Here is a 57,411-nt window from a genome sequence, read left to right as displayed (position 1 = left end):
TTATATGAGTTGAACTTATAAATCTTAATAGATTCTTTTTTTCAAGCCATTCGATGACCTTATTTGTACTTTTTCGATCTACATCTTTTCCTCTTAGCAAGTTTGATAATCTTTGTCTTTTATTGCTGAAGGATAATTCAGTAAATCGAATTACCGATATATAGGTTAAAATCGAAATGATTGTTAATCCAACTACTGTAATTAGCATTATTTTATTCATTTTATGTTCACCTCTCTTTATCGAACCATTGAAACTTTATACGGAGATAGATCTTCAAGTTCTTCAAGATCCTCATGTTCTTCTAATAATCTTTTCCATAAAGCTTCTGAAAGGGTTCCTTTTTTGATATGGCGCTTTGCGACTGAATCATATTCAAATAATACATTCGCCTTCACTTCTCCCTCTTCATAACCTATATATTCGACTATTTCATTAAGAACACGTTTATTTTTATAGCGTTTTATGTGTAGGCCAATAGAAAAACTACGTGTAATCCTTTTTCCGTAATATGAATCTGGATGATGCTGCGCTTCCTGGCATAAATCAATCATTCTATAAACAGCATCAATCCCAGAAAATGCATGTAGAGTTGTATTTACTACGTGACCTGTTTCGTTTGCTTTTAAAATTTCAGCAGACTCAGCCCCCCGGCTTTCTTGAATAAAGATATAAAAAGGATTCTGTCGCATAGCATTCCGAATATGATAGGTGTAACCAAAATCCTTTTGATTTTCATTATTTGCCTGACGGTTACGCCACATATTGATCGGTTTTTCAGGATAAATTTCATCTAAGTATGTTTCTGGTGTATCCTCAATCATTATGATATTTTTTCTATTCTTAGTGTCTTTAGTTGCATATCTCAATAGTTCTGTTTTACCTGTACCTGTTGCTCCGGAAATTAGATGGCTTTCCGTTGCAAATGTATATTTTAGTAAGTTCATCATCAATGGTGTTGCATAGCCAGATTCTTGAATGTACTCGTCTGATAGTCTTAATTCTTTTGAGATTAAACGAATCGAAAGACTAATCTTAGGTGATAAATCTTGTCCAACAAAATTAACACGCATATAAGGGAAAATAGCATCTACAGATGGCTCTGCATGTGAAAATGATTTACTAGATGCCTGGGCAAAACGAATACATAATTCTACATAATCCTCTTCACTTTCAAATGTTACATCCGTTTTGTACATCCCTTTTTCAATATCATCCACCCATATATTATTCCAATCTAAACACTTAATATCAGTAACGGATTCAATTTCTGCTAATTGTTGCAAAACATCAATTCCAGCAATTTTTTCAACCCAAAATTCGGTTAAATCTACTAATTCAAATTCAGATAATTGAGGGCCGTACTTCGCCAAAAAGTCTTTACTTGAAATAAAAGAGTGAATAATATTTTTTAATGACTCCTGTTTAACTCGATTTCCAAAAGAGTCCATTATAATTTTTCGATATTCTTCGTTAGCAAGATAGTCTTTTACTTTCTTTGTAATTTCAGCGCTGATCTTATTGGAAGCATATTTTAAGTTACCGCCCTTTTTAGAAGTTTGTTGCTTAAAAAAGAGTAATCGCTCTATATTAATTTCATTCTTCATTGGTGGTAACAATTCGTAATTAATAAGATTTCTCATTGATTCCCCCCCTTACTTTTTGAAGAATGATTTTTTATTTCTCTTGTTTTGGATTGTTAGTTCGGCATCAAGCCTGTCAGCTAATATATGCAATGACTCTTCTATCAAACTCGAACCAAATTTCATTTCAAATTCTTGTTGCTGCCTATGCGTATCATATGGAACAATAACCGGATCTTCTAATAGATCCCAATACTCTTCATTCGGAACTTCTTTAGAAGCAAGATTAATAACATTAATCAACTTATCCTCAATTCCAAATATATTATTATTTAAAAACTTCGTGACCTGTTTACCTTCGTTAATTCGATTTGCACTTGGCGTAACAATATGAACAACGTGATCACTTGCAGCAATCATTTCAAAACCGAAAATGGATCTTAATTCTACAGGTAGTTTCAAAATGACATAATCATAGTTACTTGTGTTTAATGTATACATGAATTTTTCAATAAACTCATGGGCTTTCTTCTCTGATTCTTTTTCACCGTTAATTATTTCAGGGAATTCACGTAAATTAAAATCAATTGGTAATACTAAAAAGTCAAGTTTATCCGGCAAGTGACTATACAATTGCTTAGATTTTGCTTTGGCATTCAGTAAGTAAGCTCTATTAAGTACGTAAGGATCTATAGACCAAACATTTTTATCTATTACATTTTGAAAATAGACATTTGTATTTCTCAATTCATCAGTAATTTGAGTAGCAATTGCAACCGATGGCTTGTATAGATCCAGCTCTACATAGAGTGTTTTATAGTCACTTTCCGCCAGCATTTTTGCCATTGTAAGTGATAGTGTTCTGTTCCCTTGTGAATGTGATGCCCCATAAAAACTGACAACTTTAGTCATTAGATTCCCTCACTTTCACTGTCTTTTGAAGCTGTTGCTTTTTCTACATCTTTTTCAGAGAAACTATTTTTGTAAGAAGAAGTATAGATATAAGCTTTTACATCATTTAAATCGTCTGTTAAATCTTTTTTAGATTGTTTTCCTGTGGCAATCGGAACGATTTCACCAAGTAGCTTCGCTTTATTTAATAGTTCATTCAAACTAGAAGGAACTGCAAAAATATAAATCTTAGCCATTGAGTTTTCTTCTGTTTGGAAATTTGCTTTATTGCTGCCATCTGCTTCTTTTGAAGTTCCTTTACTGTATTCATCCGGATCAAATACATTAGCTGCATCGGCATTTTTCACCGATACCACTCTTACTTGGGATGCTAATTTTCCATAAAGAGCCTTGTCTGAATCTTCATCTTTTAATAGAGATCTAAAATATAAATCTACTTTTGTATCAGGAATGATACTATTTCCTAAAGATGTTTCTAAATCTACCAATAACGGGAAAGCCACTTCTCCCTCTTTTAATTCAAGAATCCCGGCATCAGGCATTTTATCTTGTACAGTCACCTTGTTATCATAAATATAACTATGTGCTGGAATTCCGTAACCCGCCTTTGTCCAGGTTCCAATAATGTCTTTTGCTTCACTTGCTGCGTTACTTGGAACACTTTTAGTAGGTACAACAATTGTTTCAAGCATATCCTCAGTAATCTCGGTTCTTGGAGGTATATCTATTTTTGAAACGACAATCGGTTTTTCATTCATTTCTGCATTTATTCTCACTTTTGTAAAAATAAGAATCGAACAAACAAGCACAATTACAGTTAGTAGTGCTACTATTCTTTTTTTCCATTTACTTTTCATAGATATTCTCCTTATTTAATGAGCTTTTTAGCTTCAAATATGACTATTTCTCGGCTTCTGGTGATGTTTTCATCGCTTTTATTTTCCTTAGTGAACCTGTTCGCCATTCCCTGAAAAGGAGTGTTGACAGTAGTATAAGTATCTACTGCCAACATTGGAGGATTTTCAGATAGGCTATGTACATTTACATAGCGCTCACCGTCAAAAAAGTCAGCATTATCACCGTATTGTCTAACAACAGCTTGTATGGCTGCTTTCTCATTAATCGTTATATCTTCATTTACTCTGGCATTTCCCCAATTTATCGCTTGTGTCATGGCGTTTCTGGTCGAGTTTGTAACAGATGTTTCGTTGTCACTATCTGCTACTGTTAAATATTGCTGGCTGAATGCAAATACGGTAAAAAAGATAAACAATAATAAAGCGAAGGCTCCCATTGTTAGTTTAGACATGCTTTACCTCCTGACGATCACTTCAAATGAACAGTATTCTCAAAATGCTTGTCCAATTTGATTTCATGACCGAACGTCTTATTGTATTCTTTAATTTCACGAATTTTATCAATAGTTAAATCAAATGATTTTTTATTCTCGCTTGCTGGAATGCTTGTAGGGTGTTCATACCAATTTCTATACCAGCCAGTAAGATTATTAATGATTGTTAATTGATTTTTCCAGTTCCAGCCTGTTCCTGCCGGGAAAGGATTCTCTGGTATGACAGATCTTTTAACAAAATCATCATTCCCTTTTTCATCACCAATAATAGTTCCATCAACTAAAACTCTTCCATCTTGGCAAGTGTTCAGTTTATTAACCCCTGCTTCATAGGTCCTTACTTTAAAGTTGTAGTAACCATCTGGTTGAGTAAAATCAACAAACCATTTATTAATAACATTTCCTTCACGATCTTTTAATAAGACTTTTTCGTTTGGTTCCCTTTTTGCATGATGTAAATAATCATTATTTCTTACAGCAAAAAGATTTCCACTATATTCCTCAACGGCAACTGTTGGTAGATCCCAGGATTTCACTTCTCTGCCTGATTGATTAGGCTGTAAAGTTTCCATTCCTACGTTATATCCTTCAACTTCATATATAGGTGATTTATTTGAATAATAACCAACGATGGCTGGATCTTTCTTATAAGGTAAATAATTTACTAATGTAGGAAAAAAAGAATGTGCTTCTTTTGTACCTGTAGCAAAGGTGGGTTCCGGCTCGTTATCTTCATTTTCATATGTTGTCGCAACCGTATAATTAAAGCCAAATCCAGCTCTCATTTTATCTCTTGGTAATTTTACAAAACGGCTTGTTACTCTTTCTTTTAGCTCTCTATTGTAACCATCTTCATTAATGGTCCTTACTACACCTTCAATGGCCGAATCTGAGAAATAATTTTCTGGTCTCCCACAAGCTGCTGTATCATGACTGCTTATATAAATAGGTGTGTCTTTCCAGTTATTTGATGAACTACTTGAGTACAAGTCATTTCCAACACGATTGTTATAACCTAATGAAATTTCATTTCTATCTTCTAAAGGTTGGTATTGAAATTCATTATAGGGACCATCCTCATTAATCTGCGCCATAATGGTTCCATCATTGTTAAGAGTCCAACTTGGGAAGGTATAACGCTTTGGCCCTTCCCCTTCACTTAATGACACATTAACGCTAGAAACCTGTGAATCATTAAAGTACAACTTCACATTCGGATAAACTACAGAATATTCAGATTCCTTCTGGCCTATATACGCTAATTCTTCCTGAGCCTTTTTAATATGATCTTTATACTTTTCAATCATTTTTTTTGCAGCTTCAATTTCCTTTGTTTTTTGCTCAATCATTTTCTGGGCTTCATTAATCTTATTCTGGGCTGTAGTTATAGCTGCTGCTGCTGCTGAAATTTGGGAACTGTATCCTGAACAATCTGGCTTCTTTCCATTCTTATCTGGTTTTGTAGCCTGGCAAGATGCATAAGCGCTCTCTGCTGCTGCTTTATCGCTTTGAGCTTTCACTTTTGCTTTTTCTGCGTCTGCTTTGTCTTGTTCAGCTTTTTTCTTATCATCCTCTGCCTTTTTCAGAATCTCTTCGCAGTGCCTTTGTTGTTCCTGGACCTCTGCAATGTAGTCATTAAATTCATCTTTAGCTTGTTGCCGGGAAGAAGAAAAATCAGCTCTTTTCACATATACATCTGTCTTAGTTGATGTTCCTTTTTCTGCAGTACGCCCATCCAATCTGTATACTTCTAGATCCATTTCATATTCATATCTTTTAGGCACTTCTCTTGGTTCTGGACAAGCCCCTCCTTCAGTAGGCGGTGGGGCAGCATCACCTATCACAATTGTCTTTTTAACAGTGGTTGCTCTTTTTACCTGATCCCATACTTTTAAAATATAAGTATAAGTACCTTTCGGTTTAGTTTGTATCAAAGTATCGGTAAAAGTGTTGGTTCCTTTTTGCCCTGATCTTAGAACAGTTCCATCTAGAGACAGTTCGTAATTTACTTCTTCACGTGTCTCATAGTAATCAGAAGGATAAAATTCTTCACCGTTTAAACTTATATTGAAAGGTATATTCTCTTTTCCAGTCGATGGGAGACTAAGGCTTGCTTTTGGAAAAGGAGTAGTTTGAAAGTTTGCTTCTGCTAATTGTAAACCTGCCTCATCATATTTATTTAAACCTTTTACAGCTATAACTTTAGCCCCAGACCATTTTGCAATATCTCGACTATAAGAGCGTGTTATAAGGTCGTTAGTTAAAACACTCCTTATTCGAGTAGGTTCTTCATTAGCAGTTTTCGTTACAAAATCAACATTCCCGTTAAACGCCTTAGCCCAATAACTAACATCTTGATTTTGAGCAAAAGTCCGTCCTGATTGCTGTTTGGAACGGGGGCGCATTAGCATCATCATCTTAGTGTTTCGTATTTTATCAATAGCAACATACCAGTTTGATTCATACATAAAATCAGCATTATAGAAGTCTGATCCTGTTATCCTATATTGATAATTTTTATCCCCTAGCGTCCATTGTTCCTGAGTTGACATTTTTATTTGATTATCTAAACTTCGTAATGCCTCTGGTGGGTAAGCCGCAAAAGTAGAAATTGGTAACCCTGAAAGAATTAAAAGTGCACATATTAAAATAATTAAACTGTATTTTAATCTATCCAATAAAACCCATCCTTTTCTAATGGATAGTTCGCAATCTCAACTCTAAGTGCTGTTGGATATTTAGGAGTCATTTGTCTTGTAGAAAGCCCTAATTTATCTGCAATAGAAACAATCGGACCCGATACCACACTATTATCCTCAGTTACTTTCGCTGACAATGTGACCTTTTGACCGTTAACTGTGGCCATATTGCTGTTTTTTTGCAATTTAACTATATTGCCTTCAAATTCTAATGTATATCCACCATTTGTTACTTTAACCATATTATTTGTATTTTTGAATAGACTCACAAAATCCACCAAAAAATCAGTATTATCAGCTACTGCCAATGGTGTATTTTTCAATGTTGTAACTTTTGCTTTATTATTTGAATACGTTACAGCATTTTTAGTGTACGTATGTAAATCAATTAAATTATTTCCATCAATCGTTGGAGGTGTTGGAACAGTTGCAGCTAATCCTTTATTGAAAGATGATGTTGGAGTAGCAATAGTTTTAGAAAAAATCTTAGAGTTTCTGAATGGAACATCGTTAAAAGAAATCACTTCTTTTTTAGGATACGAGTTGTATAAATTTCTATAACTCAGCTCTAACTCTTCTGTCATACCTTTAAAATACTCTTGTGGTGACTTCATAGATTGACTATATCTTGGATCATTCAAAGTTTCATGATATAGCTTCACATAATCTTGTTCAAAAATCTTATCTCCTGAACGCTCTAGAACTTTATATTCTCCGACTACGGATTCAATTTGGTTTATACTCCACTTATGCCAATCTCCTGATGGCTGTCCTGGATTCGTTGTCGGTGGTGTTGTTGGTTTCTCTGGTTGTGTTACAGGCGGTGTTGGAGTTGAAGACGTGTTATTTTCCAATACATTTAACATACGGTACACAAATACCGATGAAGTGGCTCTATCCGCAAATTCACCACCAGCAAATGTATTATTACTTTTTCCTGATATGATTCCGTATTTTGTCATACGCTTCACACTCTCTAAAGCATAATTAGGTATTGATCCACTATCTTTAAAGGATAAGTTAGTAGATTCGGTAAATTTACCTTTAATATTCATTGCACGATCAATCATAACGGCTATATCTGCACGAGAAACGGCTTTTTCAGGATACACATAGCCTTTTGTATTCCCTTTGATCAACCCTGCAACAGCAGCCCTAGATACATCTTTATACAACGCTTTTGATTTAGGTAGATCCTTAAATTTACTATCCGCAAGAGGAAGATTTAATGCCCTTGCTAACATTGTGGCAAACTGTCCTCTAGTAACCGTTCCTGTCGGATCAAATTTATCCTTACTGTACCCATATACTACTTTACGATTTACTAAATCATTAATTGCGCTAAAAGCGAATGACGATGCAGGTACATCCTTAAAAATTGCATTTTGAACAATCGTCGAAGCTTTAACATCCATAATGTTCCCGGTAGTTCCTGCAAATGGTACAGCATTAAACAATAAACTAGCCCCTAAAACTGTAGATACAATTACCTTTTTTGTTTGCATGTTCTTTTCCCCCATCATAAAAATATTAAATGCATACAAAGGGTTGTGATTAGTAATGGTACTGCTTCTGGCGAACGTATCCCCTCTGAATCTATTACATATTTACCAAATTGAATGGTATCCCTTTGTAAAACTTTCCTCGTAATAATTAAAAAAAGAGTAATTATTACCGATAATACATGTTGGAGTGTGTGCAATAGCACAATTACAATATAATGCGGCACACCTGGAATCATACTTGAAAAATAGATTCCTAAGACTATTTGCATTTTAATATCCCCAGCTCCGTATGTACTGAAAACTTTACGGAATAACACTCCAATTACTAAATTAATGATGATGATTAACACCATATTAATAACTGGAATGTGCAGATATAAATAAAGGGGAATTGAAAAAATCATCAATGTATAATGCAACATATTCCACGTTATTAACCACTTCATATCAGTATAGGTATTAATCACCATATATATTAAAAGGAGATAGAATATACATTCGGTATTCATGAATACCTCCTTTATAAATATTATACTTGCTAATATTGGCAATAGCAAGTAATTTTTACCTATATTACCTATTTATTGAATAGTCCTTTTAGTGATATTTTCTTACGTTTATCCAAAACAAGGAAGTCCTTTGGTACTATTTTCGCTAAAACACTTTTCAATTCTTCCTCAAACCATTCATTATAATCCTCAAAATCATAAAGGAGTTTTCTTTTAAACAGTGCTTCAACAATATCTGGATATGGAATATATGATAACTTGCCCAATGGTTTTTTTGTTTGTATTACATTCCATAATTTTACATCTATTTGAGTGTTATATTTCATAGTTACAAACTGGTAATCTATGGAATCTTTGTTTTTTTCAAAAAAATCAATCGTCATTTTTTCTCTAAATGACGTATCTCCATCATATACATACTGTGACCAATCCATTTTAATAGGATCTGGTTCAATACAAACAAAAATTTCATTAGCTAAATAAAGAAATTTTTGAACTTCAGGATCTAACCATCTATCCGATATATCAAAGATTAAAATATTAGCCGGAATCGAATGAGATAATACCAGTAAATTCTCATATGAAAAAGATTGTAATGGTGGTTTCCTTGAATCAATCACATGCCAATGTACTTTATTTTGATAATAACTATTTTTTACAGATCGTGCTATTCCTTCCTGTTGGATCTCTCTAGCAACATCATAATACGGATTATCTTTTATATGAATCTGCAGATAATCAAACATATAAGGCTTTATAAGAGGATGTTCAATATAAGCTACTTCTAACCCTCTTTGACCAATCATTCTTGCTAAATTTGTTGCTAGCAAAGTTGAACCAGCTCCCTTAAATAATGAACCCACAACTATAACCTTAGATGGAATGGATCTATATTGAGTGCGAATGATTTCTTTTTCGATAATCTTTGATTCCCTGGCTTCCTCTAACTCCTTTTTAGGACTATCATAGTAGATTGGCTCAGAGTCATTAGCATCTTCCACCTGTAAAACTACTTCTTTTTCTGGCAAACCGTACTTAGCATTAATTAATGAAGTAATGGCCTTAATATCATTTTCAATAACAAGATATTCACAATGAAACCTATCCAGTAAAAGCAATAAACCTTCTGAATCCTCTAACTGACGATCAACAATATACAAATCTGCTTTAAAAAACTCAATTGCATCCTCAAGATCCTTTATGGTTGTAGCATTTTTTTCTCTAAATTCAACATCAGAAAACCTTGTTTTACGCACTACAAGCTTAGTAACAAATTGATACGCCATATCAGACCTGACAGATAAAACCACCTTCATACTATGATTCCTCCCCACTGCCCTTTAATAATTCCGTAACATCCATCTTATTTAAAAATTTTGCGAATAATTGATTATATAATTCTTCTTTCAATTCTGTTGGCATTTCACTAACAATCTTACTAGCATCGAGACTAAACTTATCATCTTCGTCTAACAAAGACTTATTTTCCTGAAAAACAGCTTTAACAAAGACAGCCTGTGTTTGATATACATCCCCATCAAAAAGATATGTATACTTTTTTACAATAGAATCGAATGTTCTAATTGCTGCTTCTAAATCACTTGATAAAGCATTTTCTAACATCTTTTTCAGAACTTCGTTCACAATAACAGAATCACTCATTATTCCCGGCCCCTTCATTTTCAGGCAACTTTTTATTATCCATAAATAACAGAATACTTGTCATATCAGAACTAACCTCAAATTGTAACTGAAACTGCTGCCGTTGCTCTGAATCTAGATATTTACTAGATTTTAGTTTTCCTTCTACCTGTAAGAGTGTCCCTTTTTTACAATAGTCATTAATCAACTGCGCTCGTTTCCCCCAGGCAACACAAGGAATATAATCTGCACCAGACCTATCTTCCACTATTAATGCAAAATTACAAACAGCCTTTGAATCAGCCAAAAATCTAATATCTGGATCTTTCGCTAACCGTCCACAAAGAAGAATCCTTTGAAATGTCTTATTAAAACTCTTAAATTGTTCCCCCATCCAAAAACCCCCTTGAATTTTTTTATAATTATAACATTTTATGTTATTTTTTTAAACGAAATTATGTTGAATAAAAAAACAATATAACTATAATCTGGGTAGCAGCTAAAAACATGAGACAAGGATACTATAGATATGTAATGGCACACTGGCTCATTAAATTATTAGTGGATGAAGTATAAAATTTTCTCTAGAATTCACTAATTTTACTGTGTCGAATTCCTCTAATAAAGCCACTATTTCATTCGATGGGATCAATATGTCATGTAATGATAAGAACGCTAATAATCCAGTCTCATTACCATTTCTACGCTTTAAAAGGATAGTATGCTTCCACAGCATCGACTTTGTTGAAAGCATTGAACAAGCATTTCTCCCCTGTCCCTTAACCTGTTTTATTAGGATTTTGCTCTTTTTAATGACTTCTTTAAAAGTTGAAACGGCCATATTAAACATTTCAGAAAGTTGAGTTAAACTGCCTGTAATAAACGGTTTTTCTGGGGATATTAGTTTTTTGATTGTCAGCAGAATATCTTCTTCCCGTTCATGATAATGGGACCGTATACGGTCCTTACGGTCCTTTTTAAACTTATACCAACATTGCACAGTATTTTCTAAATTAATATCATTTTTACCCCATGCATTTAATAATCCCTCAATATATCTCTTGTTTGGTCCTTTATAACGGCCGGAATAAGCAGATTTTAAAGTTCTTTCAAATTCACGCTTACTCAATGGAGCATCTAAATTAGAATTAAACTGGTCCAATTCATTGTATGCTGTTTCATACTCAACATCACTTGCGTAATTTGCAAGTGCAAGCGTTAACAAAGCATTGTTTCTACTCGCATTATAATTCCCACTTTGAATAGACGGATTGCAAATAATTTCCCTATACCATTTTTTATGTCCAGGCTGCAATGATGTTCCTGCAGGAGAAATAAAATAGATCCTATTACCCTTTTCTTTGTCACTGAATTTAACAGACCAATCTATTAATCTTTTGGTATTAATAGCCGTATCATTAAAAAAAAGGATATTATCGTTAGTTGGTATTCTAAAAAAACCAAAAGGATTACAATTGGCATCTATCGGAATAGAAAAACTGAGCGCTGCAACAATATTCTGTGCAATCCGTTCTGCTACTCTAAGTGATTTAAAATTATCTCTCTTATGGATAAAAAAAGGTGTTTCCAACACAAAAAATGCTTGATAACCTCTTGGTGTTTTTAATAGCACATTTGGACGAGGAAGCGCTTGTTCATCACAAGCTAAAAAAATATCATAAGGATGTACATTTTCAGAATCAATATCTATGCCAAATACACCAATTTCTTTCAAGTTGTCTTTCGTATGCCCTTTTATTATCCTCTTACTAAAGTCATAGTAAGTACCTCCCCTGAATACATTAGGAGTCCAATGAGACAAGGAATTATACTGTGAATTTAGTGTTTCATATGATGTAATAATATGCCCTCTTCCCATAAGTAAATCCTTTTTGCTATGGGAAACAAAGACAACTCCTTTATGATATTTGGAAATATCCTGCTGATTTCTATAACGAATTTGCTTTTGTATTGGAGCCTTACTATTAATAGGCTTATATTTTACAAGTTGCCCTTGAGTTATAAATGTTAATATATCTGGAATATGAATTGGTTTAGTCATAGCGTTCCCTTCCTGCAGAACAAAAAAGTGCTGATCTGCTCAATTATTTGGGGAATTGAACAAACTCAACACTAAACCAATTTTATATTCATAAAAGAGGAGCATAAAATACAAAAAATACCAATTAAAATCTATAGTATTATACCCTAAAAGACTTTACAATATTTTCAGCTCTATGTTAAAATGAACATATAAATTATGATTTAGCGAAAAACCGGTCGCATGGTTTGAGTTCGCTAGAATTCCCAAAAAGTCTGATGCTCTAACATCGGGCTTTTTATTTTTCCTTTTTTTTAAAGGAGAAATATATGGTACTATTTATCTATAAAATTAGCGTTTTTTTCTAATTTCCACTAAAGTTTTGGTAATAATTACACACAATAATTATCTTTATATTACATCAAACGACAGAATCTATCAAGATTACATTTTCCATTTAGTAATAATTTCACTAATTAAATGGACATTTGACGTTTGTTACCAAAGATAAAAGGCTACCTATGGCAGCCTTTTATTTTTTATCTCTCTATGTTTAATTCTCTTTCCCTTTCAGAGTTTTCCTTCTTATTTGAATGTACAATCGCTTCCTGTAAGCCTTTATAAGAAGGTATATACTTATTTTTCTCAGCAAATTCATTAAGTTGATCTACATCTCTTATCGCTGGATTTTTTAGTAAAGCCCATCCAACTGCAGCACCCCCTGGACCAACTATTGAAATATCAGCATTGCTGTGATGTGACAAGTAATCACCAACCGTAGAATTAATCTGTGATTCCACTACTGAAACAATTCTAATCATTTCATCTTTCAACTGTAGATTTTCTCTTTCAGCGTTAAAGAAACTTTTTTGGTGTAAGGATTGGCCAATGGATGCCCTTAATTTAAAGTGTTCTGCATCTGCTTTCTTCTCGAAACCTTTAGAAATAATATCTTTACCAGCCGTACTTTGGACTACATAGGGACCATTCCGGATTTTCCTAACTGTATATTGATCCGGAATACGGTTATACTCTGAAATTTCCTCAATCTTATCCAAATTTTTTTCAACATTTAGAACAGCAAGTTTGCCATTTTTAGATAAATCAGATAGTGGTTCAATAAGATTTCTATTTGTTCTCAAGTAATAGTTGTCCTGCTTTTCGCTATATTCCAGTTTTCCAGAAAGGATAATACCGTTGTCCTTATTGATTAACTGTAATTGGGTAACTTCCTTAGTAGATGGATCAAATGCTTTTTCTGGTACTTTCCAGTGTGAAGTAAGAACTGCCTTTGCTTCTTCATAATCTTTTGACTGTTCAGTATAGAATGACTTGATTTTTTCCTTCTGTAATAATTCAATTTCGTCAATTATAAAATTTGCATTCTTTTGTATCTCACCTAATGCTTGTTTCGCTAATTTTATATCTGCAGCCCATGTAGCGATATATCCTGTAGAAATATCACTTGTATCTAAGCCAAAATATTTATTGACCACAAATGCAACACTTTCAGCCTGAGCTTCCTTATGACCTCTCGGAAGATTATGCATCTCTGACTGTTTATTATGTAATTGTGCATGAGCATATTCGTGAACAAGCACCCGAAACTTTTGAGTATCATTTTGATTCACATTCGTACTAATGACGATTTCATTAGTTGATGGAACATAATAGCCCCCACTTCCATCTGTTGTTGCTTCATCAATGACCATGCCCTTTGATTCTGTTAAAAAGGCTTTATAATCATGATATAACTTGCTCATATATTCATCTTCGGCCATATTTCGGTTAGTAAAATCCCTTACAGATGGTATCTCTTTCCCTTCTGTTTGATTGATATCGAATACAGAAACAGTAAGGTATCCAGTAATGACCTTTTTCTCTTCAGTTATAACCTTTCCGTCTTTTCCCTGAACGGGCGACTTTGAGATTGGATCAATTTTCTCCATTTCCATCTTTTTGATAGATGGTGCAAGGATTTTTATAGATTTTTGACCTTTAGTTACATGACGCCCTAATTTTTGCCAGTCTTTGTATCCCATAACCATAGTTGATTCTGGATTTTGTGTCATAATCAGAATAGTATTATTCAAAGAATAGTTTTTGGTGTTGGCCATTACATTTAATAGGTCTTTAAAACGGTCAGATTCAAAGATATTTTTCAGGGAGTTTTCTAAGGTTTTATTTACATCATCCACTGTTAATTTTTTTGCTGCAGGCGCTGCCATAGATTATTCCACCCCTTTAATAAATACTTTCTCAAACATCTGCTTATTTCCCAAATAGACAGGAATAAAGCCGACATTAACATATTCTTCAATTCTTTCTCCAAGATAAACAATCTCTTCATGTGTAAGATGATTTTCTTCTTTTTTCATAAAAATAGGCATCTCTGATCCCGTAATTTCATATTTTTCTAACAACATTCCGTTCACTCCTTTTATTGTTCCAATTGGAATTCTTGTTTTGGCTGTTCCTTCATTTTTTCATGTGATTTTTCAAATTGTTCATTTAGAAAATGTACTGCAGCTTGTGCCATTTCTTTCTTCCCATCGAATAGGAAGGGTTTTTGGTTAATGGTTTGCTTAATTGAATCAATAGTTTGTTCCACTTGTGATAACCGATTTTTAACATCAAGTGTTTGCTCAGATTTCTTTAAACTTTTATGGATACTTGATAATGAAACCATATTATAGGGTTTGCCTTCTGGTGAATTAACATATTCACTGATTGTCTGCAATGCTGAATCTTTCCAGTATTGTTCAACCAAAGGAGCATAATGTTTAGCCAATTCAACCATTTGAAATACATCTATTGCTCCTTTACAATTGGTAGCTGGCAATATCAATGATTGTGCCTTAGAATTATCTATAGCAGCTCCTTTAGTCAGCTCCGGGGTTTGTTCAAGGGTATTCTTTAATTCCTTGTTTAGTTCCTTTATAGCGCTATCTATAGCTTGATTACTCAAACTTTGCAAACGATCAACCGAAGTTAAATTTCTCGAAAATGCATTAAATGGATCTTCTGCTAAGTATGATTGAATACTCTGTAAGTTGCTAAGTCTTTCTTCAATCTTTTCTGCAGGATGACTGATTTGCTCTTTCAAGACAAATGTGATCGCTTCTTTTTGCGTTATAGAGGACTTTATAGTTTGAAATTCTTCTTCAAAGCCCTTTTTAAAAGGATGTTCCCTGTTAGCTGACAAGACAACCTTTTCACTTGCAGTCAAAGTGTTGAAATTCTTCGGATCATGTAAATACTCTTTCAAATGCCAGGTATGGCGCATCATTTCCAAATTTTCTTGTTTAGCTGATTGTATGGCTTTATTTAATTCAATGCTGTGATCCATCGCAATATGGGTTACATGTGAAATATGCCGCATTTCATCTACAAATAGTTCAATATCACGATAATTTAGATCGTCAGCAAATTCTGGGATATTTAAAATATTATCCATTTCCGTTGTATATAAATGTATTGCTTCAACAATCTCAGTTTGTTGATTTAGAAGCTCCTGACAAGGTTTAGAAACTGCAACTAACCCTTTTTGAGTCGATATTAAATCGTGGCTATCCATTGCCATTTCAAAATTTTTCTCTATCTCAATTGATGTTCCAATTGGCTTATTTATGAGATTTATTGCTTTATCCTGTAATTCAGTAATCTCATTTTCTATTGATAAAACTGATATATCTTTATTTAAAACCAACCTTTCAAATTCCGAAGGCTCCTTAATTACATCAAACAACTTCTCATTTTTAGGGATCAATTGTTTTCCTTCTGCATTTTGATATGTAATTTGATACAGTTCTCCTTCATTATGAAAAGAAAGTGTATATTCCCTATCATTATTGAAAGATGCGCTCAATATAGATGCTTTATCACTATCTAAAGAAAATTCATCAGTGACAGTCTCTATTAATCCTAAAAATTCCTTCTCCTTTTCCATTCAAAAACCCCCTCATTTAAAATATAATTGTCAAAATGGCATTTCATCTTCATAGTTAATATCAGAATTTTCCGTAATATAAGTCGGCAATTCATCTTCCTCGCTTATTTCACTAACATCGAGAAAACTGAGCATTTCTTTTTCTTGTTGGATCTCCATAAGCAGTTTCTCTGATTTTTCTATTTTGGGTTTAACTTGTGAAATAGCTCTCAATAAATCTAACTCTTCGGGATCACTTTCAAATTCAGTATTGTTCTCTTGTTTATCCTGGATAACCTCTTGTTCATTTATATTTAATTCTTTTTCATTCTCTATCACCTCTTGTATTTTGATAGGTGACTTTATCTTTTCTTTTTTCTCTATAGTTTCAATGAAATTACTAATTAAATCATTAATCGCCTTGTCTTTATCCTCCTTATGAGTTTGAGTCGCAGTAACAGAAATTTGTCCATTTTGACCATCACTTGTTACTGGAACAGGGATAGGCACAGGGTTTTTAACTGGTTTTTCAGAAAGTTCAACCATTAGTGGTTTAAGATTAAAATGTTGTATGAATTTTTCGCGATTTTCTGGGTAACAGTAAACGAATTTCTTCCTTCCATTTTGAACAGTCTCTTTTGTAAGGAATTCTCTATATAAAAGCGATTGATACGCTTTATCCAGCATCAGAACATTTCCAGTCATAAAGACAATACATTTCTCGGCCGGCATCTTTAATAATTCGTCTTGTGACACTAACGGCTTCTTGATTAAAGTTTCATTTGTACTCCTAGAAGCAGAACTTTTCGCACTAAACATTCCACCCGAATTAGAAGTACCAGAGGTCTTATATCTAATAGTTGTATTTCCGGCCAATGCTTCAAAGTATTTGGCTGTCTCAGTGTCTTTTGTACGAAGAAATAAATGTGAATCATGGTTATTCATAATAGTTCTAGAAAGCTCTTTTGAATAGACTTGTTCTAGTTGAGCTAAATCTTGAATTATAGTCATCATGCTCAACTGATAACCCCTACATGTAGAAAGAGTATTATCATAGCCATTTAGCTTACCTAAGTTTGCAAATTCATCTAACAAAAATACGGTAGGAATTTTAAGAACCGATCCATTTTCGTCACCAATTTGATATAAGACAGAAATTAATTGGTCAAAAAATGTTGCTGTTAAGGCTGGAACTGGATTATCTTTAACAGGGACTTTAACATATAGTATAGATTTCTGCTCTTGGAATTCATGAAAATTAAAATCACTTGTCGCAGTAAGCTTTTGTACATCTGATAGAGAAAATACACTTGTCTGCTGTGCAAAAGAAGAAAGAATGGATGTTCTTGTATTACCAGTAGATACCGATGCATCTTTCAAATATTGATACGCAGGATGTTCATCGCCAATTTCAATACATAGATCCTTCAAAAATCTTTCATCACTGGATACTTCATTGAACAAACCTTTTACGTCCTTAGAGATATTGGCATTTGGTTTTATCGACTTAGCATAAATAATTAAACCCGTAAGTAAATCTTTTGCAGTGTTAAAGAAAAAATCTTGCTTAACATCCTTCCCAGAGTTCAGAGAAATTGTCTGTGCAATTTTTGTAGCCTGAATATCGTTATTAACATAATCTAAAGGATTATATCGGTCTCCTTTTAAATTAAGAAAATCTATTTGAAAAACCTTATATCCTTGATCCCTTTTTATATCTGCAGTAAGATTAAACAATTCACCTTTAGGATCAGTAACAATAATTGTATCGTTTTTGTGATTAATAATATTCGGAATTACAAATGATTGGCCTTTGGCCGATCCCGATGAACCAACAACACAAACGTTTCTATTATCCAGTGCTGAATCTGGTGGAATGATTAATAATTCTTTTCCTTCTCTGCCTAAAATAATGCCCTCGCTGGCTTCAAGTGTCTTGATATAGTTTTTAGAACTGAAATTACTATCTTTCTTATCAGCTACATACTTTTGCTCTCTCAGAGTTGGCAGATCACTAAATACAGCGTTCCCATGCGCCCCATGATCACTAGCATCTTCATAGCCCTTATTTTTGTTTCCTGTCCCTTTTACCAATAGGACAAACGCACCAATAAAAACAGCAATAGTCAATCCTTGAACTTGCAAGTCTCCATTAATAAGATATTGGATTGTACCTTGAAAATCCATTTCGGTTTTAGTGAGATTTTGTTTTAGGAACAAGGCCCGTAATGCTCCGGCTGCCGCATAAGCAAGTACAATACTCACTAACAATACAATTAAAGTATCTACTAATTTATTCTTTTTTTTCTTTTTAGATTGCACAATAACACCCCTTTACCTCAATAATTCTCCTTTAGAATAAGTACCTCCCTTGCCTTTATTTTTAGCCCTTTTTCGTTTCTTTTCTAAATCATCATATTTATTTTCATTCTCTTTTGCTTGGTCGATAAGATCCGACAATAAACCACCTGCAGAACCTTTCACACTCGATTGTTGAGCAAAATTGAATTCTTTGTTCATTTTTCCTTCAAATTCTCTGTCCTGGCGTTTTTCTCTCAACTTCCAATCTATTTCACTTAAATCCGCATGCAATGAGTCAACTTCTTTGTCCTCAATAAACTTTTCTAATAATTTCACTTTGATCCGGTCTGGCAATTGCTCTAATATGCTTCTTTGCTCAATTCCATACAGTGAAATCAATGAGTTTAAGACCTTGTTTTTAACCTCTTCATACTGTTTCTCATTATGCTGATTTTCGCCTTTTGTGATTAAATAACTAATTGCTTTATTGTAGACTTCTTCTTGCTTTTCGACTTTCTCCGAAAGAATATCTTTATTCAGTTTAACCAAATTCAGATAGTCTCGTTCTTGTTCATTTAATAATTTAGGGATTTTAAAATGCACTGCAGAATGAGTTTTATATGATTCAATTAAAGAACAAATGTCTTTTCTAAAATCTTGCTCTTCTTGAGTGACAAAATCAGGATAAGCTGATAACACATCAATCTCTTGCAGCACTTTCCTTTCATTTTTAAATAATTGGACGTGTTCATTCATAATGTCCAGGAGTTCATCTGATTTTATATTCGTGATATTTTCATATTGAGGATATAAAAATACAAATTCTTGTTTTAAAATATCAGTTTGAATTTCATGAGCAATGATAGATTTTTCTAATGCATCTTTGAATTGTGAAACTTGTTTTGTAAGATCTGTATATCCATCCTTTACAACAGATAATTTTCCAGTAAATCGTTCATCAAAATTCTCATTAACAAAACCATACCTAACAATATTTTCGGATGATTTTTGTCTATAGTCATTTACGACATTTAACGCTTTTTCTTCACGTTGTAAGGCTCTATAAGTTTTATCTAATTTCCGTTTCCAAAAATTTAAGCTGTCATAAACTTTTTTAGTCGTTTGGAAGTCAACATAATCAACTTTTCCTCTAGTTTCTACAAATTGAATTGCACTAAATTGTTCTTTTGAAAACTTAATGTTTTGACGAATTTTATCAAATTGTTCTACTTTTTCATGGTTTAGATCAACACTGATTTTCTCTAACTGTGCAATTTCCTTTTCCAGCTTTTTAATTTCATTATTAGCAAGCTCAATTTCACGATTAACTCTACCAAAGTAGGTTACTGGATGATATTCTTTACCTTCCTTTTTTGCTTCCAATTCTGCTTGCTTTTCAACATAATATTCACTTCTAGATAATCTTTGTTTAGGTTGAATATCTAGTCCTTGTTCTGCATATGTCTTATGTGAAACCGATGCATCAATACCTTTTCTTATATAAAATTCATTTATCTTAATGGATAAATTCTTTCTCCATCTAGATAAGTTTTCTTTACTATTCCAACCAGTTAAATCTATATTTTTTGTCTTCTGTTTCCCCTGATCGTTTAATAACGCTTTCCCTTTTTCATCAGTAAGATATACTTTCTTACTTTTGGTTTTCCACCATGTACCATCTTCGTTGAAAGGACGTAATGTAAGCAGAATATGTGCGTGAGGATTATGGTCCTTATCTCTATGTATATTTACGTCTGCAACCATACCCATTTCAACAAAATTCTCTTGTACATACTCTCTAACTAAATCACGTTGCATTTCCCAGTCCATTTCAACTGGTAAAGCAATTACCACCTCTCTTAATACTTGTGCATTAAATTGTTTCTCGACTTTCTCAACTTCATTCCATAATCTTTCCCGATCATAAACCCATTCAGGAGCATGTGTAGGAGCAATAATAAACGATTCTGGCGGTACGGTTCTTACCTTATAACGCTTTAAAGAATCATCCCTTTCGGAATATAAGGAATCATTACTAACATAAGCTGCTTTTGCAACTGCAGACTGAGTTTTTTTTGAAACGTACTGTGCATGCATATAATACAAACTCATGTATTGATCCTCCTTATTTTTAAAAGCCCCTGCGGGTCTAATGCGTAGCATTATTTATTCGAGCATGTGCGAGAACCCATTAGCACACTTTCAGGGTGCATAAATGGGCACTCGTTCCACTCCTGATACTATTATACTACTTGTTAATTCTTTCCTCAATATGTATAATTTATAAAAAGGAGGATTTATATGGCAAGAAAAAATAATCAACAAAAAATAAATGAGATCGAAGAACAAATAAAACAACTTCTTGAAAAAAAGAAACAAATGGAACAAAATTTACAACTTTCAATCGGAAAAAAAATAATAACTTCATGGAATTGTACGGATGAACAAATACTTCTATCAGTTATCGAAGAATTGACAGATGAAGCAATAATACGAATTAAAAATAAAACTCCATTGAGTTCATAATGTAATTGTTTTTAATACTTAAAAAACAATAATTCTAAAGGCGGGAATATCTTGTCAGGAAAACCAATCGAAAAAAATCGTAATCCGACAAAAGAACAAAAGCAAACTCAGCGTCTACAAGTTCAAGTTCATGTTGATTCTGATTATTATTTTTTACCCTATCTTCTTTTTTTTATTGGTCTGGGAGTATGTATATATTTCTTGATCAAACATTTTAAATAATGGTTTTTATGTAAAAGGGACTGATGAAATGAATCATGAGTTCGACAATATGGATTCTATTGAAAAAAAAATAACAAAGCTCAAAAGTCAAAAACACCAATTGCAGCAACAAGTGAAATATCAAACTCAATCTACTTATAGAAAAGAACGAGCCAGGCGTTTGATCGAAACTGGTGCACTTGCTGAGAAATATTTCAATCTTGATAATCTAACAATTGCAGATCGAGAAGAATTGTTCAAAATGTTTAGTCCTTTTGTAACGGCTAATAAGCCTAAAAAATTCAAAGACAAACAAAAAAATGATGCCGACTAAAATTCAATCGGCATCATTTTTTATCTTTCCATATCTTGCTCAGGTTCATTCTCAGAAGTATTTTCTGTTTCCTTTTCATTTTCGTTTTTAGAAGTTACTTGTTCCTTAGATTGAAGCTGACTTTCAATATCATTTTTCAATTTATTTGTAGTCAATTCCTCAATTACTTTGTTTGCTGTGTATTGCTTCTGTTTTTCCCTGTTTTCTAAATTATTCAATTCACTGAGTTGATCCAGTGCATTTGGATTACTCATATTAACACCAAGCTTTATCGCTGAGATTATATCGCTTGATTCTTTTGTTAGTTGTTTTAATTCATTCGCCTTTTCTAATACATTTTCATTTACTATATGGCTTAACATTGCCATTGATTCAACTGGATTATCATGAAATGTCTTTGCTATATTTTTTACTTCTTCCGGCACATCACTTTTTAATATTTCTCCCATTGCTTCTTTGAAATTTTTGATCTTTTCATCTGGCTGCTTTTCTATGTTTTGATTGGCCATTTCCCCTACTTTTAAAACCTTCGCTTGTTCTTCTTTATTTCTTTCATAGTATTTCATTAAACGCTTTAGAACTTCAAATATCGCTTCTAAAAAGTCATCTTTTGTTGTGTCTTGATTATGCAAAATTGACCACTCTCCAATTCTATTTTTAAAATATTATAGCACTAAGGAATAGAAAATATGGATTTTATTTCTAATAAAAGAATTTATTTCTACCATATTATATAAATATTTAATAACCATTAATTTAATAGAATATACATACAAAATAACAATATTTTTCATACTTTCTACTAATTTAATTGAAACAATCGACATTTAGCTACGATATTGATATAAATAAAATATAAAAAAAATATAATTTTTATATTTATATAGTCATTTGTCGAAATGTAATATTTAAAAAATACAAAATAACTATTTTATTTGTTGTTTTTTAAAACAAATTTGTGTATAATAAAAATAACAAGTAATTAAAAAACTTTTGAGGTGAAATAAATGGGAAAATTAATCGGATCTGACATTGGGAATGCAAAAACGGAATTAGCTTATTTTGATGAAAAAGAAAATATAGTTCTTGTTAAACAACCAAGTGTTGTTAGTCCACTTTTACAAAAACCTTCTGGCAATGATCTTCGAGTTGAACAAATCATGGCCAACCTATACGACAACTTAGCTATACATATATCAAGCGCTGCTATTAAGGAAGATGGGTTGTATTTCATTGGTAAAAAGGCTTTATCAAACCCTGAAAACATAAACAATATGGATGTTTTATTAGGTGGTAAATCTAAGCATGATATTCCAGTCATTATGACTTTAGGATTAGTTGCTGCTCAGGCAGTTGAGGAAGCATATGAAAATGAAAAGGTTTTACCTACAAACCTTGAAAAATCTATTTCATTAGGCACTGCGATACCGTCAAGTGAATATGAAGCAGGCCCTGCTGATTTCTTACAGAATCGCTTCTTGAACAAGAATGATAATGGAGAGTCTATTGCACATACAGTTATTCTTTATATTGCTACTCAACAAGTAACTGTTCAAATTAAGGTGGAAGATTGCAAGGTAACGGAAGAAGGGAAAACAGCTATGTTGGCATTCCGGAATAGTCCTAAAGATATTCTTGATGAATACAACAACGACTATGATAAAAAAATGACGCCAGAAGATTTTAAAGATGCCTATGCTCTACATATTGATATTGGGGATGGGACTAGTGAGTTAATAGTAACTAGAGGATTTAATCCAGTACCAAATGGTAGCTCAGGTCTTAAAGTAGGAGTTGGTCACGCTACTGAACATGCTATTTCTCTTTATAACGAGTTATTAGGTGGAAATGCAAGTGAATTGACAAGACAGCATTTTATGGAACAACTTAAAAGTAATAATAAGAAAGCCGTAGTAGCCAAAAAACAACTAGAAAAAGCCAAACACATTCAAACTAACAAAATAGTAGACAACGTAAAAAAAGCTTTCAGATTAAACACATCTTCCGGGGCCGATTTCTTCTTTGTACATGGTGGTGGTTCAATCGTCTTTAAAAACTTACTTAAAGATGAACTTTTAAAATTTGCAGAAGAGGTTATGGGCGAAGTAGTTTGGATACCAGAAAAATACGCAACTGATCTCAATGCTAAAGGTACTTTATTACTTGCAAAAGCATTATTTGATAACGAAAAAATAGAAAGTAATTAAGCAATATAAAATAAAATAGGGAAACATTGTTTCCCTATTTCTTTTGTTAAGGAGGAATAACTTATGGCAAAAGCAAGCGAAGTGATTAATATCAACTACAAAAACAGAAAAGATTCCCAAAAAGAAAAAATAAAAAATTGGCTGGCTGCTCAGTCAAATGCGACTCAATCAATTTTGTCTTTAATAGAACATTCCATAGACCGTTATGGATATACCGATGTTGAGGATCATGAAGTTAGAAGAAAAATGTATTTAGAAATTGTTACATTTAACTCTTCGGGATCTCCTACAGTTCCACATCAAATGGAAACAGTAGCAACAGCTAACTCAACCAATCAATCAAGTGATATGGACAATGGGATAGTGAAAGAAAAAATAGAAGAAGAACAAAAACAGGATATAATAGTTTCAGAACAAAAAAATAATGAACCAGCACCTACTCAAGAAGATTCGCAAGGAAAATCTAAATTAAAACTAGATGGCACTACTCTCAGCGACTACTAATTTGATAAAAGAATAATGTCAAAATTCCTGCTACATGTGCTATCATGAATATAAATAAAAAACCCACCAACTATTTATTCTCTATCAGATTAGGCCCTGAAAGAATAGATAGAACAGGCGGGGGTTTTTAAGTATTTGATTAATGATAGTTTAACAAGAAATCATTAAGAATACAATATAAACCCCCAACTTTATACCACCGGGTAGAAGTGGAGGTAAGGATATGACAGATACACAGCCAAGTTCACCTTTGATCTATTATCGAGTTGTAAAAGAAGATACTAAACTCGAAAAAAATAGATTTGTTAAACAAAAAGACGGTGAATACAAAGAATTTACGTATTTAGACAGCGTTAGAAACAGAGTTTATTTTAAAGAAGAAGATGTATTAAGTTTTAATTTGGATGGTCATGGAGAATATCTACATTTTGAAGATAGTCATTTTACCATCGTACATAACTATTTGATTCATTTTTGGCAACCATTTATTAAGTCACAGGGACTCTCCCTTTTTGTTACTCTGAAAAGCTATTGTTATGGCAAAGATTATTGTTATCCTGCCCTGGCTACATTAGAAGCTCATACAGGCTTTACCAAGAACACGTTAAAATCATGGCTTTCTAAACTTGAAGAGTATGGATTTATTTTTCGCTTTAATCGTGTGGCTGCTGCTGCAGATAAAGAAAACGGCAAAAATAAAAAGATGGATGATGCACCACTATTTAAGGTTCGCAGAAAGGTTCCTTTTTTGCCAAAGGAACTATATAATCAATTGCCGGATAAATTACAAAATGCTCATGATAAATTTATGAAAGATTATATGTCTGGTTATGATCCTGACAATCTTGCAAATAGAATTAATTATCATCAAATATATGACGAATTCATTGAATCTGGAAAGTTAGTAGAATCTAAAAGATCAATAAAACGTGTTTCTGCAACTAATGATTCCATTAAAGAGACAATGACAAATGAAGATGAATTTATTACTAAAGCAATAAAAGAATACATGGAAATTAAGCTTTCCAAGCCTTCTTTTGAAACATGGTTTAAAGATACTTTATTTAAACTTAGAGAAGATGTTCTCTCAGCATATTGTTTAAATCAATTTACTGCAGATTGGATTAATAATAGGTATAAAGATTTATTGCATGAATCCTTAGTTCATTTAGATATAAAAATACTAGACATTAAAATCATTAATATAGGAAATGAGTAAACCTTTGAATTATTATATTCAGAGGTTTTTTTATTATTATTTAAAAGATTTTCTTAAAGATATATATTCTTTCCTATCAATTTTTGACACCTCCCTCTATCAAAAATTGATACCCCTATTTATCGCCTATCAAAAACTGATACCCCGGTCTGTCAATTTTTGATACCCCTATTTATCCCCTAAATTACAATTTCCTTGTGCATAAATTCGCCTGTCAAAAACTGATACCCCTGGCCTGTCAAAAACTGATACTTTGCCTGTCAAAAATTGATACCCCTCGCCTATCAAGAATTGATACCCTACACTTGCTTAATACTATTATTCTTTAATAATGGTATTCCAACCAGTTCTTACTTCTATTTACAAATTTTAGTTGTCATTTATCTACAGGAATACTATAATAATTTTGAAGCCTATATAGGCTTTTTATCATGGTTAGAAAGGAGGAAATATTCATGTATGGTTTAAAGAATCTTGTATTAGGTGAAGCTGCAGCAGCCAATCCATTTGATAAAATCAAAACTTTACTTAATACTTTACAATCAAATATCACAAACACTTTTATTACAATTTTTATTATTGGTATTATCATTTGTGCTGCTATGGCTTGGAGAGGAAGCGAAGAAAATGCTCCACGTTTCCAAAAAGGATTGATGATGTGTATTGCTGGCCTTGTAATCTTTGTATTGGGACCAATCATCGTTACTTGGGTAAAATCACTACTCGCTTAATCTATAAGCCTTTGCGAATGAGGTGAGGAAATGCTTTCTCGTAATATTGCTTACGAGCGAAAGGAACAATTAAGAAATGAATTGAAAGTAGAACTTCCTGTACCGATTGATACAAAGAGATACTTAATAGGTAAAGTGGCCTTTATTGATTTGGCGTATTATGTGCCATTTCTATTGTTTTCAATTTTGGCCACTATCTTTTTATATCTAGGTGGAATGCTTGGCAAGGTCACACTTACGATAGCTTTTGCACCTACCATCGCCATTGTGGTGTTCCAGTCAATTAAACACCCGGTCCGGAAGGAAATAACACTGCTACAATACAGTGTTTTATGGAAATACAAATATAAAAAAAGAGTAAAAGAGTTTTTCTATAAAAAAGGAGAACTTCAAATGAGTGAGAAAAACGATGCTCGAAGAAAAATCGGGATAAAAACGACATATGCCGATTGTTATGAAACAAATGACAATCACTTTGTAAGAGTCTTTGAGGTTTCCAGTGTAAACTTGTCTTTAGCCAATCGTCCTGAAAAAAGGTCGGCCCTTGATGCATTTAAGGTATTCATGAATACCACAAATTTTCTTAAAGATATACAATTTTCTCAGATTGCGCAGCCTATTAATCTATCTCGACATATCCAAGTTACTGAAAGCAAAACAAAAAATGAGCAAAACACTACCAAAAGATTGTTGAATCGTAGTTATTCGAAATTTGTAGAAAATATCCAAAAGTCTACAGATTTAGTAACAAGGAAAAGATATGTCATTTTGCGTGTGAAAATTGGTAACGATAGAGATCGGGCTTTAGACGACATTGATCAAAAATCAAAGTTATTAATCTCAAAATTAGAAAGTATGGTTTTAGATTATACAACATTGCGTATTAACCAACTGAATAATGAACAATTATCAAAATTAATTTACACATGTATTGATTATGATAATGCTGTAGCAATCGGTAGTTATATTGGTGATCGGGCATCTAATAGATCTAATGTAACGGTAGGCGAAGAATCAGCACAACAATTAATAGATACATTGCAAAGACAATTGAAAGAAAACATTTCATAGGAGGTGGATATATGGGCTTTTTGAACATGTGGCCTTTCGCTAAGAAAAAGAATGAGGAAGACGATTTTGAACAGACGATTGGCGAATATGATCAATATCTACTGACTGCTTTATCACCAAGTTATATAAAAGAAGAAGTCAATTATGTACAGCTTGGTTCTAATTTTACTCGTACATTGGTAGTGGTCGATTTTGCTACAGTATTATCCCAGGAAGATATTCAAGAATTAAGCGAACTAAGCAGTAACGTTAGTATTACGTATCATTTTGAACGGAAAAATTCTGGTGTTATTCGGCAACAGTTAGGACAGGCCATCAAACAAGGTAAGAAAAAAGTTGTTGATGCGAATTTGGACGAAGCAAGTAAAGTAGATGCTCAAGTTCAGATGGATAGCGCTGGCATGGTTATTAGAGAGCTTGCTAGTGGAAGTGACGTAATGTATGACGTTCATATGCTAGTTCATTTGAATGCTCCATCTCTTAAAGAACTGGACCGTTTGACTCAAATTGTAAAATCTCAAATTGGACCAATCGGTACAGCACATAATCCTGATATGAGGGCTTTTGATGCCTTTGAATCTTTTCTACCACTCGGCAAAAATAAAATACCGGAATTGACTTCACGCATGATGAATTCAGAAGCTGTCTCTTATTTTTTCCCGTTTCACGAAAATGAAATGTTCGATGAAGATGGTGTCTTTGTTGGTATTAACGGAAAAACAAAGAATGTTATTTTAGTGGATGATAGCCAGTTATTAAACAAACATAAGTTTTACATCGGCATATCCGGTGTTGGTAAAAGTACATCCATGTTTGCTGATATGGCAAAAAAATGGGGTGCTGGTACAAGGATAGCTGTAAATGATCCAAAAGGTGAATTCGGAGAAAAATTCAAGAATATGGGTGGAGAATGGATTCGATTTTCTATGACTGGTGGAAGCAGATTGAATATGTTTGATCTACCTAGAGGGAAATATCAAGTAGAAACTGATGAATATATCAATTCCGAAAATCCTATTTATGATAAGATTCCTTCTTTAGTTATTACTTTTAAACTTATGTATCCTGATATGAATGATCTTGAAGAAAACATTATTAATGAATTGATTGAAGAAACCTATACCATCAAAGGCATTACAAAAGAGACCAAGTTCTCAAATTTAAAATACGAGGATTATCCTACATTATCGGACTTTAACAAAGTTATTGATAATTTAAAGGCTGATAACTTGAATCGCTATCAATATATTGAAAAATTTCATATGGGAATTCAAGTATACATTACTGGCAGCTATTCTGAATTATTTAATGGACATACAAATGTAAACGTCTATAACGATCTAGTTACTTATGACACACTAGCTTTCCAGCAAAACGAGAAAATTCAAAGAATCATATACTACTTAATTATGTCACATATGACTTATACAGTTATTAATGGTGACGGGAAGGATACCCAGCTCTATTTTGACGAGTGTCACGTTATTGCAGATCCCAAAATCCCACTGGCCATGCAGCAATTATATTTTATGTTAAAAGTGTTGCGGTCCTTTAATGTAGGTGTATCTACAGCAACACAGTCTATCAAAGACTTTTTATCTGCTGTAGATGGGCATAGAAATTACGGTGAAGCAGTTATAAATCAATCCGTACAAAGAATGTACCTACCGATGCAAGAATCAGAAATTGCCTTTTTAGAAAGCAATTTATCTCATACATTCTCCGAAAAAGAAAAGTCTATTCTTACAGTTCGAGAAGGAAATAAAAAAGAACAGGCTGGAAAAGGAATCTTGTTTGTTGGCTCTAAAAAAGTCCAATGTAATGTGAAGTTAACCGATGTGGAAGCTGCTATATGGTTTGATAATAAAAAAATTGATGAAATTCCAGTTGCTTAATAATTTGAGGTGTTAGCATGAATGATCGAATAAAGGGTGCTGGAATTGGACTGTTATTAAAAAATCCTGTAGTGCTATTTTTTATTTTAATAGTAGCACTACTGGTTTTTCTCATAGTGGGTGCTGCAATGGTAGCGTTTATGGGAAGTGGCTCAAAAAGTGAAGGCTCTGGCGCTGTATCTTGTAGTTCTTCTGGTTTAAATAGAGAGTCCTTTGAAAAAACGCTGAATAGCGCTGGCGCTTTTGCTGGATATGCCGATGCATTTATAGAAGCAGGCGAAAAACATCAAGTAGATCCTGTTTTATTAGCTGCTATTGCTTTTAGTGAAACTGGCAGAGGAACTTCTAATGCAGTTAATAATAAAAACAATCCTGGGGGAATTATGGACCCAGCTACTAATTGGCAAACTGTGAGAGTGTTTGCTTCTTTAGAGGAAGGTATAGACTATATGGCTGGCAATTTGTATAGGTTATACATTTCTAAAGGTCTGGTGACTATTGATCAGATTGGTAACAAATATGCACCTATTGGAGCTGAAAATGATCCCAATAACCTTAATGCTAATTGGATACCTACTGTAACATCAATAACTGCAGAATTAGGTGGTCTAACAATGAACTGTACGGTTGCAGGACTTGATGGAGATATGGTTTTACCTACTCCTACCATTAATAAGACAAGTAATTTCGGCTGGCGTGTAGATCCATTTGACGGTTCTCAAGAATTCCATAAAGGGCAGGATTTAGCTTGTAATAAAGGTGACACTATAAAGGCAGCAATGACCGGAGAAGTTGCTTATGCTATACCGGATGGGTACGGTAGTGGCTATGGTCATCATGTGGTTTTAAAACATGGGGATAAATATACCTTGTATGGTCATATGGAAGATGTGTTGGTAAGAGTGGGGGAACAAGTCCAAGCAGGCCAACAAGTCGGTACATGTGGGGAAACCGGGGCCGCAAAAGGAACCCATTTGCACTTTGAAATTCAACTCGGAAGGCCGTATGGAGAACGAATAGATCCACTCCCTTATTTAGAAGGAGCGAAAAAAATTGAATAATAAGAACTGGCTTTTACTTTTAGTAAGCATAATAGCGTTAGTTCTTTTGATTGTCTCAGTCCGATTGCACTCTAAACAATCGGACTTAGAAGGTCAAATTGAACATTGGAAAGGTATTGCCCAATCTGAGAAAGAAATTCCTTCAATCAATAAAAAAGCAGAAAAATTTATCCAGGCTATTCATAACGGCAAGCCATCGAGTTTTTTTATAAAGAAGCTAAAAGATCAATATAAAAAAGCACTTGAAAACACAGGTAAATTAGAAAGTGCAGATATTAAAAATGATCAAGAAATTAAAATACTCAGTATATCAACAGAAAAATTATCAGCGAATGAAGCTCATTCAGTCGTACTATATAAAGTCATGTATAAAAGCCCATTAGATAATGAAGAACATGGGACCATAGATCAACATGTACTCTTTTTATCTACAGATATTAATTGGATAAAAGAAAAAGAAGAGACTACTTATAAAGTTAATTCCTATCAGTTATATCAGATCCACGACAATATGGATGATTATTTAAACTCTCAGCTCTCTAAAAAGGAGCCAAATAAATGATTAACAATATAATATCCAATCTGTTTTCACTACAAGAGAAACTGTTAAAAAAAAGAGATAGCATAGCGAATAAAAAAGTTGAAATATTTAGAGAAAATTTTATAAGCAAGCATAATGTAGAGCCAAAAAAAGAAATGCTATATAAAGTCAAAAAGGACTATGTAATGCTGTTAGGATTAGTTTTTTATATACCCTTTGTTATAGCGTTTTTTTTCGTGTATTTGCTTATAACGGGAGTGTTTTAATATGAAAAAATGGCTTGCCAGTTTTATGATTTTTTTATTTGCAATCTTGTCTATAGCTTCTCCTGTCTTTGCGGAAAAAGGAGATTTTTATAAAAAACATGAATCGGATTTTGAAGATAAAGGATTTTCAAAATCTCAGATAAAGTTTATTAAGGCATTCGATAGTGAAACAAACTCCTTTGATTGTGGATTTACGGATCTATCTTGCCATATTAACGCCTTTCAATACGAGCCTGTCATTGGTATTACAAATGTTATTGCCGAAGGAACAAAGTTATTAGTCTTAGAACCGGATCTCATAGTAAAAGATGAAAAATTCCAGCAATATAAAAAAGCTTTATCCAGCTTATCTTATACAATGCTAACAATATTTTTATTGTGGCAGATTATGGCTGCAGTGGCAAAAAGACTCGGTTCACCGGATGATTTACCAGAAACATATAATGACAAATTATTAAAAACTATTGTATGTACTATATTTTTAGCATTGTATACACCAATATTTGATTACATATTGAATATACAAAATTTAGCTGTATCAAGCTTATTAGATGCCGGATTAAGTAAAGATGATCTTTTAATGATGATTTTTGTGAATTCACCAAACTATTCCATTGCATTTACTTTAGTCATTGGGCTGGTCAATATCGTTTTTTTAATTGCTCTAGTGTATCGGTTTTGCTTATTCGGATTCCTGTATGTAGTCGGTCCAATTGCGATCCCAACGGGTGTAAATGAGGAATATGATTACTTTTCTTTATGGCTACGATTGATTATTAACAACGTTGTCACATTGTTCTGTCAATCGCTAATGTTTATGTTGGGGATGGCTGCTCTAACCGGACAGCTCGGTTTTGTGCAATCATTACCAAGAATCTCAACTCCAATAGTAGGATTTTTCTTATCATTGGTATTCCTATTCCTTGCTTTAGTTATTCCATCTATGCTAGGCGGTCTGGGAGCATCTACAGGTACTGGTAGATCAATGGGTAAAGTCGTTCGCTATTTGGCTTATAAAAAATAAAGAGTAATCGAGGAAGTGTAAAGGTTGAGGAAATCATTTAATAGATTTGGAAATATTGAAATTGAAGGGAATGCCTTTAAATATCGTATTCCTATTGATCAGGTAGGAACGGATAATAAAGAAGCTATAGAAAAGGATATAAAAAGGAAGTTACAAACTATTGATAATCCAGACGATTATCTACTTCCAAGTGATATTCAAATTGTTAATAGGTACGTACTATTATACTATGATTTGTTACACGTCGAAGGGTTTGACCAGTTACAGCAAATGTCTCTAGAAGAAAAATTGCCGTACTTTGATTCCTTAGTTAGACTTGCTCAATCCCAGGAGAACGGAGTCACAATTTCTTGGGATAAATATAACTTTGTTTTAGATAAGTTTGAGAAAAAATTAAAAACGATAATATTTGAAACTGAGTATTTTAAGATATATGAACCAGCAGAGCCATTGGAAGCTGTTAAACAATTGATTATTTTTAGTTTAACCACCCTAAAGACCATCATTAATAAACCAAGTCGAACAGACTTTATTAATCCGGATCAAGATAATATTTCTTTTGTAGAAAATTTATTGAAAATAGATAATTTAGATGATTTATCTATTTATTTAGATTCTTTAGCAGTCGATTATGAAGGGAATATAATAAATCAATCCGAAGAAGTTCAGGAGGAACAAAAACAAAGTAAGAAAAATTTAACATTTAAAAAGAAGAAAGATAAACCTACTAAAAGTAAATCAGCTAAGAAAAATACACCCCGTAAATCACCGGGCAATAAGGGGCCAAATTCAAAGAAAAAAAAGAAAGGATCAATGTCTAATACTAAACTTGCACTGATTGTTGGAGCTGCATTATTATTAGTATTAATAAAGATATTTTCAGGAAGTGGAACTGATAACGCAGCCGATAAAGCAAAAGAGAAAAAGGTGGCTACAGTTGAAAAAGCTCCTGAATTACATCTTAAAAGCGATCAGGATATTAAAAAAAATAAAGCTGAGATGTTCAAGTCAGATCCTCAATATTATAATAAATTAGTACAAGCCTATAGGTATTCTTATGGAAATGAAAATGTAAAGGCTTATCAACTAATTAAGAATGTCCCCAAGTTAGATTTATCAGCCAGCGATATACCTTTACTGGTTAAAGTATACGATGAAGCAAATGACTTGGGAAATTTGCTAACGGAAGTTCCAATTATTGCGAATGATGTAATTGCTTATCTCCTGACACAAAATAGATTAGATCAATTACCCGATATATCACAAAGCATGAAAGTAAAAAATCCAAATGTAGAATTTGAAGTAGGTTTTATAGAGAAAAAGTATAAATACATGTTGTCTTATTTGAACAAGGTTGAAATTAATGGTCGTAAAGAGCAGCAAATTGTAACTGCATATTTAGAACTTGGAGATAATGAACAAGCCAAAAATTTTGCTGAACAAGTAGGGAATCCCGATTTAATACAGCAAGTCGAGGCTAATAACCTTAATGGGTTTTAAGTGAGGTGCGATCCTTTGCACAAAAGACGAGTGACCAGAGAAGGTAGAGTCAATATTCCAGCCGAATTATTAGCTGCATTCCGGATAAAAGAGAATGATTATGTTGAAGTCTCACACAATACTCAATCAATCATAATAAAGCCGTTTAAAGATAAACAATACTGTGCAATTACCGGAAAATTGGCTAGAAAAGGGCAAATGATTGGTGATGTATTTGTATCAGAGGAAGGCATAAAATTAATTAAAGATTTGAAAGAGGAAAGCTAAATTTAAAGTTTTCCTCTTTTTGTTTTTCTATAGAACTATAAAAATAATATAAATTTTATAGTTATTATAAAGCTTCATGATATAAATTTTGATAAAATCGCTTTTTGTATAGTTAAAGAATTACCGTTTTTTTTAACATCATTAATAAAATCTAAATAACGAGCAATAAGAATATGCTCGATGGTGATTTTTTTCTCTCCCAGATATTCTTGTATATCATGTAAAATGATTTCCCCTCGAAGGATCTCGGATTTTTTCATTTTAAGTTGTAACTCCACTTGTTTTTCCTGGGACCTTTGCTCTTTTGCTGCAGTCTCAAATTTAAACGAGCTTTTACTTACTGCTTTCAATACTCTTACTTCTTGTGTAGTCACAGTACAATATTGGTCGTATGCATTAATTAAATAGGAAGCTACTTCTTTATGATTTGCTCCTAGTTTGACTTGAGTTAAAAATTCATCATACAAAAGATAAATGAGGTAACTAAGATTAAAATTATAGGGAACATCATCAAAATTTTCTTTCATATCCTCCACAAAAACATTGCCACGAATGTAATCAATATACGGAATATCTATATAAATAAATTCTTTATTACTTCCCATAAAAATACTTAATAAACTCGGTCTTTTCCCTTCTAATTTCCCTTTTAACACATCTAAATTACTGAAAGATTTCGTCATTGATCCCACCACTTTCCAGCCATTTTATGACTGTGGCCATAATATAAGTTACAGTTTTTCGATTAGATAAATTGTGTTTAATTGACAGACCATAAGGGCCACCAATCAATGCGTATTCTGTTTCCAGGAGCTTTGTATGCATGTACATTTTGCTGTCCTTATAATCCGTTGTGAAGGTTATACAATCCTGTTTACTTAGTCCATAACGTAATAAAAATGTATTAAAATCTGTTTGGGAAAGAATAGATTTTTGCTCGGCCTTACGCCTTTCGTTAAGTAGTATACATTGAGTTTTTAACTTCATTTTCAAAATTTCATTGACTGGAAATTTAACCGGGTGTCGCTTGTCCGTTCTGGTTTTTCTAATAATTTTATTTTCTGTAATTTGTTCAACTTGATAACTCAAATTACTATTTATCTTTTTTCCTATGGGACTTATATACTTCATCCTCTTCCTCCCTCCTAATTATTTTTTCTATTTATCCCAGGTCCAAAATTCCATAAATCCATTCTCTATCTTATATATAAGTGGGGAAGGGCTTTTTTATGACTACTTATTCTTATTTACGTATATTTTCCTTCCTATAGGACAAACTATATGTAAAACTTTATTGATATAGGGAGAATGACTATGAAAAAGAAACAAAGCTCTGAATTAAAAGTGTTGAAAATGATAAAAGCTGCAGACAAAAAGAAAAAGAAAGTAGGCTTAGAAATTGTGGGAGTTCGGATAAAATAAAAAACGATGTCTACACATCGTTTAAAAAAGTTCCATTATAAACTTGAAACACATTTCTAGTTTTTATTTATATTCACTGGCTAATGTTCGAGATAATTTTGAATTCAGCATGAAGGATTGTTTTTTTAAGTGTCTCTAACATATTTAAAGCATCTTCATATGTAGTATAGATTTTCTCATGCCCATGATCATCATCAAATGTATATTCCGCCATTGAGTTTTTATCTACGCCATGTATAGAAAATGTAATAGCAAGTTTATTAATACGGTCATTTTCATATTTCAAAAGCATTTCTTCTAATAATTCATATCTTTGCTCAAAAAATTCATCTAAGTCACTTTGGCTCCAATTGTATTCATCAGGTTGAGATTTCATTGTTTCAATTTGCTTTGTATAATAGTCATACATAGAATTGATAAATTTGGTTGTAGCATTTTCTTCAATAAGAATTCCCGTATTAGCTTCGTTCCATATTACCTTAATACCATCTTCAGTAACAAAATATAATCCCTCTGAATAGCGTCTTTTTTCTAGTACAAACAAAATCAATGCAGTATCGCCAGCTTTATATATTTTATAATCAGCAAAAAAATACAAGTTCATTCCAGGTTTATAACCGTTATATATTGGTTGGACCACAATAGGAGAAGAAAATTTTTTAAATTCATTCATTGGGAATACTCCTTACCGTTCAATTTCTGGTTCCTGTTCTTTAATTAGGTCTTTATTAGAAATGCAAGTTTCAATTACTTTAGCCAATGGAAGCTCGTTTGTTATTGAACGTATTGATGCTTCAAGCAAATGTTCTTTTTTAATCAGGGACCAATCAATAATATAACCATTATCTAATGCAAGTTCCCTTATAAATTCACGTTGAGTTCGTCCATTTCCTTCTCTAAAAGGATGTAACACATTAATCTCACCCATATAATAAGCAGCCCTCATGGAAAATTGTTGAGTGTCTAAATGGGACAAGTTCTTTTCTCTTTTTAATTTTTCGAATAATTCTTGGCCAGCTTGTTCAATAAAACGGTGTGAAGCAAATGTAAAGGTCCCTTTGGATATATCTTCATTTCTAGTTTGTCCGGCAAATGGGTAAATATCCTGAAAGATATACTGGTGTATATCCTTTAGATGCTTAAAATCGAAATTTCCTTCAATTGGTGTTTTCCCTAAATCAGCCAGCCGTTTTAAAGTAAAACCCGTTTCTAATTTATCTAATTCATCCTGGTCTTTCACGTTAAAATGATTGATTAAAACATGCGTATCCGGATAAAATGTTTTATATTTATCTGTCATGGCTGTTTAGCAATTTCTTGCATATGTTTTGAAAAATCATTAAAAGATATTTCCCCGTTTGCTTCTTTAATAACCAATTCTTCAATATCCTTTGTCACGTTATAACCTTCTGTTTCAATAGATGCTTTTGCGGATCTAATAATTTTTTTCAATTCCATACTAACACTCCCTTTATAGGCTGCAGACCTGATTATTTAATATAAATATACATAGGCTTACTTGATGCATATTTTCCTAATTGTACAATTTCAGATAAAAACTTATCAGTAATTTTTTCAACAATATACCCGGTTCTTTCAATTATAATATTTTCAATGCTAAATTTCTTCTTCGTCAATTTAATAAATTCAGTTTTTAATTCTCTAACTGTTTGTTCATCCTCTTTGTTAAGCTGTGGAACGCTATCATTTTCTGTAATGAGTTTTAAATTGCGTAAGATCTCTTTCATTTTATACCAGTCTGCTCTAAGGTCCTTTAAAACATGATACAAACTGATTGTATCTCTTTTTAATAATTCTTTGGTACTTTGATTATAAGATGCATCGTAGCTTTCAGGAACGCTCATTTTTCTTTTTCTATCGACACTGGTATCATCTAATGCAAATACCAGGTCACAAAACGAACAACTAAAATGTACTATATTTTCATCTTCCCCAATGAAAAATAATTGCTCCCCACAATATTTACAAGTCACCATTGTTTTATCCCCCAGTTCTTTATGTTGTTTTTTGATTAAGGTGTTTTATGTTTTGGATTTTTGTTTCCTATTCGATACCGAATAAGAGAAAGACTGAAAGGCTGAATTTTTCCCTTTCGATAAACCGACAGGACCATAAGCATGAAGGTTCTTGCAAGTGTGACGGAACGTTAGTGGAGGAATACGGAGTACCTTTTTTATGGCCCTTTAGGGCGTAGTGATGCTGTCTGGCCAAAGGATGCCGATTCTGCTTGGCATCCTTTAAAGGACGGACTAGCAGCACACGAATAAAAAATAGGCACTTGCAAGGTTCTTCCAGCCCTTAGCTTTAAAGACGGATAGGCCGTAGGCTAGGAATCTGTCCGGCTTTAAAGGTTAGGGATGTTGCGCAGTGGTACAGTTCGGTATCGAATGGGAAAATGCTCTTGGTGTGGAGGGTTTTAAAGGTTTTTGTAGTCAGGCACTCGTTAAGAAAGGCAATGGAACATAGAAGCTTTCCAGGGATCTCCGGTGGGCTTCCGGTGGCCCTGGTTAAAGATTCTTGATCGCTTGCTTTTTAGAGGGAAGTGAGATGCTGCAATGACAAAAGGATGCGCTCTTGGCATCCTTTATGTGCTTGCAAGCAGACCTGTAAGGCAACCCAAAAATGGTTTAACGTCGTCTGTTTGGTGTCATTGTTTTATTAGCTCTAATTATTCTTTCTTGTTCAATAAACTTTAAGACCGTTTTTTCTTTCCAGTATGGTGTCCCATCAATAATTAGATCGGCCGTTGGTACTTTCCCACGCAACCAATACACTCTAACCATAGATGAAGAAAATTTAATGTTTAAGGCGCTTTCTACATATTCACTAAATAACTTTTGATTTAATAATTTTTCACTTAATAGTTCATTGTCGTATATAGATTGCTCTATTTCATTCAATAAAGAGGTATCTTTTTGGAAATATTCAATTAAGCATTTCAAAGCAAAAAACAACTCTTCATTTTTTAAATTTGAATACAGTATATTTATACTAAATTGGAAGGAATCAGGATTATTAAAGAACATAACCATTTGAAAAAAAACTGATTCTTCCACAGTTAATAACACTGACGGATCAGAAGGATTGTCTGCTTTTAATTTAACATTAGGATACTTTTTATAAATCATTTCAACTGTTTGCATAAAAATCTCCTTCTTTTATACTACTTAAATTATAACGAAAAATGTTTTAAAAAACAACAAATATTTGATACGAAAGTATACATTTACCTATTAAATTGGTATAATTAGTATATAAACAAGTATTGGGAGGGATAGAAAATAGTGAAAAAAGTACCAAAAATTATATTGGGCCAGTATATTCTTTATCCTGTGGTCATTGGTACAATTACACATTTTATATTACAAATTATTAATACCACTACACTTAAAGATGTGATTATAGAACATGGGTTGTATATGTTTTTAGAAAGATTTATGCATATATCATTAACCTTCTCACAAGGCCAACTTTTATATTGTTATTTAACGGGATTCACCTATGGGACAATATCCATAATCATTAAAGTTCGGAAAATTGGCTTTTCACTTTTTGGTATCCTGTTATTATTTTTAAAGTTCTATATTAGTTTTTTATTTAGTTATATGGGTTTAATTGTATTCTTAATGGAATCCAGTTTATTAATATTTGGAACGCTATTATTAACCTTTCCGATGATAAGAAAAAAAATAAGGAATAGCGCTGCTCAGAATTCACAGTCAATGTGATTATACTGTAAGAATTGATAAATTCCTATAAAGGAGGAAATATTTTGTATATAATAATTTCCGAAATTTCTAATATATAAGTCTTTATTAAACAAAAACTTTATGATAGCTTTTTTTGATAAATACTGTAGATACTTTAAAGAAGGGTGAAATATATGGATACTAAAAACAAATACATAAAACAACAGATTGATAACTACTTTCAGTCGCTGCACGATGAAGGGAAAGAATTAAATTTATCAACTTTACAGCAACTAATTAAACAGTGGGATTTTGAATATAATGAACAGAATGATCCAGATCCTAATCATATAAATGCCTACGGTGTAGATGTAATTGTTCAAACAGAAACTACCTCAGTCATACCTTATAAAATTATGGTTAAGTTTAGAATCAAAGATTCAGTATTTGTTGAAAGAATAAAAAACATATTAGGTTCATATCTCTCAGATGTTCAACTAGGAATCAGAATTAACGATCAATTTATTGATCGTCTATTTAAAAAAAATCTTTATGAAGTCCAATTTATTTCTAATCCTGATTATCAAAATTTTATTGGTTATGGATGGGTATTTCACAATATAGAGATAAAAGATGATTTACTGGTAAGCGACATTGAAAATCTAGAATTTCAAGAAAAGACTGTGGCTATTGCGGTAGCTGAATTAATAGAGAGAGAAGCAATTCATTTTTTAGACAAAGAGTATAAAATTTATCAATCTCTATAATTAGTCATCTGAGCGACTATAAATCGTATTAAGTTCAAGTGCGCTCTCGCAAAAATTGAGGGAGGTCGCAAAGAAAATTAAGTTCTAAGGAGAGATTTTATGGAGAAAAATATTTATAAAATCGTGCATTACCATAATATAGATCAGGATAAGCAAGCCAGATTTATCGAAACAGAAATGGACGCTTCTTCTATCATAAAATTATTGGCTGCAATATCATTCAAATATGAAGAATTGGTAGATGCTCATGGCGATGTTACCGAAGATCATCTAATGTACTTATTCGAAACCTTTTTTGGAATAAATAATGTAACAAAAAAATACGAAAAATATCTTCCTCATACTTATCTAGATAAAAATGAATGGGGAATAGTAAATGAAATGTCTGTAAAAGATGATAACTTTGACGATATAAAAATAACGCAAATTGATTGGTTCGGTGCCAGGGAATCTTGCTGTGGTCCTGATTATACGCTTCTTATGAAAAATGCTCTGCCAGATACTAAAGATTTTGAAGATGCAATTAGAGAAGATAGATTCTATCGAGAAAACAAGGTGGTGATAAAATGACACATCAGACTATTAGTGATTACGTTGGGAATGTTGCCACCGAGGGATTAATGACTGTATTCATGCCTATCCTCGGTATTCTAGTTTTAGTATGGGCAGGTTCAAAAATCGTTAAAGCAAGCAAAAGTATTTAATATGCAGCAGCTTAATATTTACCAATTAATATATATATGAAAAAACATAAAGGTAAGGTGATTTTATGGAAATTAATTGGGGGCTAAGTAAACAAGAACTTGAAGTAATTGAGAAAATTAAACAGGGTTTAGACTCCGATCTTCCTATGATGTCCTTTGGAACAAGCAAGTATTTTTACGAGGAATTCCCCAAGGTTAATAGAGGTATTCCCTTCAGTGATGCACCAATGAATGAACCACTTGTAGTTGTGTCTAATAAACTTTCGCCTTTTTATTACGAACATGGTGAAGTTGGGTGTGAAGTGGGGTCAATTATCGTAAAGGATTCAGAGTCATTTGTTAGTTTTATAGATGCCTATGCCTTCCTATTTATACATGGATTTAAAACAAAAGAAAAGATTGTCGGTAAATATCAATTAAAAACAGATGTACAAGGTAAAGTGGTGCAATTGAAAGATGTAAAGATACCTAACCTTTATTAAATATGAAACATGTTGATTTTAGGAATGTTCAAAAACGCGGGCAGATGCTATAAGAAAATTTCATATATAAAAAATTCATTATCTAATAATGGATTTTTTATATATGGATTTGTTCAATTTGGGTAGACTCTAAATGAACAAAAATAACAAAATGATTTACTCATAAATAAACCATTGATTTTAGAGGGTTTGAGCAGTATTGTTTTAAATATAAGAAATGTTCATTTTGACTTGTTCATTAATTATAATCACTTTTTGATAGTTTCTGGGAAAATTTTTCTGTTTTTTTGTGGTTAAGAACGAAATAAGCTGCAGCTTATTTAAATTTATTGAAGGTGGAAATATGAAGATAGGTTATGCAAGAGTTAGTAGTAAAGATCAAAATTTGGCAAGACAGATTAAAGAGCTAGAAAATTACGGTTGTGAAAAAATTATCACTGAAAAGCAAAGTGGTAAAAATTTTTATGAGCGAACAAAATACCTTGAATTGAAAAAGAAGTTAAGATTCGGAGATATTTTGGTTGTGCATTCATTAAGCCGTTTTGGTAGAAATAAAGAGGAAATCATAAAAGAGTGGAAAAGCTTAGTAGATGCTGAAATAGACATTGTAGTATTAGACATGCCAGCTTTGAATACAGCTCAATATCGAGGAATGAAAGGAATTGGTTCATTAGTAAGCGAAATATTTTTACAGGTTATGTCCTGGATGGTTGAAACTGAAAGAGATAATATTAAACAGGCACAACGAGAAGGAATTGAACTTGCTAAACAAATAGAGGGAAAGTATACAGGAAGAAAAACTAAATATTGTCCTTCAGCAACAGGGAAAGACAAATTGATATATGACACAATTGTTTCCGATCTTAAAAGCAAAGTATCAGTAATGGACGTACACAGAAAGACAGGCGTTAGTAGAAATACAATATATAAAATTAAATCAAATATAAATATAATAGAAGAAAAAAACTAAGGAGTTTCCTTAGTTTTTTTAATCAAGATGAAAAAACTTTATAAAGCCTTTTCGATCTAACTTATACCCACCTACATTTCTTCCGGAATCACTAGAAATTGGAATTCCAATTTCTATTAATTCCCTGACATAATATTGAACCATTCTTGGTGTAATTCCTATCTTTTCAGATAGCATTGCTTTTGTAAGAATATCAGACTTGCTTAATTCTTCAAGGATCTTGATAATATTAGCCGTTCTCCCCATTTAACTTCCTCCTAAAACATTTTATTGTTTTAAAATAAAACAAAAGTACAAAAATCTTTACAGACTTAAATAAGCTTGAATCATTGAATCATCTTCTATAACAAAAGAATTAAATACGATCTCCATTGCAGCTTCTTTTTCTCGTCCCATATTAAGCATATCTCTATACCCTTTTTGCAATAAGGCATCCTTTTGAATGAACTTCATCATTTTTTCTTCTTCAAAAACGGGTACTTCTTCTAATGAAGAATAAAAATCCATGCTATCCTCTCCAATCTTTTGCTTTATTTCTATAATAATTATAACATTAATTTGTTTTAAAAACAACATAATTATGTTTTTAATTAAAACAAATTGATGTTATAAAGCGATCTTTTTGATCGCTCAATTATTGTTCAGTTATAGATCCTTTTTTCCCGAAAGAATAAAGTTGACTAGATGCCATGCTGCTTATATTCCCTCTTACTTCTGGATAACATCTTTCACAATAGAAAAGTATTTCTGTTTTCCTTTTTTCGTATAATGGTGTCATTGTAGATGCCGGGAACCATTTTCCACAATACGCGCATAATGTCTCTTTCATATGGCACTCCCTTATTATCTGGTTTGGATCATTTCTAATTTGCTATTGATTTCATCTAACTCAAATTGAATAATACTTTTAATAATAAACTTCCGTTCCTCAGTCATAGGGAAAGTTTTACTATCAAACATATCAAAAGTTGTAATCATTTCATTTTTTCTTTCTTTTAGGCAAGAATAACACTCACCATTATAAAGAATGCTGGAACAGTGAAGGCAGATGCTGCTTAATGGTATTCTTTCTTGTTCCTCAATACCTAACATAAAACCAACGGATACAGAAAATATATGAGCTAATTGAATTATGATGTTAATTGGAGGAACCGTTCTTGCACTTTCATAATTAGCAATGTTAGTTCTCTTCATAGAAAGCATATCAGCTAATTGGTCCTGCGATAATTTTTTATCTTTTCTTAAATGCTTAATTTTTAATGAAAAATCGTCTTTATTAAATTCCATCGAATTCACCTATATCGTCAGCTTCATGTTCCTCCACAATGATTGGTGTGTATCCTCGTTGTTGTAAAAGTGCCATTGTATGGTTAAGGGCACTTTGGCCCAGTGGGAACCTACATGCATTTGTTTTTCCATTACATTTTTCGAGAATTAAATTGTTGCTAAACTTCTTGAAAAATTGGTCACCTTCAATTTGAATAATATAATAATGACCTTTCATTATTTGAGAAGTTAAATCATCCATGTTAAAAAAGTCCTTTCTTATCTTCATTTATATGCGTTTATTTTTCTATAGCAAAATGCCCTTCTTTTGTATAGTGAGGTTAAAATCAATCTTTTGTATATTAGATATTTGCACCATCCGTAGCCCACTCTAAACAAAAAGGACAATAGTAAACTCTCACAGCTTCAATGTCATGCAATTCTTCCTTTTCTTCTTCAGTTAGACCAGGAACAAATTTGATAATATCTTCTGCGATAACATCATCTGAGTAATCATAATACCGTTCTTCTTCACCATTAAAGATAATATATAGTCCAAGTGAATTGCCTGTTTTAGGATGAATATTTTCATAAGTATCACAGCTACAAAAATTAGTGATAGGGGAACAAGTTTGCTCTGGTGTATGGTTTTCTAATAACCATTTCGCTACTTTTTCATTGTGATAATTGTGATGTACCTGTTTCTCTTTAATTAATATAATTTCACCCAATTTAATTCCTCCTAAAAATATGAAACATAATAATTCATAAGTTTCTTAGAGACACAATCAACGTTATGTGTAGTTACTTATGTTTTATAAAAATATCCAAATCTAAATCTCGAAATGTTCTATAATCAATTCTATTTATGGAAAAATAATCTTTTTTATTGTGGTATGCATGTATTACTAAAAACTGTTTTTCTTCAATGCCGTTTTCAGCATAAAAATCTAAGAAAAAGTGATCTTCCCCGTCTGTATACACAAATTTTTTAATATAAAATGTTCCAATTTCATCTTTAATTTTTTCAGCAAAATCTATTGATGTTAAATTACTTAGTGCTTTGAAATTAAAATCATGCCCGATAAACTCATATTTACTTTTCGTAAAAAAATCACTTTCTTCAAGATACGAAAACAACATTATAATTCCTCCTTTTAGTAATGAATATAATTTGTCTACTATGAAAACAAAATAATTCATAAATGACTTATAAGTACCACCTGTTAAATTTTTGTTATCATATAAATGTCATCAGGTACTCTTCATCTGATCCTAATTGGCCTTGACTTTTGAATCCACGTTTTTTGAAATATTTAACCAATGTAGGAGTATGTGTAAATAAAACTACCGGGACCTCTATTTCCTTGCTTATATTTTTTAATTTATTAAGGAAATTTTTTGCTCTCCCTTTTTGGCAGGAAACAATATTACTAACTTCAATTATTAATGGTGATTGGACTACATTATGAACATTTTCAGAAGGAATACAAAATCTTAACTCTACCATGAAAGACTTATCTTTTCTTAATAAGAAAATACCAGCTTCCCCATTGTTAGCCATATAGTAGTATTGTTCATCAAGAGATAATAACCATTTTCCGAAAGCTTCATGTTTTTCTGTAACTGTAAATTTTTTGATTGCACTTTTTACTTTGGCACTGTTCATAATTATTGATTGATTCCCTGATTTTGAATGATTTTTAATGATTGTTTTAATTTATCAGCATGTGTATTTTTCAAAAAATCTCTCCCTTATAAAATCTCTTTTAATTTACTTTTTATTTAAAATAAAAAGTAAATTTATTGTATATCGACATACTACAAAACTAGCAATACTTACTAATATAATTGTAATGATAATGCCAGCAAAAACATTAGTTTGGGGCTGCAGTTCAATACTCCACCAAAAATAGAGAATCCAAAAATGTAAATCTATCAATTTTTTCATTCCTTTATCAAGATCAACCGGAATTTTTATTCCGGTTGATCTTTTTTATCAAAGCGACAAAATTACTGCTACTCCCATTATAACTAAAATGCCAAAGCCCATTAAACCTATAGACCATTGATTCAAGTGTTCAGCTTCTTTAAGACCAACTAGCTCATAGACAGATTCGATTACTTTTGTTATCATATTATTAACAACCTTTCGTATGTGTGGTCAACAATGAATGTAGGAGTTCATTGTTGCCGTTTTAGAATCGAATGAAAGAGAAGAATCGTTCTTTAGGACGGTTCTTTTTTTATTTTCTCCCATATGATTTTCTCCTTTAATTGTATTCCTGCATTTTGTTCATTTAGGAAACCTTTTTATAAACTATTTTGTTTTAGATGCTCTTTTTCACAGTGGATACATAGATCTAAATCATAATCAATGATATTTACATCCTCTTCCTCATAGTTCTTGCCACACATGGAGCATGTGATAATTGTTTCATCCATTTCCTCAAAAGATAATGTAAGTAAATTGCAATCAAATCCCGTTTCTTCAATGACACTTTGTACTAAATTTTTAGCATCCTGAGATGTGATTTCTTCATCTAAATGAGGAAAACCAACGATGTTTTCTATAAATGACTGTGCCAATTCATTCTTTTCAGAAAGGCTAAGTGTAGAATCCTTTAAAACGTTTGATAGCAGGCTACTATAATAACTAAGAATAGAATATTTGGTCATATCTCTTCCCCTTTAACTATTTTTTAAATATTTAATTCCTATTAATATTATATCATTTTTATATTTTAAAAACAACAAAAATGTGTTTTATAAAAAAACAAAAGAGGGAAGAATAGACTCTTCCCTCCCTCTTTCTAGTATCCCCTTTTAATACTATAAAGCTCAAAATTGGACCGATCTTCTTCGAATGCTTCTTTAACCTGTTCAATAGTCGGGCTTATAAGGCTGCCAGTATCATTATATTCCTTCGCCCAAGTTGTACCATATTGTCTCCCTCGATGAATCACAGAAACTATTGTATGATCTTTTGTATAGTCACTAATAGTTATGTCCATTATGCGCTTTTCCTTTCCCAAATTTGTCTTACTAAACCATAAGGAGCATGTGTATTTAGCCAGATAGTTTCTTGTAGAGTGAATCCTAATTTTGATAAAACCTGAATTCGATATTTCATCATTCCATATGGATAATCGACTAATATCTCAGTTCTTTTTTCAAGTATTTTAGGAAGTTCTTTATACTTATGAGTGGAGACAGCCATCATATTGTTAGGCATTTCTTCTAAACATGTAACAACTTTTTGCAATGTTAATTTTAGCATATTGAACACCTTCCATAATTAAGATATATCCTTATTATACCAAATATTGTGTTATAAAACAACAAATAGTAGTTTTAAATTAAAACAATAAGAGGAAAAGAATTGTTCCTTTCCTCTCGTAATCATTTATTAGTTTGTGATTTTATGGCAATAATTACAGCGTTTATTTGACCACATACCATAGCGCATTAAAAATGGTTTACCCTCTTTTGTTTCTATTATTGCTCCTTGATTCCCTTTTCCACAATGTTCGCATGAATTGTCTGCCTTTATGCTTTCATACTTTTTTTGGTCTTGGATTAATCGAGCAGTTTCTTTTTCACCGTATTTTTCCAAACTTTCTTTCTCCCATTTATATGCCATTTTTATTTCTCCTTTATTTATGATATTTTCTAATCCATTCACTATATTTTTTTGCACATTATTACATCGTCTTTCGTTAAACGTCTAAGCTTTTTAAAAGAATTATCTATCCAAACAAAATATACTTCATGGGGATCATCAAAATGCTTCCCTTTAAATACGCCTGTAAAAACCTCATTTTCATCAGTGTGAATTTCATAGGTTGCATCTATTTGAGTCATCGTTTCTATAGGCTCTTTCTTTTTTATACGTCTGGACCAATCTAAATTTACTCTTTGATATGAATACAAGATATTTCCTCCTTAATTTTTAGCGAAGCCAGGGATATTTTCCCGGCTGTAGTTATAATTAAAGTACATATTCTTTGGGTACTTCATCTTTCATTGGCTATCTGCTTCATAGTCTATATCATCATCAGGCAATTCATAATCTACACATTCAAAAGGAATCTGCTTTATATATGCGCCTGTTTCTTTTCTAATGAATTCGATTAATTCGTATTCTTCTCCACCTCCATTTTCTTTAAATTCAATGGTTTTTTTTAAAATTAATGCTTTTGATAAAGGTGTTTCAACTAATACAAACACTGTAGATTCCAAGTTATAAATCAAAATCTTATTCATATAAATCGCTCCCTATTTTTTGAATTTGGTTTTTTTGTTCTTTATGTTTTGATTTTTGTTTCCTATTCGATACCGAATAAGAGAAAGACTGAAAGGCTGAATTTTTCCCTTTCGATAAACCGACAGGACCATAAGCATGAAGGTTCTTGCAAGTGTGACGGAACGTTAGTGGAGGAATACGGAGTACCTTTTTTATGGCCCTTTAGGGTGTAGTGATGCTGTCTGGCCAAAGGATGCCGATTCTTCTTGGCATCCTTTAAAGGACGGACTAGCAGCACACGAATAAAAAATAGGCACTTGCAAGGTTCTTCCAGCCCTTAGCTTTAAAGACGGATAGGCCGTAGGCTAGGAATCTGTCCGGCTTTAAAGGTTAGGGATGTTGCGCAGTGGTACAGTTCGGTATCGAATGGGAAAATGCTCTTGGTGTGGAGGGTTTTAAAGGGTTTTGTAGTCAGGCACTCGTTAAGAAAGGCAATGGAACATAGAAGCTTTCCAGGGATCTCCGGTGGGCTTCCGGTGGCCCTGGTTAAAGATTCTTGATCGCTTGCTTTTTAGAGGGCAGTGAGATGCTGCAATGACAAAAGGATGCGCTCTTGGCATCCTTTATGTGCTTGCAAGCAGACCTGTAAGGCAACCAAAAAGAAAAGGTTTTAGAAAGAAAAAAATCGCCTTAATAGACGATTTTGAAAAGAATTAAAGAATTTCAATATTCATGGATTGCAATGAAAAAAAAGCTTGCTCTTGTTGATCTAATTTAGACAAGGCAGAGAAATATATTAAAACTTCTATTGTCTCTTGCATACTCCAATTATGATCATATCCTAATTGTTTAAAAGTAGCCATTGTATCTGAGTGGACCGTTCCTCCAATCGCAAATCGTTCACCACGATAATTCCCTAGTAAAATCCGTTTTTTATCCTTACTTAGTTGCTGTACTTGTTCAATTCCTTCTCTTGTAATTCGTTCAAATACGGCAGCTTCTTCTTCATTTGAATGAATTTTATGTAAGGCCCGTAGATAATAGTACGTTTTTAAAATACAAGATCTTACCCTGACAGTTCGAGGGATTTTTTTCATAGAATCTTCTCCATTTAAGAATAATTAGTATAAAAACAGGAAATATTTTGTATCTAATTATAAATTATACAATTTTCTGATAAAAATAAGAAGAAAGAAAGCATACTTCACTTTCTTTCCACTATCATTTCTATTGAAGGCTAAATAATCTTGCAAAAATGGCCAATCCTTCTGCGTTTGTGGCTGCTCTATATGGATTAAACTTATTACCGTTATCTCCTTTTAAAACGCCCCATTTTGCTAATTGTACAATGGATGGTTGGGACCATTTTGCAATACCACTCATATCTGTAAATGGAGTATAAGATACTTGTGGAAACGCTTTATGTTCGTATTTCATGAATTTTTCCAAAATATAAGCCATTTCTTGACGTTGTATAACCCGATTTGCCGTAAAGGTTGTGGCCGATGTTCCTTGTAGTAATTTTTTGGAGTACGCCCACGATATTGCATCATAGTAATAATCTTTTTTTGAAATATCCGTAAACGGATTGGTGTAGTTTTGTTTATTATCTTTACTTAATCGACTCAATAATTCTACGAAAAGTCCTCTTTGCATACCGAATTTCAAGTCAATTTTTATATCAATATTGTCCAACATTCCTCCGTCTATCAATTTTTCAATTTCATCTTTAGCCCAATTATTCTCTAAATCCGGAATTTCGGGTAAAACAGGTTTCGGTCCTGGTGTCGGTTCTGGTGTTGGTGTTGGTGTCGGTTCCGGCTTTGGTGTTGGTGTCGGTTCCGGCTTCGGTGTTGGTGTCGGTTCTGGTGTTGGTGTTGGCGTCGGTTCTGGTGTTGGTGTTGGTGTCGGTTCCGGCTTTGGTGTTGGTGTCGGTTCTGGTTCAGCCTCTTGCGATCCGCCAATTACCTTTAAAGTGACAGGATTGCTATAAGCACTCGCTTTATTTGTTTTGCTATATAGATTTGTAACATGCGCCCGAAATTTTTTATTATTGTCTGTATTGGCCAATGAAGAAATTGCGTATGTTGCCGATGTAGCTCCCTCAATATCCGTCCAGTTTACTCCATCTGTAGATGTCTGCCATTGGTAAAGGAGCTGGCCGTAATCATCCTCTCCACCTGAATAATTGACCGAAGGATCTATGGTTATCGCTTCACCTTTGTTTCCTTCTACAGAAAGTGAATCAGCAAGTGGTATTTTTTTATCGTAATCTATTTGTATCGCATCTATGTTCATAGCTTTTTTGAAAGTGATGACCACTTTTTTCCCACTAACGAAGGGATCTTCATCGCCTTGATACTCTGCGCTTATGGTATTCCAACTATCATTTAACTCTGATTCTAACCCATCCATCGTTACAGTCATAAATGATTTTAAGATTTTTGAAACGTCCTCATAATTATCTTTATCTAATCCCATTTCTTCTGCTGTCTTAGAGATTAAATTACGATACTTATTAACCGAAATATTAAGCAAAACGGCTCCTTCATTATTATCGGACCGATAAGGCGCTGTAAAGCTTATTTCTTGTCCGGCTTTCACCGGGGTTGTGAAAGATGGAGTGACTGCTAAATATTCTACAATCGCTGGCTTTGATATTTCGGATACAGTAGACGTAACATTACCATCTCCGAGATCATTCGTAACCGTACATCTGTAAACATAGCCATCGAATATATCACTGCCATTTATGTTGTATATGGCTTGTCTGCCATCATCCTGACGATATAAGCTAGTCCAAACTTTTTTCCCACTTAACTCTTTATAGGAGTATTCCCAAAAATAAGTTAATTTTCCACCGTCATTGGGTTGTTCCGCATCAACCGATAGTTGATAAGGTATAGTATCTACAGCCGTGAAATAGTCTGTTTCTTCGCCAATGCCATGATTTAAGTTGACATTTACAGCATCTGCCGGACTAGCAACCGTCAAGGCATATTCAGGGGATATTGAGCTTTTATTAGTTGTTTTATCTGTTACCACAGCTCGATATTTGCTCCCGTTATCAGATAGTTTTACTGAATCAAGTGATAAAGTATCAGAATTGGAGCTTGGTTGCTCTAAGTCCGTCCAATTATTACCATCAACTGATTTTTGCCATTGATAATTTACTTCGGAATCTGTTTTTACAGAAAAATAAGCTGTTTTTCCTTCCGTAACATGTATTTGGGTATTACCACGTTTGACTGTAAAATCATTAAAATCATCATAATCAATTGTCATTCCTTTAAAATGGTAAGGCTGCAAAAATAAAATTCGTACTTCTTTGTTTTTGAAATACCCCACAGCAGAAATTTCTCTGGCTTGTGAGTTATCCAAGTCGTTCCATTTTTGATACACGCCATCCACATACAATAGGACGTTATCTTTAAAGGCTGTGTCATTTTTGGTATCTGGGAAAGATAAAATATCTGGGCGGTCCTGAGTGTCTCCATTGGGATACGTAAACACAATTTCATCACCTGCATGCAATTGTGAGCCTTTTGATTCTACAGATACACGCGGCCCTTCTTCCTGATCGACTGCGATAGGCATAGTAGCATTTTCATTTACATTTACATTCGCTGCATTATTAATTGTTTCTTGTTCGTTTTGGTTATTTTTTTGAGGTTGATTCTTTTCTTTGCTATTAGCATTTCCTTCATTATTAACAAGTTCATTATCAATTCGTTCAGAATTTATTCCAGCAGATTCCTGAGAGGAATCCGGGGGAGGACTTGTGTTTTTTGCAAAGGTATTGGTTGATAAAAATGTACTACCTAATAACAGCAAAATGGTTAATATAGTGCATATTTTTTTCATGTGTTTCATATTTTCTCTCCATTTCTATAAAAGTAGGATGTTACTAAAAAAAACCAATTTTAGTATCATATAACAACATTCTAATCCATTGTACCTAAAATTGTAAGTATAATACAAAAAATAATTATTATTTTTAATAGGTTGATAGACTCATTTGTAGTAATTATTCGATGTTGTTTTCTTTTTTGGGGGTGGCCGGATCCTCGACCGATAGGGAGAAATCCGGATGCGCCCGGTGGCTTCCTGGCTTATTTGAAGAGGAATGTTCTTTTCTTTTGCCGGGGGTGGCCGGATCCTCGACCGTCAGGGAGAAATCCGGATGCGCCCGGTGGCTTCCTGGTTTAATTGCAGAGGAATGTTCTTTTCTTCTGCTGGGGTGGCCGGATCCTCGACCGATAGGGAGAAATCCGGATGCGCCCGGTGGCTTCCTGGCTTATTTGCAGAGGAATGTTCTTTTCTTCTGCTGGGGTGGCCGGATCCTCGACCGATAGGGAGAAATCCGGATGCGCCCGGTGGCTTCCTGGCTTATTTGAAGAGGAATGTTCTTTTCTTCTGCCGGGGTGGCCGGATCCTCGACCGATAGGGAGAAATCCGGATGCGCCCGGTGGCTTCCTGGCTTATTTGAAGAGGAATGTTCTTTTCTTTTGCCGGGGTGGCCGGATCCTCGACCGATAGGGAGAAATCCGGATGCGCCCGGTGGCTTCCTGGCTTATCTGCAGAGGGATGTTCCTTTTTTTTGCCGAGGGTGGCCGGATCCTCGACCGATAGGGAGAAATCCGGATGCGCCCGGTGGCTTCCTGGCTTATTTGAAGAGGAATGTTCTTTTCTTTTGCCGGGGTGGCCGGATCCTCGACCGATAGGGAGAAATCCGGATGCGCCCGGTGGCTTCCTGGCTTATTTGAAGAGGAATGTTCTTTTCTTTTGCCGGGGTGGCCGGATCCTCGACCGTCAGGGAGAAATCCGGATGCGCCCGGTGGCTTCCTGGCTTATCTGCAGAGGGATGTTCCTTTTTTTGCCGAGGGTGGCCGGATCCTCGACCGATAGGGAGAAATCCGGATGCGCCCGGTGGCTTCCTGGCTTATCTGCAGAGGGATGTTCTTTTTTTGCCGGGGGTGGCCGGATCTTCGACCGATAGGGAGAAATCCGGATGCTAATGTAATTTTAAATATGTGTTAAAGGAGCAATGGAATTTGAGAATGCTCATTGCTCCTATTATTTTCAGTGTGATTATAATAATCTATCTAATTCCATTTTCTTTTCTTTAATAAACTCTTCCAGTTCTTCGATTTTCACCTTAAATTCCTCTTGTTCTTTTCCAGATACCAATTCCACTTCAATACAATATTCCATTACTGCAACTTCACCAGAAAGGTTTAATAGACTATCTATTATTAATTCCTTTTTATCTATTATGCCTTGTGCGTATGACATTGCATCCTCACAATCCATATCATGCTGTTCTCGGCCCTCGATGTATGCAACATATAAATCCCCATGATTGCTAACTTCATGTTTCTCTGTCCACTTTTTTATATCTTCTTGAAGTTTTTCAAGGTCAAAACAATCTGTAGCATCTTCCATAAGGTCATAGTCCTGGCTGTAGGCACAATAGACAGTTATCTCATTAGTTTCTTTATAAATATTCATTCTAAAAAGCCATTGCGTATCTCCAAATTCTTCTATATAGACTTCTTCTTCCACTTCAAATTCATATCCTATGAAATCAATTTTTTCATGGTCAATGATGAAATTAAGTGATTCAAATTTTCCTAATGTAACTCCGTTAGTTTCTTCACCTTGTAATAAATTAATATTTATCATGCATTTCGACTCCCTTTTTTGGATTTAGTGATTCCAATGGCCAACGGCCTATCACCTGTTCGCCATGAATGACAGTGACGAAGAAAAGGAAGTGCAAGGAAGAAGCAAAAAAATTTTCATTTCCTAAGATTATTAGTGAATTTCGTTAGAGTTCTTGAAATACGAGGAACATAGTGACGAAGAAGGACATAGAACTCTCGAAATCCATTCGACTTGAGCTATGAAAGAGCTAATAGGTGTGATACGTTCAATCACACCAGCAGCGATTGAATAGGGCAAAGGAGAATGAGAACTGATATAAATCATATGAAAAATTTTTTGCGCCTTGCACGACTGAATGAGGAACTACAATGAATGGTGAACAGAGGGGCATAATCTAGACCAAGAAATCCTAATTAAAAACCATTTGAAAAATGGTTTCCTTGCCTTTCATTCTTGTTTTTAATGATCATGGTATTAGACAAGAGTACAAATTTTTCCTATACTAGATATGGAATGGGGAAAGAATAGTCCTTTATTTCTCTAGAGAATAGAGGACTTCACTTTTTCTATCAAAGATAAAGAAAACGAGCAAAAAAAGGCAATTTGTGGTATAATAACAGTACCAACAACATATAATAAAAAGACTATAGGTGGTTGCACACCCATAGCCTTTTGTAGAGTTCGACTTCTAAAATAGAGGTTGCTCTTAGACAGGAAAAATAGACTCCCTATCGGTTGCTAATCAATTGGGGGGCCTATTTTTTTTGGTTAAATGACAGAATTAGCACGATAAGCGTTGCGAAAAGAATCATCAAACTAATAGCTTCGTACACTGTCATATTCTCACCTCCCTCCTGAATAGGATGAAGAAGTGAGCAACCCCCCAAGAAATCTTATCTACTCATTAATTATACCATATTTACCAGTATTTTTCATTAAAATAATATAATAAAAAACAAAAATTTGTTAATTTTAAAAACAAAAAAGACGCTATACAAGCGTCTTTTTTAATTATTTAGACGTAAAACTTTTTTGAGTTTTTCGGAATTAGTAACGATTGTATCTATTATGACAAATGTAAGTAAAGCTTCATTTGATACCGTAACTAAATTGTTTAACGATAGATTAAATCCAATTATAGGAATCGTCATACTTTCTAAATCATCATAAGAATATAGCAAACAATTCTTTGTTATATATATGATTAACAAAATTATATAAGTTATTATCCTATAATTAAATTTATCTAATATATTCTTCAATCTATTGCATAAATTTCTCGTAAAAGGATTATTTAACCATAATACAGCCATAAAAAAAATAACATTGTATGCCTTTGGTGCAAAATAGGCCAAGCAAATTGAAAATGCAATTACTATTATGTAAGTAGCAAGATAAGACTTTGCATATATCAACGCAATGATTGTAAATCCACATAAAACTATTAGAAATATAAACATGCCTATTACACCGACAAAACTCATAATGGTTAATGGTATTATGAAAAAAATATAAGCAATTACAATAATAATACTAGCCAGGATCTTCCCGATAATATTTTTTTCAATATCCAAATTCCATTTCTTTATAGCCATTGAAAGTAACAACACAAGAATAAAAGCAGCAATCCAAATAAACATTATTATTTGAATCAAATGCATTCAAATAAACCTCCGTTCAATTTAAAATCCATCATATTTGCTTTCTATTTCTATTTTCTTTAATCCCGTATAAACTCCATAGAAATTCTATAAAGAGCAATACGGCCATAAAACCCATAAAAGAAAAACTATAATTAATAATATATCCAGCAGTAGTGAATGAATAAAAAAATTGATTTGTAATTAAAAATGCACTAACTAAAATTAAGCCTAAAGTATACATCCAATAGGCTTTCTTTTGTTTTTGATACATACTAAAGAATTCTTTGCGGAAATGAGGATTTACTATATACACAATCTTTTCACCACCTATTTTTATTAAGAAAACCTCATTAGTTCCAATAAATCATTATTTCCCTTTGCTGGATTATATTTGGCTGGAAGATATAAATTAACCTCACCTTCAACCAGTAATAACAAGCCAATTCCATGTTTTTTTAAATTAGAAAAATATTTATCTGGAATTTCATTTTTGGAATTCACTGCAATAAACACGTATTGTCCTTTTTGTTGGTGTTGGATCGCTTTATCAATAATTTGCTGATTGATGGTTTTAGTGATTTGAACAATGCAATAGATTGGCCCTGTAATAGCAACCATATCCATTGCTCCTACATTATTTAGCACCTTACTACAACCAATAACATCTCGGAAAAAACGGTTCAAATTCGCTCTAATTTGACTATCATTCATGATTCCATTCCTGCAGTTCAGCTTTAACAGTATTTAAAATACTCTCAATTGAAGGAATGGCAGAATTTATTTTTGATAAAAATTTTCGATCCGCAACGGAAATGTCTATTAAGGATTTTAAATCCTCTAACTTTTTCGCTATTTGAATTTCCTTATTTATCTTTGCTGAGTTGACTTCCATTGTAAATCCCCTTTCTAAATGCACTTTCTCCATTTCGCTTTTTTAATGATTAATTATAGGATTATTTTGCTCAATCAAAACCCCCAGCACCAATGCAACTGGATCACTAATTTCTATTAATATATATCCAGTATCAACACATTGTTCTACATAGCGATCTTTTATTAAGGTTATATGTGCGCCTTCGGTTTCAGCCCACTCTTTGAGACGATCAAATGCTACATGAGCAGATTTAGATTTTATTTCTTCATCTCCTATAGCACACTGTATCTTAAAGTAGTAAGGTTCATTAACAATTGTTAATCTGTCTTTAGTCAAAACTTCGATTCGCTTAGGTACATTCATACCTATGGCAGATTTCATGGGTTTCACCCCTTCTATTACTGATTAATCCCATCAATTATGCGATTTGTAACTTTTTCATGAAATTCAATTATATCTTGGCAGACTTTTTCCGGTTGAATTTCTTGCAATTCATCATCTGTATAGGTTCCAAGATAAGATTTAAATTCCCAAATATTTATTCTATTTAAATTCTGTTTACTATTGAAATAATGTAGGATAGTAACCTCTTCAATTGTTAAATTAAGATCCTGCAATAACGGATAAATTATTTCTTCAAAAGTTTCTTTTGGATACAAATGAGCAGTTACAATCGGATTTGAAACAACTGCCATAACATAGGGGGTAGAATGATTTTTAATTTTTCTAATTTCAACAGAAACCTCCCTATTAGGACTGATAGATTTATACACGTAGATAAATTTTCCTTCTTCTATAAAACCATTTTGTGACATATGTTCTACAACCTTTCATAAATTAGTATTTTTAGAGTGTTTTTTTTCTCCTTTATTATAGATAGTAGTCACTCTGATTATTCCTTAGTAGGATAATTATACCATATAGTTTATTTTTAAAAAACAAAAAAACGTTAAATAAAAAACAATTTTCAGAAAGAATAACCAGTTTTGAATTGGATTTTTTCAAAACTGGTTATTTCCTTATTTCATTTTTGGTTAAATGCTGATTAATTTGCTGTTATAATGTACAATTGCTTTTTTCACTGTATTGGCTATCATCTGGCCCAATTTGACAGGTACAGAATTGGCAATGGACTCTTGCATCTTGTTTAAAGGGCCTTTAAAGATAAATGTGTCCGGTAAACTAAACAAACGGCAAGCTTCTCTTATAGAAATAATGCGATCTTCTTCGGGATGTAACAACATAGCTTTTCTGGGGTTCACAATAGTAACGGAAGGTTTATCCCAATCTAAGCGTTTATACATATCCGAATGTACACCTTTTGGTCGAATATTTTCAGGGATATTCATAATATTACCTCCCATCGGTACAGACTTTATACGTTCCAGTGTAATCGCTTTTGGTTTAGATATATCCTTTTGATTAGCCAGAATTGATTTTAAGCCCTTCCAGGCTTCCCTTACTGTTTTATATTTTGTATTAGCATATGACGGCTCTGGTAGCTTAATAGATGGCCCTAAACGACTACCAATGATTATCGCCCTTTTTCTATCTTGAGGATCTCCGTAATCTGCAGACGATACTATATGTTTGCATATGCGGTAATCGGATAACTCATTCTTTATTTCGTTAAAAAACTGTCCTTCTCCTGCAGTTAAGATCTGGGGAACATTTTCAAGGACAAAGACAAAAGGTTGAACATGTTTAACAGCTTCAATATATTTACGAACTAATAAATTATTAGGATTATCTAAAAAACGATTCTTTCTATTTGCGTTTGAAAAACCCTTACATGGGCTTCCCCCAATTAATACAGGTGCGAAAGGGATCTTATCCAATGTGTAA

68 protein-coding genes (1 of these 68 only partly in view) are annotated in these 57,411 nt (G+C 33.0%); 18 read left to right on the top strand and 50 right to left on the bottom strand.

From position 1 onward, the window contains the following. From ABC357_RS16760 to ABC357_RS16680, 17 genes are all read right to left on the bottom strand, one after another. Nucleotides 1-220: the 5' portion of a type II secretion system F family protein gene (locus tag ABC357_RS16760; RefSeq protein WP_412888758.1), read on the bottom strand. The gene continues 755 nt to the left of window position 1, outside the view; only the first 220 of its 975 coding nucleotides appear in the window; it begins with the start codon at nt 218-220; its stop codon lies beyond the left edge, outside the window. 17 nt (nt 221-237) lie between these two features. Continuing rightward, nucleotides 238-1,641 (bottom strand): ATPase, T2SS/T4P/T4SS family, encoded by a 1,404-nt coding sequence (locus ABC357_RS16755; protein ID WP_412888757.1) that lies wholly within the window; start codon nt 1,639-1,641, stop codon nt 238-240. 12 nt (nt 1,642-1,653) lie between these two features. Then, nucleotides 1,654-2,493: an AAA family ATPase gene (locus tag ABC357_RS16750; RefSeq protein WP_412888756.1), complete on the bottom strand. Its 840-nt coding sequence runs from the start codon at nt 2,491-2,493 to the stop codon at nt 1,654-1,656. Then, entirely contained in the window at nt 2,493-3,350 is an 858-nt protein-coding gene (locus tag ABC357_RS16745) for a CpaB family protein (protein WP_412888755.1), read from the bottom strand. Before ABC357_RS16745 ends, ABC357_RS16750 begins: the two co-directional genes overlap by 1 nt. A gap of 11 nt (nt 3,351-3,361) precedes the next feature. Further along, entirely contained in the window at nt 3,362-3,802 is a 441-nt protein-coding gene (locus ABC357_RS16740) for a DUF5411 family protein (RefSeq protein WP_412888754.1), read from the bottom strand. 17 nt (nt 3,803-3,819) lie between these two features. Then, the gene (locus ABC357_RS16735) at nt 3,820-6,522 is read right to left on the bottom strand and encodes a hypothetical protein (RefSeq protein ID WP_412888753.1); all 2,703 of its coding nucleotides are present in this window, start codon (nt 6,520-6,522) and stop codon (nt 3,820-3,822) included. Continuing rightward, nucleotides 6,510-8,048 (bottom strand): S-layer homology domain-containing protein, encoded by a 1,539-nt coding sequence (locus ABC357_RS16730; RefSeq protein ID WP_412888752.1) that lies wholly within the window; start codon nt 8,046-8,048, stop codon nt 6,510-6,512. The genes ABC357_RS16735 and ABC357_RS16730 overlap by 13 nt, the downstream gene beginning before the upstream one ends. A 14-nt stretch (nt 8,049-8,062) precedes the next feature. Then, on the bottom strand, nt 8,063-8,557 hold the full coding sequence (locus ABC357_RS16725; RefSeq protein ID WP_412888751.1) for a hypothetical protein: 495 nt from the start codon (nt 8,555-8,557) through the stop codon (nt 8,063-8,065). Between the two features lie 68 nt (nt 8,558-8,625). Next, on the bottom strand, nt 8,626-9,873 hold the full coding sequence (locus ABC357_RS16720; protein WP_412888750.1) for a hypothetical protein: 1,248 nt from the start codon (nt 9,871-9,873) through the stop codon (nt 8,626-8,628). 1 nt (nt 9,874) lies between these two features. Further along, the gene (locus tag ABC357_RS16715; protein ID WP_412888749.1) at nt 9,875-10,219 is read right to left on the bottom strand and encodes a hypothetical protein; all 345 of its coding nucleotides are present in this window, start codon (nt 10,217-10,219) and stop codon (nt 9,875-9,877) included. Then, nucleotides 10,212-10,592, bottom strand: a complete 381-nt coding sequence (locus ABC357_RS16710; protein ID WP_412888748.1) for a single-stranded DNA-binding protein — start codon at nt 10,590-10,592, stop codon at nt 10,212-10,214. Before ABC357_RS16710 ends, ABC357_RS16715 begins: the two co-directional genes overlap by 8 nt. A 156-nt stretch (nt 10,593-10,748) precedes the next feature. Next, nucleotides 10,749-12,260, bottom strand: a complete 1,512-nt coding sequence (locus tag ABC357_RS16705; protein WP_412888747.1) for a primase C-terminal domain-containing protein — start codon at nt 12,258-12,260, stop codon at nt 10,749-10,751. A 518-nt stretch (nt 12,261-12,778) separates the two neighbouring features. Continuing rightward, nucleotides 12,779-14,467, bottom strand: a complete 1,689-nt coding sequence (locus ABC357_RS16700) for an ArdC family protein (RefSeq protein ID WP_412888746.1) — start codon at nt 14,465-14,467, stop codon at nt 12,779-12,781. A gap of 3 nt (nt 14,468-14,470) precedes the next feature. Next, entirely contained in the window at nt 14,471-14,665 is a 195-nt protein-coding gene (locus tag ABC357_RS16695) for a hypothetical protein (protein ID WP_412888745.1), read from the bottom strand. 14 nt (nt 14,666-14,679) lie between these two features. Next, entirely contained in the window at nt 14,680-16,188 is a 1,509-nt protein-coding gene (locus ABC357_RS16690; RefSeq protein WP_412888744.1) for a hypothetical protein, read from the bottom strand. A gap of 30 nt (nt 16,189-16,218) precedes the next feature. Continuing rightward, nucleotides 16,219-18,489 (bottom strand): VirD4-like conjugal transfer protein, CD1115 family, encoded by a 2,271-nt coding sequence (locus ABC357_RS16685; protein WP_412888743.1) that lies wholly within the window; start codon nt 18,487-18,489, stop codon nt 16,219-16,221. A 12-nt stretch (nt 18,490-18,501) separates the two neighbouring features. Then, a complete protein-coding gene (locus ABC357_RS16680) occupies nt 18,502-20,580 on the bottom strand; it encodes a MobA/MobL family protein (protein ID WP_412888742.1) in 2,079 nt (692 codons plus the stop codon). 189 nt (nt 20,581-20,769) lie between these two features. Here ABC357_RS16680 and ABC357_RS16675 point away from each other — a divergent pair, with 189 nt between their 5' ends. Both ABC357_RS16675 and ABC357_RS16670 read left to right on the top strand, forming a co-directional pair. Continuing rightward, nucleotides 20,770-20,994: a hypothetical protein gene (locus ABC357_RS16675; RefSeq protein ID WP_412888741.1), complete on the top strand. Its 225-nt coding sequence runs from the start codon at nt 20,770-20,772 to the stop codon at nt 20,992-20,994. A 271-nt stretch (nt 20,995-21,265) separates the two neighbouring features. After that, on the top strand, nt 21,266-21,529 hold the full coding sequence (locus tag ABC357_RS16670; RefSeq protein ID WP_412888740.1) for a hypothetical protein: 264 nt from the start codon (nt 21,266-21,268) through the stop codon (nt 21,527-21,529). Between the two features lie 20 nt (nt 21,530-21,549). Here ABC357_RS16670 and ABC357_RS16665 read toward each other — a convergent pair whose 3' ends face one another. Continuing rightward, on the bottom strand, nt 21,550-22,161 hold the full coding sequence (locus ABC357_RS16665; RefSeq protein ID WP_412888739.1) for a hypothetical protein: 612 nt from the start codon (nt 22,159-22,161) through the stop codon (nt 21,550-21,552). 375 nt (nt 22,162-22,536) lie between these two features. On the opposite strand from ABC357_RS16665, the gene ABC357_RS16660 reads away from it, so the two are divergent. From ABC357_RS16660 to ABC357_RS16610, 11 genes are all read left to right on the top strand, one after another. Further along, the gene (locus ABC357_RS16660; protein WP_412888738.1) at nt 22,537-23,736 is read left to right on the top strand and encodes a hypothetical protein; all 1,200 of its coding nucleotides are present in this window, start codon (nt 22,537-22,539) and stop codon (nt 23,734-23,736) included. Between the two features lie 63 nt (nt 23,737-23,799). Continuing rightward, nucleotides 23,800-24,240 (top strand): hypothetical protein, encoded by a 441-nt coding sequence (locus ABC357_RS16655; protein ID WP_412888737.1) that lies wholly within the window; start codon nt 23,800-23,802, stop codon nt 24,238-24,240. 223 nt (nt 24,241-24,463) lie between these two features. Beyond that, on the top strand, nt 24,464-25,459 hold the full coding sequence (locus ABC357_RS16650; protein ID WP_412888736.1) for a helix-turn-helix domain-containing protein: 996 nt from the start codon (nt 24,464-24,466) through the stop codon (nt 25,457-25,459). Between the two features lie 455 nt (nt 25,460-25,914). Further along, on the top strand, nt 25,915-26,190 hold the full coding sequence (locus ABC357_RS16645; protein ID WP_412888735.1) for a TrbC/VirB2 family protein: 276 nt from the start codon (nt 25,915-25,917) through the stop codon (nt 26,188-26,190). Between the two features lie 30 nt (nt 26,191-26,220). Beyond that, the gene (locus ABC357_RS16640; protein WP_412888734.1) at nt 26,221-27,261 is read left to right on the top strand and encodes a TraC-like domain-containing protein; all 1,041 of its coding nucleotides are present in this window, start codon (nt 26,221-26,223) and stop codon (nt 27,259-27,261) included. Nucleotides 27,262-27,272: 11 nt separating this feature from the next. Beyond that, nucleotides 27,273-29,156 (top strand): VirB4 family type IV secretion system protein, encoded by a 1,884-nt coding sequence (locus ABC357_RS16635; RefSeq protein WP_412888733.1) that lies wholly within the window; start codon nt 27,273-27,275, stop codon nt 29,154-29,156. A 17-nt stretch (nt 29,157-29,173) separates the two neighbouring features. Next, nucleotides 29,174-30,217 carry a peptidoglycan DD-metalloendopeptidase family protein gene (locus ABC357_RS16630; RefSeq protein WP_412888732.1) on the top strand — a complete coding sequence of 348 codons (1,044 nt, stop codon included), beginning with the start codon at nt 29,174-29,176 and terminating at the stop codon, nt 30,215-30,217. Beyond that, nucleotides 30,210-30,779 carry a hypothetical protein gene (locus ABC357_RS16625; RefSeq protein ID WP_412888731.1) on the top strand — a complete coding sequence of 190 codons (570 nt, stop codon included), beginning with the start codon at nt 30,210-30,212 and terminating at the stop codon, nt 30,777-30,779. Before ABC357_RS16630 ends, ABC357_RS16625 begins: the two co-directional genes overlap by 8 nt. 246 nt (nt 30,780-31,025) lie before the next feature. Continuing rightward, complete coding sequence (locus ABC357_RS16620) at nt 31,026-32,048, top strand: hypothetical protein (protein ID WP_412888730.1); 1,023 nt, start codon at nt 31,026-31,028, stop codon at nt 32,046-32,048. A 24-nt stretch (nt 32,049-32,072) separates the two neighbouring features. Beyond that, on the top strand, nt 32,073-33,548 hold the full coding sequence (locus ABC357_RS16615; protein ID WP_412888729.1) for a hypothetical protein: 1,476 nt from the start codon (nt 32,073-32,075) through the stop codon (nt 33,546-33,548). A gap of 15 nt (nt 33,549-33,563) precedes the next feature. Next, on the top strand, nt 33,564-33,815 hold the full coding sequence (locus ABC357_RS16610; protein ID WP_412888728.1) for an AbrB/MazE/SpoVT family DNA-binding domain-containing protein: 252 nt from the start codon (nt 33,564-33,566) through the stop codon (nt 33,813-33,815). A gap of 74 nt (nt 33,816-33,889) precedes the next feature. On the opposite strand, the gene ABC357_RS16605 is transcribed toward ABC357_RS16610, so the two are convergent. The 7 genes from ABC357_RS16605 to ABC357_RS16575 all read right to left on the bottom strand — a co-directional run bounded on the left by ABC357_RS16605 (nt 33,890) and on the right by ABC357_RS16575 (nt 38,401). After that, nucleotides 33,890-34,498: a hypothetical protein gene (locus ABC357_RS16605; protein WP_412888727.1), complete on the bottom strand. Its 609-nt coding sequence runs from the start codon at nt 34,496-34,498 to the stop codon at nt 33,890-33,892. Further along, on the bottom strand, nt 34,479-34,946 hold the full coding sequence (locus ABC357_RS16600; protein ID WP_412888726.1) for a hypothetical protein: 468 nt from the start codon (nt 34,944-34,946) through the stop codon (nt 34,479-34,481). The genes ABC357_RS16605 and ABC357_RS16600 overlap by 20 nt, the downstream gene beginning before the upstream one ends. Nucleotides 34,947-35,310: 364 nt before the next feature. Further along, nucleotides 35,311-35,910, bottom strand: a complete 600-nt coding sequence (locus ABC357_RS16595; protein ID WP_412888725.1) for a hypothetical protein — start codon at nt 35,908-35,910, stop codon at nt 35,311-35,313. 12 nt (nt 35,911-35,922) lie between these two features. Continuing rightward, a complete protein-coding gene (locus tag ABC357_RS16590) occupies nt 35,923-36,537 on the bottom strand; it encodes a Fic/DOC family protein (protein WP_412888724.1) in 615 nt (204 codons plus the stop codon). Then, nucleotides 36,534-36,695: an antitoxin VbhA family protein gene (locus tag ABC357_RS16585; RefSeq protein ID WP_412888723.1), complete on the bottom strand. Its 162-nt coding sequence runs from the start codon at nt 36,693-36,695 to the stop codon at nt 36,534-36,536. The genes ABC357_RS16590 and ABC357_RS16585 overlap by 4 nt, the downstream gene beginning before the upstream one ends. Nucleotides 36,696-36,727: 32 nt before the next feature. Further along, nucleotides 36,728-37,234 carry a hypothetical protein gene (locus ABC357_RS16580; RefSeq protein WP_412888722.1) on the bottom strand — a complete coding sequence of 169 codons (507 nt, stop codon included), beginning with the start codon at nt 37,232-37,234 and terminating at the stop codon, nt 36,728-36,730. A gap of 651 nt (nt 37,235-37,885) precedes the next feature. Continuing rightward, complete coding sequence (locus ABC357_RS16575) at nt 37,886-38,401, bottom strand: hypothetical protein (RefSeq protein WP_412888721.1); 516 nt, start codon at nt 38,399-38,401, stop codon at nt 37,886-37,888. A gap of 740 nt (nt 38,402-39,141) precedes the next feature. Here ABC357_RS16575 and ABC357_RS16570 point away from each other — a divergent pair. The 5 genes from ABC357_RS16570 (at nt 39,142) to ABC357_RS16550 (ending at nt 41,870) form a co-directional block, all read left to right on the top strand. Next, nucleotides 39,142-39,714 (top strand): hypothetical protein, encoded by a 573-nt coding sequence (locus tag ABC357_RS16570; protein ID WP_412888720.1) that lies wholly within the window; start codon nt 39,142-39,144, stop codon nt 39,712-39,714. A 99-nt stretch (nt 39,715-39,813) separates the two neighbouring features. Further along, nucleotides 39,814-40,284: a hypothetical protein gene (locus ABC357_RS16565; protein WP_412888719.1), complete on the top strand. Its 471-nt coding sequence runs from the start codon at nt 39,814-39,816 to the stop codon at nt 40,282-40,284. Then, nucleotides 40,281-40,418, top strand: coding sequence for a hypothetical protein (locus ABC357_RS16560; protein ID WP_412888718.1), 138 nt, complete (start codon nt 40,281-40,283; stop codon nt 40,416-40,418). Before ABC357_RS16565 ends, ABC357_RS16560 begins: the two co-directional genes overlap by 4 nt. Nucleotides 40,419-40,483: 65 nt before the next feature. Beyond that, nucleotides 40,484-40,900 carry a hypothetical protein gene (locus tag ABC357_RS16555; RefSeq protein WP_412888717.1) on the top strand — a complete coding sequence of 139 codons (417 nt, stop codon included), beginning with the start codon at nt 40,484-40,486 and terminating at the stop codon, nt 40,898-40,900. Between the two features lie 343 nt (nt 40,901-41,243). Continuing rightward, complete coding sequence (locus ABC357_RS16550; protein WP_412888716.1) at nt 41,244-41,870, top strand: recombinase family protein; 627 nt, start codon at nt 41,244-41,246, stop codon at nt 41,868-41,870. Between the two features lie 18 nt (nt 41,871-41,888). On the opposite strand, the gene ABC357_RS16545 is transcribed toward ABC357_RS16550, so the two are convergent. The 25 genes from ABC357_RS16545 to ABC357_RS16425 all read right to left on the bottom strand — a co-directional run. After that, on the bottom strand, nt 41,889-42,116 hold the full coding sequence (locus ABC357_RS16545) for a winged helix-turn-helix transcriptional regulator (protein ID WP_412888715.1): 228 nt from the start codon (nt 42,114-42,116) through the stop codon (nt 41,889-41,891). Nucleotides 42,117-42,173: 57 nt separating this feature from the next. Then, nucleotides 42,174-42,377 carry a hypothetical protein gene (locus ABC357_RS16540; protein ID WP_412888714.1) on the bottom strand — a complete coding sequence of 68 codons (204 nt, stop codon included), beginning with the start codon at nt 42,375-42,377 and terminating at the stop codon, nt 42,174-42,176. Nucleotides 42,378-42,713: 336 nt separating this feature from the next. Further along, nucleotides 42,714-43,157, bottom strand: a complete 444-nt coding sequence (locus ABC357_RS16535; RefSeq protein WP_412888713.1) for a helix-turn-helix domain-containing protein — start codon at nt 43,155-43,157, stop codon at nt 42,714-42,716. Further along, nucleotides 43,147-43,398 carry a hypothetical protein gene (locus ABC357_RS16530; RefSeq protein WP_412888712.1) on the bottom strand — a complete coding sequence of 84 codons (252 nt, stop codon included), beginning with the start codon at nt 43,396-43,398 and terminating at the stop codon, nt 43,147-43,149. The genes ABC357_RS16535 and ABC357_RS16530 overlap by 11 nt, the downstream gene beginning before the upstream one ends. Nucleotides 43,399-43,498: 100 nt before the next feature. Continuing rightward, on the bottom strand, nt 43,499-43,867 hold the full coding sequence (locus ABC357_RS16525; RefSeq protein ID WP_412888711.1) for a hypothetical protein: 369 nt from the start codon (nt 43,865-43,867) through the stop codon (nt 43,499-43,501). Between the two features lie 73 nt (nt 43,868-43,940). After that, nucleotides 43,941-44,279: a hypothetical protein gene (locus tag ABC357_RS16520; RefSeq protein WP_412888710.1), complete on the bottom strand. Its 339-nt coding sequence runs from the start codon at nt 44,277-44,279 to the stop codon at nt 43,941-43,943. A gap of 97 nt (nt 44,280-44,376) precedes the next feature. Beyond that, entirely contained in the window at nt 44,377-44,805 is a 429-nt protein-coding gene (locus ABC357_RS16515; protein ID WP_412888709.1) for a hypothetical protein, read from the bottom strand. A 330-nt stretch (nt 44,806-45,135) separates the two neighbouring features. Continuing rightward, nucleotides 45,136-45,273 carry a hypothetical protein gene (locus tag ABC357_RS16510; protein WP_412888708.1) on the bottom strand — a complete coding sequence of 46 codons (138 nt, stop codon included), beginning with the start codon at nt 45,271-45,273 and terminating at the stop codon, nt 45,136-45,138. 176 nt (nt 45,274-45,449) lie between these two features. Then, on the bottom strand, nt 45,450-45,815 hold the full coding sequence (locus ABC357_RS16505; protein WP_412888707.1) for a hypothetical protein: 366 nt from the start codon (nt 45,813-45,815) through the stop codon (nt 45,450-45,452). A gap of 134 nt (nt 45,816-45,949) precedes the next feature. Further along, nucleotides 45,950-46,150, bottom strand: a complete 201-nt coding sequence (locus ABC357_RS16500) for a hypothetical protein (RefSeq protein ID WP_412888706.1) — start codon at nt 46,148-46,150, stop codon at nt 45,950-45,952. After that, complete coding sequence (locus ABC357_RS16495; protein ID WP_412888705.1) at nt 46,150-46,416, bottom strand: hypothetical protein; 267 nt, start codon at nt 46,414-46,416, stop codon at nt 46,150-46,152. The genes ABC357_RS16500 and ABC357_RS16495 overlap by 1 nt, the downstream gene beginning before the upstream one ends. Before the next feature lie 129 nt (nt 46,417-46,545). Further along, nucleotides 46,546-46,779, bottom strand: coding sequence for a hypothetical protein (locus ABC357_RS16490; protein WP_412888704.1), 234 nt, complete (start codon nt 46,777-46,779; stop codon nt 46,546-46,548). Nucleotides 46,780-46,820: 41 nt separating this feature from the next. Then, a complete protein-coding gene (locus ABC357_RS16485; RefSeq protein ID WP_412888703.1) occupies nt 46,821-47,069 on the bottom strand; it encodes a hypothetical protein in 249 nt (82 codons plus the stop codon). 90 nt (nt 47,070-47,159) lie between these two features. Further along, nucleotides 47,160-47,402: a hypothetical protein gene (locus ABC357_RS16480; RefSeq protein WP_412888702.1), complete on the bottom strand. Its 243-nt coding sequence runs from the start codon at nt 47,400-47,402 to the stop codon at nt 47,160-47,162. 693 nt (nt 47,403-48,095) lie between these two features. After that, entirely contained in the window at nt 48,096-48,479 is a 384-nt protein-coding gene (locus ABC357_RS16475) for a hypothetical protein (protein ID WP_412888701.1), read from the bottom strand. A gap of 130 nt (nt 48,480-48,609) precedes the next feature. Next, nucleotides 48,610-51,255, bottom strand: a complete 2,646-nt coding sequence (locus ABC357_RS16470) for an S-layer homology domain-containing protein (protein WP_412888700.1) — start codon at nt 51,253-51,255, stop codon at nt 48,610-48,612. Nucleotides 51,256-52,473: 1,218 nt separating this feature from the next. Further along, nucleotides 52,474-53,067, bottom strand: a complete 594-nt coding sequence (locus tag ABC357_RS16465; protein ID WP_412888699.1) for a hypothetical protein — start codon at nt 53,065-53,067, stop codon at nt 52,474-52,476. A 737-nt stretch (nt 53,068-53,804) separates the two neighbouring features. After that, nucleotides 53,805-53,888 (bottom strand): putative holin-like toxin, encoded by an 84-nt coding sequence (locus ABC357_RS16460; RefSeq protein WP_412888769.1) that lies wholly within the window; start codon nt 53,886-53,888, stop codon nt 53,805-53,807. 168 nt (nt 53,889-54,056) lie between these two features. After that, entirely contained in the window at nt 54,057-54,710 is a 654-nt protein-coding gene (locus ABC357_RS16455) for a hypothetical protein (RefSeq protein WP_412888698.1), read from the bottom strand. A 31-nt stretch (nt 54,711-54,741) separates the two neighbouring features. Further along, nucleotides 54,742-55,005: a hypothetical protein gene (locus ABC357_RS16450; protein WP_412888697.1), complete on the bottom strand. Its 264-nt coding sequence runs from the start codon at nt 55,003-55,005 to the stop codon at nt 54,742-54,744. Between the two features lie 23 nt (nt 55,006-55,028). After that, entirely contained in the window at nt 55,029-55,403 is a 375-nt protein-coding gene (locus ABC357_RS16445; protein WP_412888696.1) for a hypothetical protein, read from the bottom strand. Beyond that, entirely contained in the window at nt 55,396-55,584 is a 189-nt protein-coding gene (locus ABC357_RS16440; protein WP_412888695.1) for a hypothetical protein, read from the bottom strand. Before ABC357_RS16440 ends, ABC357_RS16445 begins: the two co-directional genes overlap by 8 nt. A gap of 42 nt (nt 55,585-55,626) precedes the next feature. Continuing rightward, on the bottom strand, nt 55,627-55,947 hold the full coding sequence (locus ABC357_RS16435) for a hypothetical protein (protein WP_412888694.1): 321 nt from the start codon (nt 55,945-55,947) through the stop codon (nt 55,627-55,629). 17 nt (nt 55,948-55,964) lie between these two features. Next, complete coding sequence (locus ABC357_RS16430) at nt 55,965-56,381, bottom strand: hypothetical protein (RefSeq protein ID WP_412888693.1); 417 nt, start codon at nt 56,379-56,381, stop codon at nt 55,965-55,967. Nucleotides 56,382-56,600: 219 nt separating this feature from the next. Continuing rightward, on the bottom strand, nt 56,601-57,411 hold an 811-nt coding region (locus ABC357_RS16425), incomplete at its 5' end, for a DNA cytosine methyltransferase (RefSeq protein WP_412888692.1).

This window comes from Bacillus kalamii, from assembly GCF_047238185.1.
In the GTDB taxonomy this organism is placed as follows: domain Bacteria; phylum Bacillota; class Bacilli; order Bacillales; family DSM-1321; genus Bacillus_AD.
Note: the sequence above shows the minus strand (reverse complement) of the source record. Positions and strands in the feature narration are given on the sequence as shown.

What these genes read in the sequence shown, in the direction of transcription:
- ABC357_RS16740 (WP_412888754.1), bottom strand. Translation starts at nt 3,802, where the DNA reads ATGTCTAAACTAACAATGGGAGCCTTCGCTTTATTATTGTTTATCTTT.
- ABC357_RS16555 (WP_412888717.1), top strand. Translation starts at nt 40,484, where the DNA reads ATGGAAATTAATTGGGGGCTAAGTAAACAAGAACTTGAAGTAATTGAG.
- ABC357_RS16620 (WP_412888730.1), top strand. Translation starts at nt 31,026, where the DNA reads ATGAAAAAATGGCTTGCCAGTTTTATGATTTTTTTATTTGCAATCTTG.
- ABC357_RS16655 (WP_412888737.1), top strand. Translation starts at nt 23,800, where the DNA reads ATGGCAAAAGCAAGCGAAGTGATTAATATCAACTACAAAAACAGAAAA.
- ABC357_RS16490 (WP_412888704.1), bottom strand. Translation starts at nt 46,779, where the DNA reads ATGGCATATAAATGGGAGAAAGAAAGTTTGGAAAAATACGGTGAAAAA.
- ABC357_RS16720 (WP_412888750.1), bottom strand. Translation starts at nt 9,873, where the DNA reads ATGAAGGTGGTTTTATCTGTCAGGTCTGATATGGCGTATCAATTTGTT.
- ABC357_RS16445 (WP_412888696.1), bottom strand. Translation starts at nt 55,403, where the DNA reads ATGAATGATAGTCAAATTAGAGCGAATTTGAACCGTTTTTTCCGAGAT.
- ABC357_RS16730 (WP_412888752.1), bottom strand. Translation starts at nt 8,048, where the DNA reads ATGCAAACAAAAAAGGTAATTGTATCTACAGTTTTAGGGGCTAGTTTA.
- ABC357_RS16670 (WP_412888740.1), top strand. Translation starts at nt 21,266, where the DNA reads ATGGATTCTATTGAAAAAAAAATAACAAAGCTCAAAAGTCAAAAACAC.
- ABC357_RS16430 (WP_412888693.1), bottom strand. Translation starts at nt 56,381, where the DNA reads ATGTCACAAAATGGTTTTATAGAAGAAGGAAAATTTATCTACGTGTAT.
- ABC357_RS16585 (WP_412888723.1), bottom strand. Translation starts at nt 36,695, where the DNA reads ATGGAATTGAAAAAAATTATTAGATCCGCAAAAGCATCTATTGAAACA.
- ABC357_RS16475 (WP_412888701.1), bottom strand. Translation starts at nt 48,479, where the DNA reads ATGAAAAAAATCCCTCGAACTGTCAGGGTAAGATCTTGTATTTTAAAA.
- ABC357_RS16745 (WP_412888755.1), bottom strand. Translation starts at nt 3,350, where the DNA reads ATGAAAAGTAAATGGAAAAAAAGAATAGTAGCACTACTAACTGTAATT.
- ABC357_RS16690 (WP_412888744.1), bottom strand. Translation starts at nt 16,188, where the DNA reads ATGGAAAAGGAGAAGGAATTTTTAGGATTAATAGAGACTGTCACTGAT.
- ABC357_RS16465 (WP_412888699.1), bottom strand. Translation starts at nt 53,067, where the DNA reads ATGATAAATATTAATTTATTACAAGGTGAAGAAACTAACGGAGTTACA.
- ABC357_RS16675 (WP_412888741.1), top strand. Translation starts at nt 20,770, where the DNA reads ATGGCAAGAAAAAATAATCAACAAAAAATAAATGAGATCGAAGAACAA.
- ABC357_RS16570 (WP_412888720.1), top strand. Translation starts at nt 39,142, where the DNA reads ATGGATACTAAAAACAAATACATAAAACAACAGATTGATAACTACTTT.
- ABC357_RS16460 (WP_412888769.1), bottom strand. Translation starts at nt 53,888, where the DNA reads ATGACAGTGTACGAAGCTATTAGTTTGATGATTCTTTTCGCAACGCTT.
- ABC357_RS16560 (WP_412888718.1), top strand. Translation starts at nt 40,281, where the DNA reads ATGACACATCAGACTATTAGTGATTACGTTGGGAATGTTGCCACCGAG.
- ABC357_RS16510 (WP_412888708.1), bottom strand. Translation starts at nt 45,273, where the DNA reads ATGATAACAAAAGTAATCGAATCTGTCTATGAGCTAGTTGGTCTTAAA.
- ABC357_RS16435 (WP_412888694.1), bottom strand. Translation starts at nt 55,947, where the DNA reads ATGAAATCTGCCATAGGTATGAATGTACCTAAGCGAATCGAAGTTTTG.
- ABC357_RS16635 (WP_412888733.1), top strand. Translation starts at nt 27,273, where the DNA reads ATGGGCTTTTTGAACATGTGGCCTTTCGCTAAGAAAAAGAATGAGGAA.
- ABC357_RS16590 (WP_412888724.1), bottom strand. Translation starts at nt 36,537, where the DNA reads ATGACAGATAAATATAAAACATTTTATCCGGATACGCATGTTTTAATC.
- ABC357_RS16680 (WP_412888742.1), bottom strand. Translation starts at nt 20,580, where the DNA reads ATGAGTTTGTATTATATGCATGCACAGTACGTTTCAAAAAAAACTCAG.
- ABC357_RS16515 (WP_412888709.1), bottom strand. Translation starts at nt 44,805, where the DNA reads ATGAACAGTGCCAAAGTAAAAAGTGCAATCAAAAAATTTACAGTTACA.
- ABC357_RS16550 (WP_412888716.1), top strand. Translation starts at nt 41,244, where the DNA reads ATGAAGATAGGTTATGCAAGAGTTAGTAGTAAAGATCAAAATTTGGCA.
- ABC357_RS16580 (WP_412888722.1), bottom strand. Translation starts at nt 37,234, where the DNA reads ATGGTGACTTGTAAATATTGTGGGGAGCAATTATTTTTCATTGGGGAA.
- ABC357_RS16705 (WP_412888747.1), bottom strand. Translation starts at nt 12,260, where the DNA reads ATGACTAAACCAATTCATATTCCAGATATATTAACATTTATAACTCAA.
- ABC357_RS16755 (WP_412888757.1), bottom strand. Translation starts at nt 1,641, where the DNA reads ATGAGAAATCTTATTAATTACGAATTGTTACCACCAATGAAGAATGAA.
- ABC357_RS16520 (WP_412888710.1), bottom strand. Translation starts at nt 44,279, where the DNA reads ATGTTGTTTTCGTATCTTGAAGAAAGTGATTTTTTTACGAAAAGTAAA.
- ABC357_RS16595 (WP_412888725.1), bottom strand. Translation starts at nt 35,910, where the DNA reads ATGAATGAATTTAAAAAATTTTCTTCTCCTATTGTGGTCCAACCAATA.
- ABC357_RS16455 (WP_412888698.1), bottom strand. Translation starts at nt 54,710, where the DNA reads ATGCATTTGATTCAAATAATAATGTTTATTTGGATTGCTGCTTTTATT.
- ABC357_RS16630 (WP_412888732.1), top strand. Translation starts at nt 29,174, where the DNA reads ATGAATGATCGAATAAAGGGTGCTGGAATTGGACTGTTATTAAAAAAT.
- ABC357_RS16530 (WP_412888712.1), bottom strand. Translation starts at nt 43,398, where the DNA reads ATGGATGATTTAACTTCTCAAATAATGAAAGGTCATTATTATATTATT.
- ABC357_RS16660 (WP_412888738.1), top strand. Translation starts at nt 22,537, where the DNA reads ATGGGAAAATTAATCGGATCTGACATTGGGAATGCAAAAACGGAATTA.
- ABC357_RS16495 (WP_412888705.1), bottom strand. Translation starts at nt 46,416, where the DNA reads ATGCTAAAATTAACATTGCAAAAAGTTGTTACATGTTTAGAAGAAATG.
- ABC357_RS16470 (WP_412888700.1), bottom strand. Translation starts at nt 51,255, where the DNA reads ATGAAACACATGAAAAAAATATGCACTATATTAACCATTTTGCTGTTA.
- ABC357_RS16535 (WP_412888713.1), bottom strand. Translation starts at nt 43,157, where the DNA reads ATGGAATTTAATAAAGACGATTTTTCATTAAAAATTAAGCATTTAAGA.
- ABC357_RS16650 (WP_412888736.1), top strand. Translation starts at nt 24,464, where the DNA reads ATGACAGATACACAGCCAAGTTCACCTTTGATCTATTATCGAGTTGTA.
- ABC357_RS16540 (WP_412888714.1), bottom strand. Translation starts at nt 42,377, where the DNA reads ATGGATTTTTATTCTTCATTAGAAGAAGTACCCGTTTTTGAAGAAGAA.
- ABC357_RS16695 (WP_412888745.1), bottom strand. Translation starts at nt 14,665, where the DNA reads ATGTTGTTAGAAAAATATGAAATTACGGGATCAGAGATGCCTATTTTT.
- ABC357_RS16750 (WP_412888756.1), bottom strand. Translation starts at nt 2,493, where the DNA reads ATGACTAAAGTTGTCAGTTTTTATGGGGCATCACATTCACAAGGGAAC.
- ABC357_RS16710 (WP_412888748.1), bottom strand. Translation starts at nt 10,592, where the DNA reads ATGGGGGAACAATTTAAGAGTTTTAATAAGACATTTCAAAGGATTCTT.
- ABC357_RS16700 (WP_412888746.1), bottom strand. Translation starts at nt 14,467, where the DNA reads ATGGCAGCGCCTGCAGCAAAAAAATTAACAGTGGATGATGTAAATAAA.
- ABC357_RS16640 (WP_412888734.1), top strand. Translation starts at nt 26,221, where the DNA reads ATGCTTTCTCGTAATATTGCTTACGAGCGAAAGGAACAATTAAGAAAT.
- ABC357_RS16725 (WP_412888751.1), bottom strand. Translation starts at nt 8,557, where the DNA reads ATGAATACCGAATGTATATTCTATCTCCTTTTAATATATATGGTGATT.
- ABC357_RS16545 (WP_412888715.1), bottom strand. Translation starts at nt 42,116, where the DNA reads ATGGGGAGAACGGCTAATATTATCAAGATCCTTGAAGAATTAAGCAAG.
- ABC357_RS16505 (WP_412888707.1), bottom strand. Translation starts at nt 45,815, where the DNA reads ATGACCAAATATTCTATTCTTAGTTATTATAGTAGCCTGCTATCAAAC.
- ABC357_RS16500 (WP_412888706.1), bottom strand. Translation starts at nt 46,150, where the DNA reads ATGGACATAACTATTAGTGACTATACAAAAGATCATACAATAGTTTCT.
- ABC357_RS16480 (WP_412888702.1), bottom strand. Translation starts at nt 47,402, where the DNA reads ATGAATAAGATTTTGATTTATAACTTGGAATCTACAGTGTTTGTATTA.
- ABC357_RS16715 (WP_412888749.1), bottom strand. Translation starts at nt 10,219, where the DNA reads ATGAGTGATTCTGTTATTGTGAACGAAGTTCTGAAAAAGATGTTAGAA.
- ABC357_RS16645 (WP_412888735.1), top strand. Translation starts at nt 25,915, where the DNA reads ATGTATGGTTTAAAGAATCTTGTATTAGGTGAAGCTGCAGCAGCCAAT.
- ABC357_RS16605 (WP_412888727.1), bottom strand. Translation starts at nt 34,498, where the DNA reads ATGACGAAATCTTTCAGTAATTTAGATGTGTTAAAAGGGAAATTAGAA.
- ABC357_RS16565 (WP_412888719.1), top strand. Translation starts at nt 39,814, where the DNA reads ATGGAGAAAAATATTTATAAAATCGTGCATTACCATAATATAGATCAG.
- ABC357_RS16575 (WP_412888721.1), bottom strand. Translation starts at nt 38,401, where the DNA reads ATGCAAACAGTTGAAATGATTTATAAAAAGTATCCTAATGTTAAATTA.
- ABC357_RS16440 (WP_412888695.1), bottom strand. Translation starts at nt 55,584, where the DNA reads ATGGAAGTCAACTCAGCAAAGATAAATAAGGAAATTCAAATAGCGAAA.
- ABC357_RS16600 (WP_412888726.1), bottom strand. Translation starts at nt 34,946, where the DNA reads ATGAAGTATATAAGTCCCATAGGAAAAAAGATAAATAGTAATTTGAGT.